Annotated in this window: 57 protein-coding genes (2 of these 57 running past the window's edge); 48 read left to right on the forward strand and 9 right to left on the reverse strand. The window is 60.8% G+C overall.

The window, feature by feature from the left end; genetic code table 11:
• The 14 genes from dctP (ABGT66_RS05585) to ABGT66_RS05650 form a co-directional block, all read left to right on the forward strand.
• A protein-coding gene (gene dctP, locus ABGT66_RS05585; protein ID WP_346689384.1) for a TRAP transporter substrate-binding protein DctP crosses the window boundary here: on the forward strand, window positions 1–1032 show its 3' portion. Its footprint begins 1014 nt before the window's first position; the window shows 1032 of its 2046 coding nt (coding positions 1015–2046); the start codon falls outside the window, past its left edge; the stop codon is at window positions 1030–1032.
• On the forward strand, window positions 1013–2107 hold the full coding sequence (locus ABGT66_RS05590) for a helix-turn-helix domain-containing protein (RefSeq protein WP_346689386.1): 1095 nt from the start codon (window positions 1013–1015) through the stop codon (window positions 2105–2107). The genes dctP (ABGT66_RS05585) and ABGT66_RS05590 overlap by 20 nt, the downstream gene beginning before the upstream one ends.
• 263 nt (window positions 2108–2370) lie before the next feature.
• Window positions 2371–3372, forward strand: coding sequence for a TRAP transporter substrate-binding protein DctP (dctP, locus tag ABGT66_RS05595; RefSeq protein ID WP_346689388.1), 1002 nt, complete (start codon window positions 2371–2373; stop codon window positions 3370–3372).
• Window positions 3373–3476: 104 nt separating this feature from the next.
• Window positions 3477–3971, forward strand: a complete 495-nt coding sequence (locus tag ABGT66_RS05600) for a TRAP transporter small permease (RefSeq protein WP_346689390.1) — start codon at window positions 3477–3479, stop codon at window positions 3969–3971.
• Between the two features lie 3 nt (window positions 3972–3974).
• Window positions 3975–5261: a TRAP transporter large permease gene (locus tag ABGT66_RS05605; protein ID WP_346689392.1), complete on the forward strand. Its 1287-nt coding sequence runs from the start codon at window positions 3975–3977 to the stop codon at window positions 5259–5261.
• 42 nt (window positions 5262–5303) lie between these two features.
• Window positions 5304–6056, forward strand: coding sequence for an alpha/beta fold hydrolase (locus ABGT66_RS05610; protein ID WP_294192906.1), 753 nt, complete (start codon window positions 5304–5306; stop codon window positions 6054–6056).
• A gap of 12 nt (window positions 6057–6068) precedes the next feature.
• The gene (gene larA, locus ABGT66_RS05615; RefSeq protein WP_346689394.1) at window positions 6069–7337 is read left to right on the forward strand and encodes a nickel-dependent lactate racemase; all 1269 of its coding nucleotides are present in this window, start codon (window positions 6069–6071) and stop codon (window positions 7335–7337) included.
• A gap of 91 nt (window positions 7338–7428) precedes the next feature.
• Window positions 7429–8694 (forward strand): glycine/sarcosine/betaine reductase component B subunit, encoded by a 1266-nt coding sequence (locus tag ABGT66_RS05620; protein WP_346689395.1) that lies wholly within the window; start codon window positions 7429–7431, stop codon window positions 8692–8694.
• A gap of 13 nt (window positions 8695–8707) precedes the next feature.
• The gene (locus tag ABGT66_RS05625; RefSeq protein WP_346689396.1) at window positions 8708–10027 is read left to right on the forward strand and encodes a glycine/betaine/sarcosine/D-proline family reductase selenoprotein B; all 1320 of its coding nucleotides are present in this window, start codon (window positions 8708–8710) and stop codon (window positions 10025–10027) included.
• Window positions 10028–10262: 235 nt separating this feature from the next.
• Window positions 10263–10703, forward strand: coding sequence for a C-GCAxxG-C-C family protein (locus ABGT66_RS05630; protein ID WP_346689398.1), 441 nt, complete (start codon window positions 10263–10265; stop codon window positions 10701–10703).
• Window positions 10700–11689: a radical SAM protein gene (locus tag ABGT66_RS05635; RefSeq protein WP_346689399.1), complete on the forward strand. Its 990-nt coding sequence runs from the start codon at window positions 10700–10702 to the stop codon at window positions 11687–11689. The genes ABGT66_RS05630 and ABGT66_RS05635 overlap by 4 nt, the downstream gene beginning before the upstream one ends.
• 169 nt (window positions 11690–11858) lie before the next feature.
• Window positions 11859–12332, forward strand: a complete 474-nt coding sequence (gene larC, locus ABGT66_RS05640; RefSeq protein ID WP_346689401.1) for a nickel insertion protein — start codon at window positions 11859–11861, stop codon at window positions 12330–12332.
• Window positions 12310–12531 carry a DUF1653 domain-containing protein gene (locus ABGT66_RS05645; RefSeq protein WP_294192929.1) on the forward strand — a complete coding sequence of 74 codons (222 nt, stop codon included), beginning with the start codon at window positions 12310–12312 and terminating at the stop codon, window positions 12529–12531. The genes larC and ABGT66_RS05645 overlap by 23 nt, the downstream gene beginning before the upstream one ends.
• On the forward strand, window positions 12524–13255 hold the full coding sequence (locus tag ABGT66_RS05650; RefSeq protein WP_294192931.1) for an NAD-dependent deacylase: 732 nt from the start codon (window positions 12524–12526) through the stop codon (window positions 13253–13255). Before ABGT66_RS05645 ends, ABGT66_RS05650 begins: the two co-directional genes overlap by 8 nt.
• Window positions 13256–13390: 135 nt before the next feature.
• Here the strand turns inward: ABGT66_RS05650 and ABGT66_RS05655 are convergent, their stop codons facing one another.
• Together ABGT66_RS05655 and ABGT66_RS05660 are read right to left on the reverse strand one after the other, a co-directional pair.
• On the reverse strand, window positions 13391–14386 hold the full coding sequence (locus ABGT66_RS05655) for an NAD(P)H-dependent glycerol-3-phosphate dehydrogenase (RefSeq protein ID WP_303147463.1): 996 nt from the start codon (window positions 14384–14386) through the stop codon (window positions 13391–13393).
• A 643-nt stretch (window positions 14387–15029) separates the two neighbouring features.
• Complete coding sequence (locus ABGT66_RS05660) at window positions 15030–15512, reverse strand: YadA-like family protein (RefSeq protein ID WP_346689403.1); 483 nt, start codon at window positions 15510–15512, stop codon at window positions 15030–15032.
• Between the two features lie 145 nt (window positions 15513–15657).
• On the opposite strand from ABGT66_RS05660, the gene ABGT66_RS05665 reads away from it, so the two are divergent.
• The 3 genes from ABGT66_RS05665 (at window position 15658) to ABGT66_RS05675 (ending at window position 17938) form a co-directional block, all read left to right on the forward strand.
• On the forward strand, window positions 15658–16023 hold the full coding sequence (locus tag ABGT66_RS05665; protein WP_346689405.1) for a hypothetical protein: 366 nt from the start codon (window positions 15658–15660) through the stop codon (window positions 16021–16023).
• A gap of 29 nt (window positions 16024–16052) precedes the next feature.
• A complete protein-coding gene (locus ABGT66_RS05670) occupies window positions 16053–16898 on the forward strand; it encodes an IS3 family transposase (protein WP_346690447.1) in 846 nt (281 codons plus the stop codon).
• A 131-nt stretch (window positions 16899–17029) separates the two neighbouring features.
• Entirely contained in the window at window positions 17030–17938 is a 909-nt protein-coding gene (locus ABGT66_RS05675; RefSeq protein ID WP_346690448.1) for an IS3 family transposase, read from the forward strand.
• A gap of 144 nt (window positions 17939–18082) precedes the next feature.
• Here the strand turns inward: ABGT66_RS05675 and ABGT66_RS05680 are convergent, their stop codons facing one another.
• Entirely contained in the window at window positions 18083–18643 is a 561-nt protein-coding gene (locus tag ABGT66_RS05680) for a sigma-70 family RNA polymerase sigma factor (RefSeq protein ID WP_346689406.1), read from the reverse strand.
• Window positions 18644–18931: 288 nt separating this feature from the next.
• On the opposite strand from ABGT66_RS05680, the gene ABGT66_RS05685 reads away from it, so the two are divergent.
• From ABGT66_RS05685 to ABGT66_RS05705, 5 genes are all read left to right on the forward strand, one after another.
• Entirely contained in the window at window positions 18932–19588 is a 657-nt protein-coding gene (locus ABGT66_RS05685; protein ID WP_346689408.1) for a redox-sensing transcriptional repressor Rex, read from the forward strand.
• A 105-nt stretch (window positions 19589–19693) separates the two neighbouring features.
• Window positions 19694–20173: an NAD(P)H-dependent oxidoreductase subunit E gene (locus ABGT66_RS05690; RefSeq protein ID WP_294194019.1), complete on the forward strand. Its 480-nt coding sequence runs from the start codon at window positions 19694–19696 to the stop codon at window positions 20171–20173.
• A gap of 1 nt (window position 20174) precedes the next feature.
• On the forward strand, window positions 20175–22052 hold the full coding sequence (locus ABGT66_RS05695) for an NADH-quinone oxidoreductase subunit NuoF (protein ID WP_346689410.1): 1878 nt from the start codon (window positions 20175–20177) through the stop codon (window positions 22050–22052).
• Between the two features lie 4 nt (window positions 22053–22056).
• Entirely contained in the window at window positions 22057–23757 is a 1701-nt protein-coding gene (locus ABGT66_RS05700; RefSeq protein ID WP_346689412.1) for a [FeFe] hydrogenase, group A, read from the forward strand.
• Window positions 23758–24003, forward strand: coding sequence for a (2Fe-2S) ferredoxin domain-containing protein (locus ABGT66_RS05705; RefSeq protein WP_294194016.1), 246 nt, complete (start codon window positions 23758–23760; stop codon window positions 24001–24003).
• An 82-nt stretch (window positions 24004–24085) separates the two neighbouring features.
• On the opposite strand, the gene ABGT66_RS05710 is transcribed toward ABGT66_RS05705, so the two are convergent.
• Entirely contained in the window at window positions 24086–24811 is a 726-nt protein-coding gene (locus tag ABGT66_RS05710) for a DUF4241 domain-containing protein (RefSeq protein WP_346689414.1), read from the reverse strand.
• 136 nt (window positions 24812–24947) lie between these two features.
• Window positions 24948–25346 (reverse strand): pyridoxamine 5'-phosphate oxidase family protein, encoded by a 399-nt coding sequence (locus ABGT66_RS05715; RefSeq protein WP_294194014.1) that lies wholly within the window; start codon window positions 25344–25346, stop codon window positions 24948–24950.
• A 167-nt stretch (window positions 25347–25513) separates the two neighbouring features.
• On the opposite strand from ABGT66_RS05715, the gene ABGT66_RS05720 reads away from it, so the two are divergent.
• The 22 genes from ABGT66_RS05720 to ABGT66_RS05825 all read left to right on the forward strand — a co-directional run bounded on the left by ABGT66_RS05720 (window position 25514) and on the right by ABGT66_RS05825 (window position 48485).
• Window positions 25514–25900 carry a helix-turn-helix domain-containing protein gene (locus ABGT66_RS05720; RefSeq protein WP_346689416.1) on the forward strand — a complete coding sequence of 129 codons (387 nt, stop codon included), beginning with the start codon at window positions 25514–25516 and terminating at the stop codon, window positions 25898–25900.
• A 231-nt stretch (window positions 25901–26131) separates the two neighbouring features.
• Window positions 26132–27373 (forward strand): cytosine permease, encoded by a 1242-nt coding sequence (gene codB, locus ABGT66_RS05725; RefSeq protein ID WP_346689417.1) that lies wholly within the window; start codon window positions 26132–26134, stop codon window positions 27371–27373.
• 26 nt (window positions 27374–27399) lie between these two features.
• Window positions 27400–28632 (forward strand): cytosine deaminase, encoded by a 1233-nt coding sequence (gene codA, locus ABGT66_RS05730; protein ID WP_346689419.1) that lies wholly within the window; start codon window positions 27400–27402, stop codon window positions 28630–28632.
• Between the two features lie 307 nt (window positions 28633–28939).
• A complete protein-coding gene (groES, locus tag ABGT66_RS05735; RefSeq protein ID WP_294194011.1) occupies window positions 28940–29230 on the forward strand; it encodes a co-chaperone GroES in 291 nt (96 codons plus the stop codon).
• Window positions 29231–29252: 22 nt separating this feature from the next.
• The gene (gene groL, locus ABGT66_RS05740; RefSeq protein WP_294194010.1) at window positions 29253–30890 is read left to right on the forward strand and encodes a chaperonin GroEL; all 1638 of its coding nucleotides are present in this window, start codon (window positions 29253–29255) and stop codon (window positions 30888–30890) included.
• A gap of 141 nt (window positions 30891–31031) precedes the next feature.
• Window positions 31032–32249: a type II secretion system F family protein gene (locus ABGT66_RS05745; RefSeq protein WP_346689420.1), complete on the forward strand. Its 1218-nt coding sequence runs from the start codon at window positions 31032–31034 to the stop codon at window positions 32247–32249.
• 99 nt (window positions 32250–32348) lie between these two features.
• Window positions 32349–32813: a prepilin-type N-terminal cleavage/methylation domain-containing protein gene (locus ABGT66_RS05750; protein WP_346689421.1), complete on the forward strand. Its 465-nt coding sequence runs from the start codon at window positions 32349–32351 to the stop codon at window positions 32811–32813.
• A 119-nt stretch (window positions 32814–32932) separates the two neighbouring features.
• Window positions 32933–34471 (forward strand): glutamine-hydrolyzing GMP synthase, encoded by a 1539-nt coding sequence (gene guaA / locus ABGT66_RS05755; RefSeq protein ID WP_346689423.1) that lies wholly within the window; start codon window positions 32933–32935, stop codon window positions 34469–34471.
• A 121-nt stretch (window positions 34472–34592) separates the two neighbouring features.
• The gene (locus tag ABGT66_RS05760; protein ID WP_346689425.1) at window positions 34593–35216 is read left to right on the forward strand and encodes a DUF6198 family protein; all 624 of its coding nucleotides are present in this window, start codon (window positions 34593–34595) and stop codon (window positions 35214–35216) included.
• A 91-nt stretch (window positions 35217–35307) separates the two neighbouring features.
• Window positions 35308–37014: a ribonuclease J gene (locus ABGT66_RS05765; protein ID WP_346689427.1), complete on the forward strand. Its 1707-nt coding sequence runs from the start codon at window positions 35308–35310 to the stop codon at window positions 37012–37014.
• 124 nt (window positions 37015–37138) lie between these two features.
• Window positions 37139–37948: an undecaprenyl-diphosphate phosphatase gene (locus ABGT66_RS05770; protein ID WP_303148402.1), complete on the forward strand. Its 810-nt coding sequence runs from the start codon at window positions 37139–37141 to the stop codon at window positions 37946–37948.
• Between the two features lies 1 nt (window position 37949).
• Window positions 37950–38198 carry a hypothetical protein gene (locus ABGT66_RS05775; RefSeq protein WP_346689429.1) on the forward strand — a complete coding sequence of 83 codons (249 nt, stop codon included), beginning with the start codon at window positions 37950–37952 and terminating at the stop codon, window positions 38196–38198.
• Entirely contained in the window at window positions 38174–38788 is a 615-nt protein-coding gene (locus ABGT66_RS05780; RefSeq protein WP_346689431.1) for a Maf family protein, read from the forward strand. Before ABGT66_RS05775 ends, ABGT66_RS05780 begins: the two co-directional genes overlap by 25 nt.
• On the forward strand, window positions 38785–40689 hold the full coding sequence (locus ABGT66_RS05785; protein ID WP_346689433.1) for a DUF5693 family protein: 1905 nt from the start codon (window positions 38785–38787) through the stop codon (window positions 40687–40689). Before ABGT66_RS05780 ends, ABGT66_RS05785 begins: the two co-directional genes overlap by 4 nt.
• A gap of 17 nt (window positions 40690–40706) precedes the next feature.
• A complete protein-coding gene (gene csaB / locus ABGT66_RS05790; RefSeq protein ID WP_346689435.1) occupies window positions 40707–41717 on the forward strand; it encodes a polysaccharide pyruvyl transferase CsaB in 1011 nt (336 codons plus the stop codon).
• Entirely contained in the window at window positions 41710–42510 is an 801-nt protein-coding gene (locus ABGT66_RS05795) for a hypothetical protein (protein WP_346689437.1), read from the forward strand. Before csaB ends, ABGT66_RS05795 begins: the two co-directional genes overlap by 8 nt.
• Window positions 42497–43435 carry a transketolase C-terminal domain-containing protein gene (locus ABGT66_RS05800; protein ID WP_294194564.1) on the forward strand — a complete coding sequence of 313 codons (939 nt, stop codon included), beginning with the start codon at window positions 42497–42499 and terminating at the stop codon, window positions 43433–43435. The genes ABGT66_RS05795 and ABGT66_RS05800 overlap by 14 nt, the downstream gene beginning before the upstream one ends.
• Window positions 43436–43439: 4 nt before the next feature.
• Entirely contained in the window at window positions 43440–44135 is a 696-nt protein-coding gene (locus ABGT66_RS05805; protein ID WP_294194566.1) for an ATP-binding cassette domain-containing protein, read from the forward strand.
• Window positions 44136–44142: 7 nt separating this feature from the next.
• The gene (locus ABGT66_RS05810; protein WP_346689439.1) at window positions 44143–45006 is read left to right on the forward strand and encodes a permease-like cell division protein FtsX; all 864 of its coding nucleotides are present in this window, start codon (window positions 44143–44145) and stop codon (window positions 45004–45006) included.
• A 28-nt stretch (window positions 45007–45034) separates the two neighbouring features.
• Window positions 45035–46249 (forward strand): peptidoglycan DD-metalloendopeptidase family protein, encoded by a 1215-nt coding sequence (locus ABGT66_RS05815; RefSeq protein WP_346689441.1) that lies wholly within the window; start codon window positions 45035–45037, stop codon window positions 46247–46249.
• A 21-nt stretch (window positions 46250–46270) separates the two neighbouring features.
• Window positions 46271–47476, forward strand: a complete 1206-nt coding sequence (locus ABGT66_RS05820; protein WP_346689443.1) for a S41 family peptidase — start codon at window positions 46271–46273, stop codon at window positions 47474–47476.
• A gap of 16 nt (window positions 47477–47492) precedes the next feature.
• Complete coding sequence (locus ABGT66_RS05825) at window positions 47493–48485, forward strand: divergent polysaccharide deacetylase family protein (protein WP_346689445.1); 993 nt, start codon at window positions 47493–47495, stop codon at window positions 48483–48485.
• 95 nt (window positions 48486–48580) lie between these two features.
• Here ABGT66_RS05825 and ABGT66_RS05830 read toward each other — a convergent pair whose 3' ends face one another.
• Both ABGT66_RS05830 and ABGT66_RS05835 read right to left on the reverse strand, forming a co-directional pair.
• Window positions 48581–49462, reverse strand: coding sequence for a DUF4261 domain-containing protein (locus tag ABGT66_RS05830; protein ID WP_346689446.1), 882 nt, complete (start codon window positions 49460–49462; stop codon window positions 48581–48583).
• 12 nt (window positions 49463–49474) lie between these two features.
• Window positions 49475–50647, reverse strand: coding sequence for a DUF6348 family protein (locus tag ABGT66_RS05835; protein WP_346689448.1), 1173 nt, complete (start codon window positions 50645–50647; stop codon window positions 49475–49477).
• A gap of 264 nt (window positions 50648–50911) precedes the next feature.
• Between ABGT66_RS05835 and ABGT66_RS05840 the strand changes: the two genes are divergently transcribed.
• Both ABGT66_RS05840 and ABGT66_RS05845 read left to right on the forward strand, forming a co-directional pair.
• Window positions 50912–53209 (forward strand): S8 family serine peptidase, encoded by a 2298-nt coding sequence (locus tag ABGT66_RS05840; protein WP_346689449.1) that lies wholly within the window; start codon window positions 50912–50914, stop codon window positions 53207–53209.
• Between the two features lie 2 nt (window positions 53210–53211).
• Window positions 53212–53598, forward strand: coding sequence for a hypothetical protein (locus ABGT66_RS05845; RefSeq protein ID WP_346689451.1), 387 nt, complete (start codon window positions 53212–53214; stop codon window positions 53596–53598).
• Between the two features lie 88 nt (window positions 53599–53686).
• Here the strand turns inward: ABGT66_RS05845 and ABGT66_RS05850 are convergent, their stop codons facing one another.
• Window positions 53687–54481 (reverse strand): hypothetical protein, encoded by a 795-nt coding sequence (locus ABGT66_RS05850; RefSeq protein WP_346689452.1) that lies wholly within the window; start codon window positions 54479–54481, stop codon window positions 53687–53689.
• Window positions 54482–54672: 191 nt separating this feature from the next.
• Window positions 54673–55218 (reverse strand): HdeD family acid-resistance protein, encoded by a 546-nt coding sequence (locus tag ABGT66_RS05855; protein ID WP_346689453.1) that lies wholly within the window; start codon window positions 55216–55218, stop codon window positions 54673–54675.
• 391 nt (window positions 55219–55609) lie between these two features.
• Between ABGT66_RS05855 and ABGT66_RS05860 the strand changes: the two genes are divergently transcribed.
• Together ABGT66_RS05860 and ABGT66_RS05865 are read left to right on the forward strand one after the other, a co-directional pair.
• A complete protein-coding gene (locus ABGT66_RS05860) occupies window positions 55610–56110 on the forward strand; it encodes a DUF523 domain-containing protein (RefSeq protein ID WP_346689455.1) in 501 nt (166 codons plus the stop codon).
• Window positions 56088–56225: the beginning of a HutD family protein gene (locus ABGT66_RS05865; RefSeq protein ID WP_346689457.1), read on the forward strand. The gene runs 474 nt beyond the window's last position; 138 of the gene's 612 nt are visible here — the first part of the coding sequence; it begins with the start codon at window positions 56088–56090; its stop codon lies beyond the right edge, outside the window. Before ABGT66_RS05860 ends, ABGT66_RS05865 begins: the two co-directional genes overlap by 23 nt.

Consider the following 56225-nt stretch of genomic DNA (forward strand, 5'->3'; position numbering starts at 1 on the left):
TTGCAGCGCATGAGGAAGATGAAGGAAAACACCGCGCTCGACCCGCTGCACAGCGTGCGCGACCGCGTCGCGCTGCGCGCCTGCGTGCTGCACAGGACGAAGAAGACCGTCTGGAACGGCGGCGTCATAGTCCAGCCGGGCAGCGTCGTCAGCGACGGGCTGAAGCACCTCTCCGAGCTGCTTTACAAAAAGAGCGGCGGCAGCTTCCAGATAAACATGCACACCATCTCTACCTCTGGCGACAACTACAAGCTGCTCGGGATGCTCATGTCCGGCGCGCTGAACATAGTCGTCAGCTCCGCGATAGCGCTCTGCCCCTACACCGACAACAAGGTGTTCACGCTGCATCTTCCGTTCCTCTTCGACTCCGTGGAGGAGGCGGACTATCTTGCGCGCGAGGTGATACTTCCCGAGCTGCGCGACGGCCTCGACGAGGCGGGCATAATCTGTCCGAGCCTCTGGTCGCTCGGCTGGCGCTACATCACGTCGAGCGGCTCGCCGATACGTACGCCCGAGGACCTGCGCGGGCGGCGCATACGCATACTCGCCTCGCCGTCCATAAGAAACTGCTTCGCGCGCCTCGGAGCGGTGCCGATACAGATTTACTACAACAACATAAAGGACGCGCTCGCATCAAAGATGATAGACAGCCAGGAAAATCCCTACAAGAACATACTCGACATGGAATTCTACAAATATCAGGAATTCGTCACGGAGCTGCGCATGTGGTACAGCATGGAGGCGCTCTGCTTCTCGCAGCGGTCGTGGCTTGAGCTCGACGCTGAGAAGCAGAAGATGCTGCGCGAGGCGGTCGACGAGAGCGGCGCGTGGGTGCTCCGCCGCCAGGCCGAAAGCAACCTCGCGGCGAAGAACGAGCTGCTGCGCCTCGGCATGAAGGCAGTCGTCCCCACGGCGGAGGAGGAGGCCATGTGGCGCGCCACCGTCCGTCCGCTCTACGAGACGGAGCCGAGGCGCGACTTCCTGACGCGCATCATGAAAGCGAAGAGAAGCTATGCCGCGGGCGGACGCTGAACGGCTTTTCCGTATGGCCTGCGCCGCCTTCCCTCGCGGCGACGTCGTGCTGACGGAGGGCGGCGTCGAGACGGCGAAGACGGAGAAGCTAAGCTGCGCGCGCCCGCCGCTTTCCGCCGGGGCGCGCAAGGAGGCCGCCGTCTTCTCCGACGGAGGGAAGCTTTTCTACCGTGTGCAGCTTCCTCTGCCGCCGTCGCACATGCTCGCGCTCTATCTGCGCGCCGAAGATTATTCGAGCGCCGCGCAGCCGATGCTGATGCTCGACTCGCTCGCGCAGGCCGCCGCGCGCGGCGCGGAGGGCGAAGGCGCGGAGCGCGCGCCGCGCGGCGAGAGCCAGCTTCTGAACAACCTGCTCTACACCGACACGCAGGAGATGAAGGTCTACACCTTCCTGCTCGCCGAAGAGCAGGGGAAGAGCCTCGAGATACCGCGCGCGGTGTGCGTCGTCGCCGGAGCTCCTGCGAAGCTCGGGGAAGCGGCGCTCGCGGCCTCGCGCTTCCGCGGCGCGGGTGAGCAGGACATCTGCGGCGTGACGAGCGAGGGGCGGCTCGTTATATGCCGCTGCCTCGAAGAGGACGGGCGCTCGGTCAAGAGCCAGCTCGACGGATATCTGCGCGCGCTCGCCGAAAGGATAGAGACGCGCTGCGGCTTCCGCCCGACGGTCATGGCGGGCACCTACGCGCGCCAGCCCGAAGAATACCGGCTGAGCCTCGAGGCGGCGCTCATCGCTGGCGAGTGGGCGAAGGCATCCGGCGCGGCGGGCGGCGTTGTTTATGCGTCGGACTATATTCTCGAATACACCTTCCAGAAGACGGAGCCGGCGCGCCTGCGCCACTTCCTCGCGCCCTACGCCGAGAAACTGCGCGCGGAGCCTGAGCTCGCCGCGACGGCAGAGGCGCTCATCGCGAACGACATGAACGTGATCCTGACGGCAGAGAAGATGTATGTGCACAGAAACACAGTCACGCTGCGCGCTGCGCGCCTGCGCGAGCTGCTCGGCCTCGACCCGCTGCACAAGGACGCCGATAAATTCCTCCTGATGCTTGTCTGCGCCTACATTAGGCGATATTGCTGATTACTGCGCTGCGTTTTTCCGCATTGAGGCGCGCGAACGGATATATGTGCTCCGTGCACATTTTATTCGCCTTTTTGTTAGAAAACGGCAATATGGAAAATTTTTCACATGGCTATAGAATATATAGCGTGAGATAAAAATAGGAGCGACGGCGGAATCGCCGGTAAAAAGGCAAAAATCAGGACGGCCGGGCGTACGACGGGCGGACTGATGGTTTTATGGGCTTTCGCCCGAAATAAAAATAACGAAGGGACGTAGTAATTATGAAAAGGTTTGTCATCTCCGCAGTAATGGCCCTCATGATGGCCTCCGCGGCTTTCGCGGGACAGGCCGAGGCCGCGACGACTCTGAGACTCGGACACGTCGTCGCCGACAACAGCAGCCTTGACAAGGGGCTCGACTATTTCGCGAAGCTCGTTTCCGATAAGTCCGGCGGCGAGCTCAAAATCCAGGTCTTCCCGAACTCCTCGCTCGGCGACAACACCGCTATGATGGAGCAGCTCCAGTTCGGCTCGCTCGACATGATGGCCCCGTCGGTCGCCGCGCTCTCCGGCTTCACTCCGAGCACCGCGATCTTCGACCTGCCCTACCTCTTCAAGAACGAGGCCGCTGCTGAAGAAGTCCTCGACGGTCCTCTCGGCGACAACGTAGGCAAGGCGCTCGAACCGCAGGGCTTCTACCTCCTCGGCTGGATGACGCAGAGCTGGCGCCACCTCACCTGCAACAAAGAAGTAACGAAGCCCGCCGACGTAGCCGGCATCAAGATCCGCACGATGGACAGCAAATATCACATGGCTCACTTCAACACGCTCGGCGCTTCCGCGATACCGATGGCCATGTCCGAGCTCTACACCGCGCTTCAGCAGGGAACAATCGACGCGCAGGAGAACCCCTACACGAACATAGTCAACTCGCGCTTCTATGAAGTACAGAAGTACGTCGTCGAGACGGGCCATATCTATGACGCCTGCCCGCTCATCATCTCCACAATCACCTGGAAGAGACTCGACGATAACCAGAAGAAGATAATCAAAGAAGCCGCCGTCGAAGCGGTCAAGTGGGAGCGCGCCGAAGTCCGCAAGGACGACGATATCTTCCGCGAGCAGGTCAAGAAGAGCGGCACGACCGTCATCCAGCTCACGCCCGAGCAGCGCGCCGAGTTCCGCAAAGCGGCGCAGCCCGTCTACGACGAATTCGTGAAGGAGCAGGGACAGACTGGATCCGACGCCGTCAAGGCTGTCGAGGCCGTCAACGCCAAGCACTAATCCTTCACGCTGCGAACGATAAAACCGCATAGGTTTTTGAAGCCGCGGGGAGAGTATGGCTTCCCATGCTCTCCCCTTTGTTGTCTCAAAAAAAGGAGAATCTCATGTTAATCGACAAAAAAGCTCCGTGGTACGACAAGATAGAGATCGCGATGATAATCGTCATCTTCAGCATACTCACGGTGATTCTTTTCGTAAACGTCGTCACGCGCTTCTGCTTCCACTACACGGCGACGTGGTCGGAGCAGGCCGCGCGTTACCTCTTCGTCTGGATGACCTTCGCCGGCGTCAGCCTCGCGGGCAAGACGAGCTCGCACCTCCAGGTGACGGTCGCGAACATGGTCTTCGGCGAGGAGCGCGCGAAGACGGTGTTCCTCATCGGCGACGTCATCGTCGTCCTCTTCGGATGCCTTCTCACGTACAAAATCTTCGGCGTCATGATGCGCGTCATGTCGACGGGCCAGGTCTTCCCGGCGATGACGTGGCTGCCCTCGTGGACGCTCTACCTCTCGGGCGTGCTCGGCATGGCCGGCTTCACGCTCAGGGTCATCCAGCGCCGTTACAGATCGACCGCCGCTGCAAAGCACAAGGAGGCGTAAATTATGATAGCGTTACTCATCGGCACACTTCTGGTGCTTCTCTTCCTCACCGTTCCTATCTTCGCGGGGCTCGCCATCTCGACGCTCGCCGTCTTCATGGCCTACTTCCCCGGGCAGATGATGGACATGATGCTCGCGCAGTCGATGGTCAAGAGCTGCGACTCCTTCGCGCTGATGGCGATACCGTTCTTCATGCTCGTCGGCACGCTGATGTCGACCTCGGGCCTCGCGCAGAAGCTCGTCAAGGTTGCGGAATCTGTAACGGGCGACTCCGCGGGCGGCCTCGGCACCTCGGCCATGATAGCGAGTATGCTCTTCGCGGCCATCTCGGGCTCCGGCCCGGCGACCGCGGCGGCCATCGGCGGCATAATGATCCCCGCTATGATGAAGCAGGGCTACGGCGCTGAGTACTCTGCGACGTTGCTCGCCTCGGGCTCGACGATAGGGCCGGTCATCCCGCCGAGCATTCCTATGATCATGTACGCCGTCACGATAGGCTGCTCGACGACGACGCTCTTCATGGGCGGCGTAATCCCTGGAATAATGATGGGCCTCGGCCTTATCATCTACAACAAGCTCTACTCAAAGAAACATAACTACCGCGGCAAGCCCTCTTCCGGCGGCACGATGAAGGCCGTCCGCGAAGGACTCGGCGCTCTGCTCATGCCGGTCATCGTCCTCGGCGGTATCTACACGGGCATCTTCACGCCGACCGAGTCAGCGGTCGTCGGAGTCGTCTACTCGCTCGCGGTCAGCACCTTCATATACAAGACGCTGACCTGGGACGGCCTCAAGGAAGCCTTCGTCGACGCGGCGATAACCTCCGCGACGATAATGATCCTCTTCGGCGGCGCGAACACCTTCGGACGCATCCTGACGCTCGCCGACATTCCGAACCAGATAAGCGCCGCGATACTTTCTTTCACGGACAGCAAGGTGCTCATCATGCTGATACTGAACTTCATACTGCTCATCGTCGGCATGTTCATCGATACGAACTCTGGCGTAATACTCTTCGCGCCGATCATCGTCCCGATACTCAAGGCTCTCGGCTATCACGAAATATTCATCGGCGTCATGATGGTCGTCAACCTCTGCATCGGTATGCTCACGCCTCCTATGGGGCCGAACCTTTTCATAACGATGAAGATAGCTGGCGTTTCGCTCGAACAGGCGATGAAGCAGGTAATCGTGCAGGTCGTGATACTCTACATAGTCCTCGCGGTTATGATTCTGATTCCGGACACGGTGCTGATTCTTCCGAAAGTCTTCGGAATGATTCCATGGTAAATTTTTTGCGAGATTTCGCGACAGTTAAGGAGATAGGTTAAAATGTACTTGGCGAATGAGTTGGACGTAAACGGGCGTCTTCTGCGCGGCAACGTGCGCATGCCCGACGCGGGCGGGCCTTTCCCGACGATAGTCTTCCTCCACGGCTTCACGGTGTGGAAGACGGGGCCGCAGAGGCTTTACGAGGAGTTCGTCCGCATGGCGGTCAAAGAGGGCTTCTGCGTCGTGCGCTACGACTTCTACGGAACGGGCGAGAGCGAAGGCGAGTTCTATGAAATGACCATCGGCAGCGAGATGAACGAGACCGCCGCTATTTACAAGTGGGCGAGCGAACAGCCCTACGTCGACACGAAGAACATGTTCCTCGGCGGCCACAGCCTCGGCGCGCTTCTCGCGCTCGTCGAAGCTCCGCACATACAGCCGAAGGCGACCTTCGGATGGTCTACGGCGCTCACGATGCTCTTCCAGGCGGGACAGCGCACGCGCACGATGCGCGGGCCGACCGAGCGCGGCTGGGACATCGACGGCCTCGAGCTCTCGCGCGAATTCATGGACGAGTGCGCGGGCATGGACTTCCTCGAGATGGTGAAGGGCTACGACAAGCCGGTGCTGCTCATCCACGGAACCGGCGACGTCGACATCCCTGTCGAGAGCGCCTACGCCTTGAAGAAGGTCTACGGAGACAGCTGCGAGCTGGACATCGTCGAGGGGGCCAACCACCGTTTCCTCTCGCTGCCGTGGAAGAAGCACGCTTACGAGAAGACTCTGGAGTTCTTGAAAAATCAGCTTGACTGAGAGGGTGAGGCAATGGAGATAAAAATCCCTTACGGGAAAACGTTCCAGACGCTGAGCATTGAAGAGGGCTTCGAGCTGCTCGAGTCGAAGATTCAGGAGCTTGAGGCCGGAGCCGACGGCGGCGCGATTGTGCGCGCGGCTATGGATTCCCCGATAGGCTCGCCGAAGCTCCGCGAGCTCGCGGCGGGAAAGAAAAACGCCGTGCTCATCATAAGCGACCACACGCGCCCCGTGCCGAGCAAAGATATTGTGCCGTTCATGCTCGAGGAGCTGCGCGCGGGGACCCCGGACATCGAGATAACGATGCTCGTAGCGACCGGCTGCCACCGCGGCACGACGCCGGAGGAGCTCGTTCACAAGCTCGGCGAGGATATAGTCTCGCGCGAACACATCGTAGTCCACGACTGCGATTCATCGCCGCTCACAGACCTCGGCCCGCTGCCCTCGGGCGCGCGCCTCGTCGTCAACTCGCTCGTCGCGCAGGCCGACCTCGTCGTCTCCGAGGGCTTCATTGAGCCGCATTTCTTCGCGGGCTACTCGGGCGGGCGCAAGAGCATCCTTCCCGGCGTATGCAGCCGCGTTACGGTGCTCGGCAACCACTGCGCCGACTTCATAGACGACCCGAAGGCGCGCATGGGCGTCATCGACGGCAACCCGATCAACCGCGACATGGAGCGCGCCGCGCGCATGGCGAAGCTCGCCTATATCGTCAACGTCGTCGTCAACGAGGCGCACGAGGTAGTCGCGGCTTTCGCGGGCGACCCGATAGAGGCGCACCATGCAGGATGCGCGTACCTCGCGCGGTACTGCGAGGTGGAGCAGAAGCAAAAGGCCGATATCGTCATAACGTCGAACGGCGGCGCTCCGCTCGACCAGAACGCCTACCAGGCCGTCAAGGGGCTTACGACGGCGGCCGACGCCGCGGCGGACGGAGCCGCGCTTATAATCTGCGCCGAGTGCGCCGACGGCATCGGCGGCGACAGCTTCTACAAGGCGCTCAGCGAGTGCGCGAACCCCGAGGAGCTGCTCGAAGAGATACGCCGCGTGCCGATGGACGAAACCGTGCCCGACCAGTGGCAGTATCAGATTCTCGCGCGCATACTCGAAAAGCACCACGTCTATTTCGTCGCGCGCAAAGAGATGGAAGAAGCAGTCAACGCGATGAAGATGGAATACGCGCCCTCCCTCGAGGAGGCCTACGCGCGCGCCCGCGCGCTGAAGGGCGCTTCCGCGCGCGTCGCCGTCATCCCCAACGGAGTCTCACTGATAATCAAACAATAAAACCGCACAACAGAATATGCCGCTCCGAAAGCCCCCGCCTTTGCCGTTGCGCGGGGGTCCGGGGCGGCGTTTCCCCAAAAGGAGTGGAAACATGGCGAAACCCTTTGAAATAGACTATATATACGTCCGTTCCGTGCGTTTCGGAGAAAAATCCTCGCTCGAAAACGGCGTGCTGACGATAAACCGCGACGAGCTGCGCGCGCTCTGCGCGAGCGACCTCTTCTCGCGCCTCGACATAGAGCTCGCCGCTCCCGGCGAGAGCTGCCGCATCCTCGCGATACACGACGTTATGCAGCCGCGCTGCAAGGTCGAGCATCCCGAGGAGAGCTACCCCGGCATACTCGGCAAGCTCGCGCCCGCGGGCGAGGGAAAGACGCTCGCGCTCAAGGGCGTCGTAGTCTCCGACATCTACTACGCGAAGTGCAACATCAAATATTACCTCGACATGGGCGGACAGGCGGCGCGCTACTCGCATTTCTCGAAGCACTTCCACGTCTGCATAGACGCGGAGCCCGCAGAGGGCGTCAGCGACGCCAGCTACGCCGAGGCGCTGAAGCTCGCGTCGCTGAAGGCGAACGTCTACCTCGCGAAACTCGGCCTCGGGCAGAAGGCGGACTACTCTGAACGTTTCGAGTGGAACCCGATCGAATACAAGCCGGGCGAAAAACGTCTGCCGCGCGTCGCATATTTCGCAACGCACCTTGCCTCGCACGACACGTGGAACTTCCTCTTCTACGGGCAGAGCGCGCTCGGCTTTCTGCCGATGGTCGTGCAGCCGACCGAGATACTCGACGGCGCGATGGTATGGCGCTACTGGGAGCCGAACTACTATCTTCAGAACGAGATGTACATCAAAGAGCTGCTCAACCGCCACGGCAAAGACCTCGAGTTCGTAGGATGCGTATTCGCAAACAACGTCATGCGCCTCGACGGCAAGGAGACTATGGGCATGATAGGAGCGCGCCTCTGCCGCGACACGCTGCGCGCCGACTGCGTAGTCGTCAACAAATCCGGCATGGGCCACGCGCAGCTCGACTCCGCGCTCGCCTTCAACTGGATGGAGAAGTTCGGAATGCCCGCGATAAGCAACCAGGCCGCAGTCTCCAACTACGAGCCCGGCGACATGCTCGTAATCGCAGATCCGCGCGTAGACGCTGTGATAAGCAGCGGGCGCAACTGGGACGTCGAGCACCCGAAGGTCGACCGCCTCATCGGCGAACACGCGAACGTGCCCTGCCTGCTCGGCTACAACCCGTGGGGGCCCTTCACGCACACGACGAACTACGCGCTCTGCGGCTGCTGGTCTCAGATAGGCGACTACTTCCGGACGGCGGACGCCGACCTGGAATGGAAGTAAGGAGGGACGTTTCATGGCGGAGACATTAAGAATACTCCACTACATAAACCAGTTCTACGGAGGCATCGGCGGCGAGGACAAGGCGAGCGTCGGCCTCTCGGCCAAAGACGGCCCCGTCGGCCCCGGAATGCTGATGAAGGCGGTGCTCGCGGGACGCGGCGAAATCGTCAAGACCGTGATATGCGGCGACAACTACATCTCCGAGCATCAGGCGGAAGTCATCCCGCAGATACTCGACATAATCCGCGAGGTCAAGCCCGACCTCGTACTCGCGGGCCCCGGCTTCAACGCGGGCCGCTACGGCATAGCCTGCGCCGCGCTCACCGCGGCGGTGCAGGAACAGCTAAAAATCCCCTGCGCGACGGCGCTCTTCTCCGAGAACCCCGGCACCGACCTCTACAAGAACCGCTGCTACATCGTGCAGACCGACAATAACGCGAAGAACATGAAGGACGCGATGAGCCGCCTCGTCGAGTTCGGCCTCCGGCTCGCCTCGGGCGAGACGATACGCGACGGGCGGCAGGAGGGCTACCACGGCAGCGGCCCGGCGATAGAGATAGACTACTCGACGCCCGCATGCAAGCGCGGCGTGGACATGCTGCTCAACAAATATTACGGCAGGCCGTTCCGCACAGAGGTCGTCATGCCGAACCACGAAGAGATCCCCGTGCCTGTTCTTTCAAAGCCGCTCTCCGAGTGCCTCGTCGCGGTCGTCACCGACGGCGGCCTCGTGCCGCGCGGCAACCCCGACAGGATGCCGCCGACCAACTCGAAGAACTGGCGCTGCTATTCCTTCGCGGGACAGGAGAGCCTCAAGGCCGAGGACTACGAGGTCAGCCACCAGGGCTACAACAACGCCTTCGTGCTCCAGGACCCGAACCGCCTCGTCCCCGTCGACTGCCTGCGCGAAGAGGTCAAAAAAGGGCGCATCGGCGCGCTGCTCGACCACTACTACATGACCGCGGGCGTTATGACGCCGCTCGACATGAGCAAGAAGCTCGGCGAAGGCATAGCGCACGCGCTGCTCGAAGACCACGTCGACGCCGTGATCCTCACCTCCACCTGAGGAACGAGCTCACGCTGCGGCGCAGTGATGACCAAAGAAATACAGCGCGCGGGAATCCCCGTCGTCCACGTCACGAACCTTACGAAAATCTCCGAAGGCATAGGCGCGAACAGAATTCTTCGCGGCAACAGCGTCCTTCACGTCTTCGGCAACCCGTCGCTTCCGCACGACAAGGAAGTCGACTACCGCCGCGAGATGGTCGAAAAGGCCCTCTCGCTGCTCGAACGGAGCCCGCACGACGGCGCGCGCGCTGTCGTATCCGAATAGCGCATAATTCACGACGGAACCGTAAACCTACGAAAGCTCCGCGGACCTTCGCGTCCCGCGGAGCTTTTTAGTATGCGGCGCAAACGACGCGGAGCGGCGAATTTTTTGCTTTTTGCACAGCCGTGCAAAAGCGCGTAGTTGAATTTTTGCAGCGCGCATATTAGAGTAAGTCTATTGGATTTAGTCTGATTTCTTGCGCGGCGCGCAAAGGCCGCGAGTTACGGAGGATTGCGTTATGCTGAAAGAGGAAGAGGTCTTACAGGGATTTTTCGCGGGCGTTTGCTGCTCGATGCAGGTTTTCGGCGAGGCGGCGCGCGAACAGGGATTTGACGAAGCGACGGCGCGCAGGATAGCGTCGTGCTTCGGCTCTGGCATGGAGCATGCGGGGCTCTGCGGCTGCGTTACGGGCGCGTATATGGCGCTTGGGCTGAAGTACGGCAACGGAGCGCCCGGCGAGGCCGATAAGATAGTGCTGCTGAAAGAGAAGAAAGCTGAGTTCGAGCGGCGCTTCGCGGAGCGCTGGGGGAGCCTCGAGTGCACGAAGATGCTCGGCGGCCTCGACCCCGCGCGCCCCGAGGAGCTCAAAGCCGCGGTCGAGCGCGGCCTCTTTCAGTCCGTCTGCGCGCCCGCGGTCTGCGACGCCTGCGCGATACTGAAAGAGCTTGACGAAGAATGAGGGGCTTCATCGACGAGTGCAAGGCTAAGTGCCTCGCGGGCGAAGCGCTTTCGCGCGCGGAGATAGTCTCTCTGCTCGGCGTCGAAATCGGAAGCGCGGACGACGAATATCTGCGCGCGGCTGCTCGCGAGGCCGCGGATAAAATCGCGGGCGGCAGGGGCTACATCTGGTGCGCCGTCGGCATGGACTACGCGCCCTGCACGATGAACTGCAAGTTCTGCTCTTTCGGCGAGAAGTGGGGAATCGTGCGCGAGCCGCGCCACGTCGGGCAGGAGGAAATTTTCAGTCATGTGCGCCAGTACGCGGAGAACGGCGCGGCGTACGTCATCCTGCGCACGACGGAGTTCTACGACCTCGACCGGCTGCTCGGCTTCATCCCCGAGATACGCGCGGAGATTCCCGGCGGCTACGCTATAGTGCTGAACACGGGCGAGCTCGACGCGGCCGCGGCAGCAAAGGCGAAGGCGGCGGGCGTTTACGGCGTCTACCACGCGCTGCGGCTGCGCGAGGGGACGGACACGCCCTTCAACCCCGCGGAGCGAATCGCGACGATGAAGAACGTCTCCGCCTCCGGCATGACGCTCGTCAGCCTTGTGGAGCCGCTCGGCTGCGAGCACACGGACGAGGAAATAGCGGACAGCTTCCTGAACGCCGCCGCCTGCGGCGCGAAGATATGCGGCGCTATGGCGCGCTTCCCCGTCGAGGGCACGCCCTTCGGCTCGTCTCCGATGATAAGCGGCCCGCGCCTAGCGCACGTCGTCGCGGCGCTGCGCCTCTCGGGCGGCTCGGCGGTGCGCGACATATGCGTCCACAAGGCGACGCCCGAGGCGCTCGAAAGCGGCGCGAACGTCATGGTCGTGGAGTCCGGCGCGATACCGCGCGACTCCGACTTTTCGGAAAAGGACTGGGCCGGCGTGGACATGGCGCGCGCGAGGGAAATGCTCGCCGCCGCTGGCTACGAGATATCGCTGCCGCCCGCGCAGTAACGCGGAGGCGGCGAATAAATAAGAAACGAAAAACCGCCGGAGCGTGCATCTCTCGCGTCCCGGCGGTTTTCATATTTCTTTTGCGCCGCGCATACGCCCGCATGAAACGCGCGCGCGGCGGGCAAATTCCGCTGCTTTGAGATAAAATAAGGGCGAAGGCGGTGGTGCTGTGGCGGAGGAAAAATCCGGCGGCCTCGTTGCGGGGCGCGCCGTTGAAATATGCGCGAACATAGACGACATGACGGGCGAGGACCTCGGCGCGGCGATGGAGCTTCTGCTTTCGGCCGGGGCGCTCGACGTGTGGTTCGAGCAGATACAGATGAAGAAGAACCGTCCCGCGGTGAAGCTCTGCGCGCTCGCGCTGCCCGAGGATAAAGAGCGAATCGCGGAGCTCGTGCTGCGCCACACGACGACGCTCGGCGTGCGCATGAACGAGGTGGAGCGGCTCATGCTCGCGCGCGAGGTGCGCACGATTGAGACGCGCTTCGGAAACGTGCGCGTGAAGCGCGGGACGCTCGGCGGCGCTGTAATCAAGGAGATGCCCGAGTACGACGACGTGAGAAGGATAGCGCGCGAGACGGGGCTTTCGATGAGCGCCGTGCGCGCGGCGGTGGCGGAAGATGCGGAAATTCAGACACTTTAAGGGCGGCGAGTACGAGTTCATAGGCATAGCGCGCCACTCGGAGACCGAGGAGGAGTTCGTCGTCTACCGCCCGCTCTACAACGACAGCGGCCTTTGGATTAGGCCGAAGAAGATGTTTTTTGAAAACGTCGAGGTGAACGGCGCGCTTGTGCCGCGCTTTCAGGAGATAGAAGACGACTGGAGGGCTGACAATGAGTGAAGAAATGGCGAAACAGGTCGCCGCGCTCATACGCGGCAGGGGCGTCGCGATATTCAGCGGCGCGGGGCTCAGCACGGAGTCCGGCCTCATGGACTTCCGCTCGAAGGACGGAATATGGGCGCACGCGGACCCGACGCGGCTCGCCTCCGTCGGCGTGCTCGAGAGCAACTACGACGAATTTCTCGAATTTTACAAGGCGCGCCTCTTCGTGCCAGACGAGGTGCAGCCGAACGTCGGCCACAAGCTTATAGCCGAATGGGAAAAGCGCGGCTACGTCGACGGCGTCATAACGCAGAACGTCGACCGCCTGCACCAGAAGGCCGGCTCCGTCAACGTCTGGGAACTGCACGGAAGCCTCGAACCGGTCTACTGCCACAGCTGCGGCAGGCCCGGGGACAGAGACGACTTCCTCGCCGGAAAGCCCTGCCCGCACTGCGGAGGACACCTGCGCCCGAGCGTCGTGCTCTTCGGCGAAATGCTGCCGCAGCGCGCGCTTGAAGCCGCCGACGAGCTCAGCCGCCGTTGCCGCACCTTTATAGTGCTCGGCTCGTCGCTCGTCGTCTCTCCCGCGAATTACTTCCCGCGCGAGGCGAAGATGAACGGAGCGGAGCTCGTGATAATCAACCGCGACCCGACGCCGCTCGACGGCATGGCCGACATCGTGGTACACGAAGGCATCGGCGCGTTCCTCACCGAAGTGGAGAAGTACGTCGAGCTGCCGTAAAAGAAATGAAAAGCGCGCGCCGCCCTCGAAGCGCCGCGCATAAAGAAAAACGCATCGCGCCGCGGCGAAATGCCAGCGGCGCGCTGCGTTTATACGTTTTCCGGCGCGCCCTTCAGGAGCGCGGCTCTGGAATTTTTACAGCCTCATCTCCGGCTTCAGCGGACGCGCGAAAAGCTCCTTTATAAGCTCCTGCGGACGCTCGCCCTTGTAAAGCACGCGGTAGACCGCTTCGGCTATCGGCATCTCGACGCCGAACTTCTTGCTGTTCTCGACGACGGCGCGCACCGTGTAGGCTCCCTCCGCGACCTGCCCGAGAGACTCGACAGCCTCCTCGAAGCTCATGCCGTTGCCTATCGCGAGGCCGAGGCGGAAATTGCGCGAGAACATGCTGTAGCAGGTGACGATTAAGTCGCCGACGCCCGCGAGCCCGGAGAGCGTAAGCGGCGAAGCGCCGAGCTTCGCGCCGAAGCGCATAATCTCCGCAAGGCCGCGCGACGCGAGCGCCGCCATCGCGTTGTCTCCGAGGTCGAGCGCCTTAGCGATGCCCGCCGCGACAGCGTAGATGTTCTTCGTCGCGCCGCCGACCTCGAGGCCGATGACGTCCGTCCCCGTGTAGACGCGGAAGTTGTTGCCGCTGACGATCTCCTGCCAGCCCCTGGCCTCGTCCTCGTCAACCGAGGCGAGCGCCACCGTCGTCGGACGGCCCACTAGGACCTCCTCCGCGTGGCTCGGCCCCGAGAGCGCCGAATATTTGAGGAACGGGCAGCACTCCGCGTAAACCCTGTGAAGCAGGTCGCCCGTCGAAATCTCTATGCCTTTTGCTAAGTTGAGGATATGCCCCTCGCGTTCGCCGCGGGATGCGACCTTCTCGCAGACCTCGCGCACAAACTGCGTAGGAATCGCCATAATGTACCTGTCGGAAAAATTCAGCGCGGCGTCGAGGTCCGTCGTGCAGTTCACGCTGCGCGGCAGCTCCGTCTCGCGGAAGCAGAAATTGTTGCGCCGCGTCTCCGTAATAGCCTTCGCCTGGCTCTCGTCTATCGTCCACATGAGCGCTTCGTTGCCGAGCGACGCGAGATGCACGGCCATCGCCGTTCCGAAGCTCCCCGCGCCGAGGATAGTTATATTCATATCGCTTCCTCCGTTCACCTTCACTCGCCGCGCGCCCGCGCGGCCTCTGGACTTTTTCATTATAGCACAGCGGGGGACGAGAGCCGCCGCCGCGTCCGCGCGCGCATTGGATGCAAAAAGCCGGAGCGGCGTAATACCGCTCCGGCTCCAATGCTCCGCTCTCCCGCCCGGTTCGAGGAGCGGCTCGCTGTCTGCACATTAAACGCAACATAAGCGTTTCAACTCACGCGCCAGCAGTGGCGCGACGGATTCATATAGTACCTTAACTAAAAAACGAAACAATTATGTCGCCCCGGCAATTTTTAGTGCCCGGTGAAGCGGGGCAGGCCCGCCGGGGCCTCCGTCCCGAACGTTAGAGACAGCAGAGCGGTGATACGCTTCTCACTATGTCGCCCCTGAATGTTTTTGCGCCCGATGAAGCGGGGCGGACCCTCAGGGGCCTCCGGCATTGAACGCGAGATGGAGTTCTCTGAACAGCATATACGCTTCGTTTCTGTCTCTAACGATGAATGGATGAGATGCCAGCCTAAAAATTGCTGGCATGACATAGTTTGTGTTGTGTTGTTAAGTGACTAGAAAACGGCGGGGGAGCGCCGGGCTTCCCCGCCGTGCGCTGTTGGGAGCGCGGCTTTAGGCGAAGCGTTTACCTCTTCGCTTCTAGCTTCTTCGTAAGCTCGCGGATAAGCTCCGCGTTCTGCTTCATAATCTCTTCATTTCTGCGAAGCAGTTCCTTGTCCTTTTTCTTCTCGGCCTCAAGCTCGTCGAGCTTCGCCTGCATAGCGATGACCTGATTGCGCAGGCCGTTCATCGTCCCCGCGACCTTCGGCTTGTCGGAGGATTTGCCGACGGTGAAGCTCACGCCCGCGCGGCCCATGATGTCGCCGTCGGAGCAGAGCGACGCGCCGAGGTTGAACATCACGTTCTCGCGCGTGTAGTGGAAAACTCCGACCGCCACCGCGTACTCGTCGCGGTAGGTGCCTATCGCGGCGGAAAGCGTCGTCGGCTCGTATGGGTTATAGTCGATCGGGTGAAGCCCGGAGAGAGCCGCCGCGTGCGCTCCGACGATATTCACATCCTCGCGCAGGTCGTCCATGCGGCGGTAGATGTCGCCGCCCATCGCGTCCATACGCTGATAGGCGTCCCAGAGTGCACTGCTAAACTAATCCTGTACACGAAGGGGGTAAAAGTGAGACAAGATATAATTGTTTTCAGTACATGACAATCATATCTTGAGTCATAAGCATAGTGCTTATATGTACAGGAGGCCTGCCATGCGGTACACGAAGGAAGAACGTCTTGAGATAGGGCGAAAGGTTTATGAAGGTACAATGAGCCGTTATGAGGCTGCGGAAGCCTACGGCATCAGCGACGACACTGCAAGGGACTACATGCGCATGTATCGTGATTCCAACAGTCTGCCGCCTAAATCCTCTGGGAATAACACAGGCTGCTATGTTTACAAGCCTTCCGAAAGCCAGCCTGACATCTCAGATTATGAGTCTATGACTAAAAAAGAACTCATTATCGAGCTGATAAAAGCAAAAGTGGCTGAAGCAAGATTAAAAAAAGGCTACGAGGTGAAAGGAGATGGTCGAACAAAGGAATATATTCTTTTAGACAGCTCGAATACCAAGTAATCCTCGAACTCTCCGAATATTTTCCGGTAATCCTCCTATGCCGCGTAACCGGAATCCCCAGAAGCAGTTTCTATAACTGGAAGCGCAGCATTTTTGAACCGTCCAAGAGGGCGGTGGATTTTGCCGGAAACATAATGCTCTTTATGGAATATCATAAGAAGTACCCATCGCACGGATACAGATGGCTCAACGCGAAAATAAGGCTTGATACAGGGATAGTCCATTCCGATCCGTACGCCTATAAATGCTGCAGGGCTGCCGGTATAAAAAGCCGGACGAAACACTACCGCTATAAAAAACCAGGCAATCCGTACAGGCTGTTTCCGAACCTGCTTCTCGCCGGCCTTCCCGCATACGCGCCGATGCAGTACATAGCGAGCGACATGACGGCGTTCTGCTTCAAAGGGACGTATTACGAACTCACGCTGTACATGGACCTGTGGAACAACGAAATAGTGAGCCATGCGTTGTCTTCAAGACGCGGAGACAGGATGACATACATAAACGGTTTAGAAGGACTGATAAAAACCAGAGATAAAGAAACGGAATGGCAGACGATACTCCACACAGACCAAGGCGCGGTGTATGCCTCAAAGAAATACAACGACATATTGAAACTGAATCATATGGCGCACTCCATGTCCAGAGCGGGAACTCCTACGGACAACGCTGCGATGGAAGCGATAAACGGCTGGCTGAAAGCGGAATTGTTTACAGACTTTCACGTAACTGGCAAAGAAAGCATAGAACAGGAGATAGAAGAATACATAAAATTCTTCAACGAAGAGCGTCCCGCCTATGCGCTGGGATATATGACGCCGAAACAGTATAGGGAGGCGTATAGCGGAAACGGTAATTCTAAGAGGAAGAAGTGAAGTAAAGAGATATACCCCTATTGTACAGGATTAGAAAAATCTAATGTCCAATTTTTGTTGACTAGTGCAAAAGTGGCTGAAGCAAGATTAAAAAAAGGCTACGAGGTGAAAGGAGATGGTCGAACAAAGGAATATATTCTTTTAGACAGCTCGAATACCAAGTAATCCTCGAACTCTCCGAATATTTTCCGGTAATCCTCCTATGCCGCGTAACCGGAATCCCCAGAAGCAGCTTCTATAACTGGGAGCGCAGCCTCTTTGAACCATCCAAGAGGGCGAGAGACTTTGCCGGAAACATAATGCTCTTTATGGAATACCATAAGAAGTACCCATCGCATGGATACAGATGGCTCAACGCGAAAATAAGGCTTGATACAGGGATAGTCCATTCCGATCCGTACGCCTATAAATGCTGCAGGGCTGCCGGTATAAAAAGCCGGACGAAACACTACCGCTATAAAAAACCAGGCAATCCGTACAGGCTGTTTCCGAACCTGCTTCTCGCCGGCCTTCCCGCATACGCGCCGATGCAGTACATAGCGAGCGACATGACGGCGTTCTGCTTCAAAGGGACGTATTACGAACTCACGCTGTACATGGACCTGTGGAACAACGAGATAGTGAGCCATGCGCTGTCTTCAAGACGCGGGGACAGGATGACATACATAAACGGGCTGGAAGGACTGATAAGGAACAAAGATAAAGAAACGGAATGGCAGACGATACTCCACACAGACCAAGGCGCGGTGTATGCCTCAAAGAAATACAACGACATATTGAAACTGAATCATATGGCGCACTCCATGTCCAGAGCGGGAACTCCTACGGACAACGCTGCGATGGAAGCGATAAACGGCTGGCTGAAAGCGGAATTGTTTACAGACTTTCACGTAACTGGCAAAGAAAGCATAGAACGGGAAATAGAAGAATACATAAAATTCTTCAACGAAGAGCGTCCCGCCTATGCGCTGGGATATATGACGCCGAAACAGTATAGGGAGGCGTATAGCGGAAACGGTAATTCTAAGAGGAAGAAGTGAAGTAAAGAGATATACCCCTATTGTACAGGATTAGAAAAGTCTAATGTCCAATTTTTGTTGACTAGTGCAGCATATTTAGAGATATTTTACACAAGTTACATATTTTTGCAAGAGTTTGATTTTTCCGTTTGTCCCGTCTGCGCGTCACCTTCGTCGCGTTTCGCCGTTTTCGTCGTAGAACGCGCCGCGCAGCTTCGCGCGGATTTTCTTGACGCGCGCGGCTACGGCCTGCTGCGTTATGCCGAGGCCGCGCGCTATCTCCGCCTGCGTGAAGCCCTCGACCAGCGCCTGCGTTATGTCGAGCTCCTCGCGCGTGAGCAGGCGCTCCAGCGTTTCGCGCAGCTCCGTCTCCTCGTAGCGTTCTTCGTCTCTGCCGAGCGTCGCTTCAAGCTCCTCCGTCATCGTCTCGCCTCCGTTCGTTATCGGTTTTCTCATTCTCGCCGCCGCGTCGCGCACGTAGCCCGGAAGGTTGGTTTTGAGGTAACGCGCAAGCCAGCGTCTGTCCGGGCACCTCGGTATCAGCACGAGCAGCGCGAGGCATCCTTCCTGCACCAAATCCTCAAACTCCGCGCCGCGCCCCGCGTAACGCCAAGCGACCGAACGCACGAGCGGCGCGTATGCTTCAAGCTCCGCCTCCACGCCGCACGCCCCGCAGCACACGTCCTCGGAGCAGAGCGCGCTCCGCGGATTTTCCGTAAAGGACATGACTGTCCCCTCCTTTGGATGAAATTGCCTCCAATGGTGGGGAAGTAGCGGCGGTTTTACAAAAACGAAAAATTACGGAAGCGCGGAGAGCATGGCGTCGGCGGCAAACGCACGAAGCGGCAGGCGCGTGAGCGCGGATGAAAAATCGTCGCCGCTTCCGTCCTGCGTCTTGTGCTTTTTTCGTTTCCGTCGCGGCACGATTTTTCTTCTCCGCTCTTGAAGATTTTTGATATCGATATATAATTATCGATAGAACGGCGGTCATAATAGGACGGGGAGTGAAGGGGTATGACGTCGCGGGAAGCTAAACCTCTCAGCATTTCAAGGCAGTCTCTTCAGCGTATGCCTGTTTATCTCGAATTACTGAAAAAAATCAAGGCCGATGGCGGCGCTTATGTTTCCGCGGCTTTTCTCGCGGGGGAGCTCGGGCTTCATCCGGTGCAGGTGCGCAAGGATCTCGCCTCGGTCTCGAAGGTCGACGGCAATCCGCGCATCGGCTTCGCGCTCGACGGGCTCATCGACGATATGGAGGATTTCCTCGGCTGCAAGAACGCGCACGAGGCGGTCGTCGCGGGCGTCGGCAATCTCGGGCGCGCGCTGCTTTCTTACGGCGGCTTCGGCAGCTACGGCCTTTCGATAATCGCGGGCTTCGACACGTCGCCCGATGTCGTAGGCACGACGGTCGCGGGCAAGGAGATTTTCCACGCCTCGCGCATTTCGGAGCTCTGCTCGCGTCTCGGCGTGCATATCGGTATAATAACGGCGCCCGCGGCGGCGGCGCAAAGCGCCTGCGACGCGCTGACGGCGGGCGGCGTGCGCGCGATATGGAATTTCGCGCCCGTCCGTCTGACGCTCCCGCCGGGCGTCATTGTTACCAACGAAAATCTTGCGGCCTCGTTCGCGGCTTTGTCGGGCAGACTGAGCCAGCTGAGCCGCGGGGAGTAGGCCGCTCCGGCGCAGGCCGCCGGCGCGCAATATCCTATGCCGCGCGATTGGGGTTACGGGGGTCGCGGGGCTTCCACAAATTAAAGCGTATAGAGAGGGATGTGTATGGTGACGGAGAATTTTGACTACGCGCTCGTCGATAAGATTGTCGAAGGGCACGGCGCGCAGGCGACGGCGGTCATCGCGATACTCCAGGAGATTCAGGAGCATTACCGCTATCTGCCGCGCGAGATCTTTCCCTACCTTTCGAAGAAGCTCGGGATGCCCGAGGCGCGCATTTACAGCGTCGCGACTTTCTATGAGAATTTTTCCCTTAATCCGAAGGGAAAGTTCGTCATCAAGGTCTGCGACGGGACGGCGTGCCACGTGCGCGGCTCAATCCCGATTCTCGAGCGGGTCCGCGCGGAGCTCGGCCTGACGGACAAGAAGGTGACGACCGACGACCTCGGCTTCACGGTTGAGACGGTCTCATGCCTCGGAGCCTGCGGCCTCGCGCCGGTGCTCACGGTCAACGACGAGGTGCATCCCGCGATGACGCCGGACAAGGCGGCGGAGCTGGTCGCGGCTCTCAGGAAGGAGCTTTAATATGATTATCAAAACGCGCGAAGAGCTTCGGAAGCTGAGAGAGGAGTACGCGGCGAGCCTCGCCGGGGAAAAGAAGAAAATCCTCATCTGCGCCGGCACGGGCTGCATTTCGAGCGGCTCTCTCGTCATCTACGACGAACTCAAGAAAATTATGGAGGCGCGCGGCCTCAAGGTCGAGGTCGAGCTTGCGGAGGAGCCGCACGACGATTCCGTCGGCCTCAAAAAATCCGGATGCCACGGCTTCTGCGAGATGGGGCCGCTCGTCCGCATCGAGCCGCAGGGCTGGCTCTACGTCAAGGTGAAGCCCGCCGACTGCGAAGAGATAGTGGAGAAGACCATCATCGGCGGCGAGCATATAGAGCGCCTCGCCTATGCGAAGCACGGCGAGGTCTTCAAAAAGCAGGAAGAAATCCCGTTCTACAAGAAGCAGACGCGCCACGTGCTCGAGCACTGCGGGCACATCGACGCGACTTCAATTAAAGAATATCTCGGCATCGGCGGCTACCGCGCATTCGAGACGGCGCTGTTCGACATGGACGGCGAAGAGATCGTGCAGATGATTTCTGACTCGAACCTGCGCGGGCGCGGAGGCGGCGGCTTCCCGACCGGACGCAAGTGGAGCCAGGTGCGCCGCCAGAAGGCCGCAAACAAGTATATAGTCTGCAACGGCGACGAGGGAGACCCCGGAGCGTTCATGGACCGCTCGATAATGGAGGGCGACCCGCACCGTATGCTCGAAGGCATGATGATTGCGGGGCTCGCCTGCGGCGCGGCTAACGGATATATCTACGTGCGCGCCGAGTACCCGATGGCGGTCTCGCGCCTGCGCACGGCTATCGCGCAGGCGGAGGAGTTCGGACTGCTCGGGGATAATATTCTGGGCAGCGGCTTCTCGTTCCGCATCCACATCAACCGCGGCGCGGGCGCATTCGTCTGCGGCGAGGGCAGCGCGCTGACCGCGTCCATTGAAGGCAAGCGCGGAATGCCGCGCGTCAAGCCGCCGCGCACGGTCGAGCACGGGCTCTTCGACAGCCCGACGGTGCTGAACAACGTCGAGACCTTCGCCAACGTCCCGCTCATCATCAACAACGGCGTCGAGTGGTACAAGTCGCTCGGCCCCGAAAAAAGCCCCGGCACGAAGGCCTTCGCTCTGACCGGCAACATAGAGAACACGGGCCTCATCGAGGTGCCGATGGGCACGACGCTGCGCGAGATAGTCTTCGAGGTCGGCGGCGGCATGAGAGGCGGCGCGGACTTCAAGGCCGTCCAGATAGGCGGGCCGTCCGGCGGCTGCCTCACGGAGAAAGACCTTGACCTCCCGCTCGACTTCGACTCGCTCTCTGCGGCGGGCGCTATGATAGGCTCCGGCGGACTCGTCGTCATGGACAGCAAGACCTGCATGGTCGAGGTCGCGCGCTTCTTCATGAACTTCACGCAGAACGAATCCTGCGGAAAGTGCGTCCCCTGCCGCGGCGGCACGAAACAGATGCTCGCGATACTCGAACGCATAGTCGCGGGCGAAGGCCGCGACGGCGACATCGAGCTGCTGCTCGAGCTCGCGGACATGATTTCGCACACGGCGCTCTGCGGCCTCGGCAAGACCGCGGCCCTGCCCGTCGTCAGCACGATAAAGAACTTCCGCGATGAGTACGAGGCGCACATCTACAAAAAATACTGCCCCGTCGGAGCCTGCGCGAAGCTCAAGAGCTTCAGCATAGACCCCGAGCTCTGCAAGGGCTGCTCGAAGTGCGCGCGCGGATGCCTCGTCGGCGCGATCAGCGGAGAGATAAAGAAGCCCTTCGTCATAGACAGGGACAAATGTATCAAATGCGGAGCCTGCGTGACGGCCTGCCCGTTCCACGCGGTGAAGGAGGGATAGCCCGATGGAACAGAAAAAATATATGACGATAGACGGAATCCCCGTCGAGATAGCGGGAGAGAAAAACGTCCTCGAAGTCATACGCAAGGCGGGCATCCAGCTCCCGACCTTCTGCTACTACTCGGAATTGTCGATTTACGGCGCATGCCGCATGTGCATGGTCGAGAACAAATGGGGCGGCCTCGACGCCGCCTGCTCCACGCCGCCGAAGGAGGGCATGGAGATATGGACGAACACGGAGCGGCTGCGCAAATACCGCAAGATGATACTCGAGCTGCTGCTCGCCGACCACTGCCGCGACTGCACCACCTGCCACAACAACGGCAAATGCAAGCTTCAGGACCTCGCGATGCGCTTCAACATCGAGGGCGTGCGCTTCCCGAACGGCGCGGCCGAGCCGCGTCGCGACGACTCGTCGCTCTGCATATCGCGCGACCACAACAAGTGCATCCTCTGCGGCGACTGCGTCAGAATGTGCAATGAAATACAGAGCGTCGGCGCGATAGACTTCGCGCGCCGCGGCTCGAAGATGACGATAAGCACCGTCTTCGACATACCGATCGCCGAAAGCAACTGCGTCGGTTGCGGCCAGTGCGCCGCAGTCTGCCCGACCGGAGCGATAGTCGTCAAGAACGACACAGCGAAGGTCTGGAAAGCGCTCGACGACAAGAAGGCGCGTGTCTCCGTCCAGATAGCGCCGGCCGTGCGCGTCGCGATAGGCGAAGAGTTCGGCATAGGCGGCGGCGAGAACGCGATGGGCCGCATAGTCGCGGCGCTGCGCCGCATGGGCTTCAACGAGGTCTTCGACACCTCTACGGGAGCCGACCTCACGGTGCTCGAAGAGTCCGCCGAGTTCCTCGAGAAACTTGCGAACGGCGGAACGGACGAAATGCCGCTCTTCACCTCCTGCTGCCCCGCGTGGGTGAACTTCTGCGAGAAGAACATGCCCGAGGTCGTGCCCTACCTTTCGACCTGCCGCTCGCCGATGCAGATGTTCGCCTCCGTCATAAAGGAGAACCACAAGCATTCGCCGCGCAAGCACTACCACGTCGCCGTCATGCCCTGCACCGCGAAGAAGGCCGAGGCTGCGCGCGAGGAATTCCGCAGCGAGGCCGGCCCCGACACGGACTTCGTCATAACGACGCAGGAGCTCATACAGATGATAAAGGAATCGGGCATCGTATTCGACGAGCTCGAGCCCGAGGCCGTCGACATGCCATTCGGCACGATGAGCGGCGCGGGCGTCATCTTCGGCGTCACGGGCGGCGTCACGGAAGCGGTGCTGCGCCGTATAACCTCCGATAAATCGCCCGCGGCCCTGCGCGCGATAGCCTTCAAGGGCGTCCGCGGCGACGAGGGCGTCAAGGAGGCCGAGGTGGCCTACGGCGATCGCACGCTGAAAATAGCCGTCGTCAGCGGCCTCGGCAACGCGCGCAAAATAATCGAGAGAATCAAGGTCGGCGAGCACTACGACTTCGTCGAGGTCATGGCCTGCCCCGGCGGCTGCGTCTGCGGCGCGGGCCAGCCCTTCGCGCTGCGCGATGAAAAGGAGCTGCGCGGCAAGGGCCTCTACTCGGCCGACAGAATGTCGAGCATCAAGCGCTCCGAGGAGAACCCGCTGATGATTTCGCTCTACAACGGCCTGCTCAAGGGCAAGGTACACGAGCTGCTCCACGTCCATTACGGCGCGAAGGAGGCGGAGTAAATGGTCTCCATAAAAATCTGCAACGGAACGTCGTGCTACCTGAAAGGGGCCTACAACGTGCTCCAGTACTTCCAGCACGAGATAGAGGCGCGCGGACTGCACGATAGGATAAACCTCACGGGCTCTTTCTGCCTCGGCAACTGCGAGCACGGAGTCTCGGTCGAAATCGACGGCAAAATCTACAGCGTAGCGCCCGAGACCGCGCACAAATTCTTCGAAGAGACGGTAATGCCGCTCGTTAAGTAAGAATTTAGGCGAAAATATACAAATCAGCGCCGCCGCGTAAATTGCGGCGGCGCTTTCGTATGCGCGGAATCTCTGCGAAGTCCTAGAAAAATTCTGGATTCATGAAAGGTATGACGAGCTCGGCGGCGTTTCCGTCCGCGCCGAGCCCCCAGTAACCGCTGTATATGCCGTCGCCGAGGCCGCTCGTGAACATCGTCAGCCTGCTTCCTCCCGGCACGCGCCACGCGATGAAATCTCCGTACTCGCTCTGAACGCAGGGACGCGCCGCGGCGCTCTCCGCGAAGAGGCGCGCGAAGTAACCCTCGTAAATATTGCCCTCCGGGTTCTCTTCCTGCCATTGCTCCGCGAATGCGCGGTATTCCTCCGCCGTGCGCGCGTCTGCAAAACAGGCGAGCCCGGCGTCCACGCCGAAGAACGTCCATACGCCGGGCTGCCCGAGCTCCTCGCGCCTGCGTCCCTCCGGCATCGCTATCTCGCGGCTCACGACGGGCGCGGAGCTTATTACGAGCCGCGCCGCCGCGACGCGGATTCCCGCGACGGGCGAGCGCAGAACAGCAAGCTCCACGTCATAGCTGCCCGCCGGTATGGTGCGGTCGAGCCGCGTCTCGTACTTCGTGCCGAGATAATAGAGCGGGTCTGCGAGAACGACGCGCCCCGTCGGAAAATCCACCGCGCCCGCCGCGACGGTCGTAAGTTTTCCGCCGAAGAGGCCGCGGAAGAAATCCTCGGGATAGCTCTCCTGATTCAAAAATTTAAGATTCTTCTCAAACGCCGCCTGAAGCGGAGATTTTTCTGTTTTGTCCGCCATCGTCAGCCCTCCGTCTCCCGCGTCCGCGCGCGGATAAATTTCACGCCTAATATAGCACGCGCCGCAGGATGCGAAAACGGCCCAAAGGATTCGCCGTCCTTCGGGCCGTTCTGTGTTTTGCGAGAGCGCGCGGAGCTTAGTACTCCGTCACCTTGTTGTTGTCGGGGCCGGGCGTCGTGACGATCGCCTTGCGCGGCGTGACGCGCACTGCGCCCTTTGGCGCGAGCTTGCCGTGGAAGAGCTCTTCGCCGAGCGCCTTTATCTCTTCAAAGATTGGGCCGTCCGTGAAATATTCCGCCGTGCCCTTGACCTGATAGCCTTCGCCCGACGCGGCGTCGCAGGCGGAGATAGAGACGTTCGCGTTCGCGAGCAGGTTCTTCAGCGTAACCTTGAAAAATACGTCGCCTATGAGCAGCGTCCCGTCGTCCGCGACCTTCTTGAAGCCCACAGGCACGGCGTTCGGCTCGCCGCCGTCGCAGGTCGCGAGATACCAGAGCTGGTTTTTGAGCAGATTCACTATTTTTTCATCCATCATGTCAATTCCTCCTTAACGGCTGTGTTTCTTGGCTTGATTCAAGTATAGCGCGCGGCTTACGAAATTAAAGATATAAAGAAATTTAATAGCCGCTTATTATTTTCATAGCAGCTCGCATAAAGCGCGCGACGCGGCGTATAATCAGGGCGAAAGGGGCGATGCGCGCGATGTACAGGAGAAAGACGGAGAAGGAGGTACGCTGTCCGCTCGAGTACGGGCTGGAGCTTTTCGGCGGAAAATGGAAGTCACGCATAATATGCGTGCTCGCGCAGAAAAAGACGCTGCGCTACGGCGAGCTGCGCGCGGAGCTCGCGAACATCACGGATGCCGTGCTCTCCGCGGCGCTCAAGGAGCTACTCGACGGCGGCATGGCGCTGCGCCGCTCATACGACGAGATACCGCCGCGCGTCGAATATTCGCTGACGGACAAGGGGCGCTCCGCAGTTCCGATTCTCCAGAGCATCTGCCGCTGGTCGGCGGAGTATCACGACGGAGGCGGCGGCGGGGTGTGCCGCGGCTGTCCGGAAAATTTCGGACGGAGCGAAAATCGGTAAAATCAATGTTTTACGCGGCGCGGCTCAGTCGGGAGCTTACGCGGCAGGACGTTTTGCCGCGCGCCGCGGTTTGCCCGTAATTTCCGCGAAAGAAACAAAAGAGAAAAATATACCTAATCCCCCTTTGTAAAAAGCACGTTTCGTTGTATAATGCCCTTCGGCTTGCACAATCGGTTGCATAGCTTAGAAATCAAAGAAACGGAGCGTCTTTTTATGGCAAGAGAGCAAGTAATGAAAAAAACGGTTGAAGACAGCGAGTGGTCGCTCTCCGCAGTCCCAGCCTCTATGAAGGTGCAGGGGCTCTGGGCCGCGATGGTCGTCCTCGTCGGCTTCACATTCTTCTCGCCCAGCATGACCGCGGGCGGAAACCTCGGCATCGGGCTTAATCTTGAGAAATTCTTCTTCGCGATGGTGCTCGGCAACGCTTTCCTCGGCGTCTACTGCGGCCTGCTCGGCTACATCGGCCAGCGCACCGGGCTGACTCTCGACCTTCTCGCGCACCGCTCGTTCGGCGACAAGGGCTCGTTCCTCCCCTCCGCGCTCATCAGCTTCACGCAGATAGGCTGGTTCGGCGTCGGCGTCGCGATGTTCGCGATTCCGGTCGCGGGGCTCATCAACAACGCCGTCCCGATGTGGGCGCTCATCGTCATAACGGGCGTCGTCATGACGGTCACGGCCTACCTCGGCATCAAGGCGCTCGCCGTGCTCGGCAGCATCGCCGTGCCGCTCATCGCGGTGCTCGGCGTCTACTCCGTCAACTGGGGCATCAACGAGGTCGGCGGCTTCATGAACGTCTTCGCGCAGAATCCCGACAAGCCGCTCACGCTCGCGGCGGGCATCGCGATAGTCGTCGGCTCCTTCATCTCGGGCGGCACCGCGACGCCGAACTTCACGCGCTTCGCAAGAACGCCCTATATCGCTGTAATCGCGACGGTCGTCGCCTTCTTCGTCGGCAACTCGATAATGATGATCTTCGGCGCGGTCGGCGGCGCGGTCACGGGCGTGCCCGACATCTTCGACGTGCTTATCCTCCAGGGGCTCGCGATTCCCGCGGTGCTCACGCTCGGCCTCAACATCTGGACGACGAACAACAACGCGCTCTACACCGCGGGCCTCGGCGTCTCGAACATCACGAAGATACCGAACAAGCCGCTCGTCCTCGTCAGCGGCGCGATAGGCACGGGCCTCGCGGTATGGCTCTACTACAACTTCGTCGGCATGCTGAACCTGCTCTCCGGCATGATCCCGCCCGTCGGCGCGGTGCTCATCCTGCACTACTTCATGCACCGCGACGAGTATGAGGAGAATGCGAAGGCCGAAATCCGCGCGGTCAACATGCCCGCGATACTCGCGGTCGTCGCCGGTTCGCTCGTAGGCGTCTTCGTCACCGCCGGCATCAAACCCGTCAACTCGCTCTTCGTCGCCGCGGTCGTCTTCGTAATCGCCGACCGCCTCTGCGGGAAGCGCGGCTAAAAATTTCAGGAAAGGACTGTTCCGCAATGCTCGTAAAAAATATCTTCATCGAAAACTCAACGGAAGCGAAGGACATCCGCGTAACGGACGGCAAGTTTGAGGAAATCGCGCAGAACCTGACGCCGCGCGAAGGCGAAGAGGTCGTCGACGGCGCGGGCAAGCTCGCGATACCGCCCTTCATCGAGAGCCACGTCCACCTCGACACCTGCCTCACGGCCGGCGACCCCGTATGGAACCTTTCCGGCACGCTCTTCGAGGGCATCGAGTGCTGGAGCAAGCGCAAGGAAAAGCTCTCGAAGGAGGACGTCAAGGAGCGCGTCCGCCGCGCCGTGCGCATGCAGGCCGCGAACGGCGTCCAGCACGTCCGCACGCACGTCGACGTCACAGACCCGACGCTCGTCGCGATGGAGGCGATGATAGAGCTGCGCGAGGAGCTCAAGGACTTCGTCAACATCCAGATAGTCGCCTTCCCGCAGGAGGGCATCATGAGCTACCCGAACGGCGAGCAGCTCCTCGAAGATTCCGTCAAGATGGGCGCTGACTGCGTCGGCGCGATTCCGCACTTCGAGTTCACGCGCGAGTACGCCGTCGAGTCCGTCAACTACTGCATGAAGATAGCGGAGAAGTACGGCAAGCTCGTCGACGTCCACTGCGACGAGATAGACGACGAACAGTCGAAGGGGCTCGAGGTCCTCGCCGCGCGCGCCCTTGAGAGCGGCATGAAGGACATGGTGACGGCGAGCCACACGACGGCGATGCACAGCTACAACAACGCCTACTGCGGCAAGCTCTTCCGCCTGCTCCGCATGAGCGACATCAACTTCGTCTGCAACCCGCTCGTCAACACGCACCTCCAGGGACGCTTCGACACCTACCCGCGCCGCCGCGGCGTGACGCGCGTCAAGGAACTGCTCGCGAACGGCAACAACGTCTCGTTCGGCCACGACGACATCTTCGACCCGTGGTATCCGCTCGGAACGGGCAACATGCGCGACGTCATCTTCATGGGGCTCCACGTCTGCCAGATGATGGGCTACCAGGAGATAATGGACTCCTACCGCCTCTGCACCTACAACGCCGCGAAGACGCTGCACCTCACGGGCTACGGCATCGCCGAGGGCAACGACGCGAGCTTCATAATCCTCGACGGCGACAACTTCTACAACGCGCTCAACCGCAAGGGCGAGGTGCTGCGCTCCTACAACAAGGGCCGCCTCATCGCCTCCGCCGAGCCCGCCAAGAGAGAGATACACTTCTAACAGAAAAACGAAGCTTTGCGGCCGCGCCGGAAATTTCACGGCGCGGCCGTTTTTTGTGCATTCCGCACTCCGAACGGCGCGAGCGCCCTTCACGACTGAAAGATTTAATAAAGTCAAACCGTTTATGTAAAAGCGCGGATAAGCGCGAAAACTTCGCAAAACACCATAAAACAGAAAATATTTGGAAATAACCTGATTTGAGAAAAGCGGCACCGCTCATTACAATTTCAGCTGTAAAGAAAATTAGCACTCAATGAGTGCGAGTGCTAATACAAATCAAGCAAATTTTGCAGGAGGGGATTTTCCTATGAAACTTAAACCGCTTGGAGACAGACTCGTAGTTAAGGCGGCTCCGAATGAGGAAAAGACGAAGGGCGGACTCGTCCTTCCCGATACAGTGAAAGAGAAGCCCGTCGAGGGCGAAGTCGTCGCGGTAGGCCAGGGCAAGGTGCTCGAGAACGGCACGCGCCAGCCGATGGAAGTCAAGGTCGGCGACAAGGTCATCTACAGCAAGTACTCCGGCACCGAAGTCAAGGTCGACGACGAGACCTACCTCGTCATCGGAGAGAGAGACGTTCTCGCTATCATAGAGAAGTAAGGAATTGGAGGAATAGATTATTATGGCAAAGGTTCTGCTTTTCAAAGAAGAAGCTCGCCGCGCTATGGAGCGCGGAATCAATAAAGTCGCGGACACCGTCGGCATCACCCTCGGACCGAAGGGCCGCAACGTCGTACTCGAGAAGAAATTCGGATCGCCGACCATCACCAACGACGGCGTGACCATCGCGAAGGAAATCGAGCTCGAAGATCCGTTCGAGAACATGGGCGCGCAGCTCATCAAGGAAGTTGCTTCCAAGACCAACGACGTCGCGGGAGACGGAACCACGACCGCTACCGTCCTCGCCCGTGCGATGATCCGCGAGGGAACGAAGAACGTAGCCGCCGGCGCGAACGGCATGCAGCTCCGCAAGGGGATGGAGCTCGCGACCGAAATCGTAGTCGACGAACTCAAGAAGCAGGCCGTGCCCGTCAAAGAGCACAAGAAGATCGCCCAGGTAGCTTCCATCTCCGCCAACGACAAGAAGGTCGGCGAGCTCCTCGCCGAGGCTATGGAGAAGGTCGGCGAGGAAGGCGTCATCACCGTTGAGGACAGCAAGAGCCTCGGCACGACGCTCGAGACCGTCGAAGGCCTCCAGTTCGACAAAGGCTACCTCAGCCCCTACATGATCACCAACCCCGACCGCATGGAAGCGGTCCTCGACGACGCGAACATCCTTATCGTAGACGGCAAAATCTCCAACGTTAAGGACATGCTCCCGATACTCGAGAAGAGCGTGCAGCTCGCGAAGCCGCTCCTCATCATCGCCGAAGACGTCGAAGGCGAAGCCCTCGCGACGCTCGTCGTCAACAAGCTCCGCGGCATACTCCAGGTCGTAGCCGTCAAGGCCCCGGGCTTCGGCGACCGCAGAAAGGCTATGCTCCAGGATATAGCCATCGTCACCGGCGCGACCGTCATCAGCGAAGAAGTCGGCCGCAAGCTCGACAGCGCCGACGTAGCGGACCTCGGCCACGCGAAGAAGATCAAGGTCAGCAAGGAAGCCACGACGATAGTCGAAGGCGGCGGCGACCCGCAGGCCATCAAGGACCGCGCTGCTCAGATTAAGAAAGAGCACGCCGACTCCACCTCCGAGTACGACAAGGAGAAGCTCCAGGAGCGCCTTGCGAAGCTCGTCGGCGGCGTAGCGGTCATCCAGGTCGGCGCGGCCACCGAGACCGAGCAGAAGGAACTCAAGCTCCGCATAGAAGACGCCCTCAACTCGACCCGCGCGGCAGTTGAAGAAGGCATCGTCCCCGGCGGCGGCGTAGCGCTCGTCGGCTGCGTGAAGGCCCTCGACGCCGAGATAGCGAAACTCGAAGGCGACGTGAAGACCGGAGCCCAGATCATCCGCAAGTCGATGACCGAGCCGCTCTACCTCATCGCTCAGAACAGCGGCATGCAGGGCGACGTCATCATCGAGAAGGTCAAGACCCTCAAAGAAGGCCAGGGCCTCGACGCGACGACCGGCGAGTACGTCGATATGATCGAAGCCGGAATCATCGACCCTGTCAAGGTAACGCGCTCCGCTCTCCAGAACGCTTCCTCGATCGCGGCCATGATCCTCACCACCGACGCGGTGGTCGCGGACAAGCCCGAGAAGAAGGAGACCATGGGCGACATGGCCGGCGGCATGGGCGGAATGGGCGGCATGGACTACTAAGTCCGGGCTGCGAATCTATAACAAGCGCCAAAATAAAACGGCGCGGAGGCTGAACGGCTTCCGCGCCGTTTTTTCGTGTCGGCGCGCCGTTGACTTTTTCGCCGTTCCGCGTCATCCTCATGGCGGAGAGGGGGCTGGACGATGAAATTCCGCTACGAGGCGAAGACGCGCGGCGGCGAGAGCGCGCGCGGGGAAATAGAGGCCGCGGACGAACGCACCGCCGCGTCGCAGCTGCGCGAAAAAGGGCTGACGCCAATCGAAATTACTCCCGCGGGCGAAAAACGCGGCGCGGCGAAAATTTCATTTTCCGCGCTCTTTGCGCGCCGCGTGAAGCTTGCGGAAAAGGCGCTATTCTTCCGCGAGCTCGCGACGATGACCGAAGCGGGCGTCCCCGCCGCCGCGTCGCTGAAAATCCTATCTGAACAGAAAAGAAGCCGCCGCTTCGAAGCCGTCATATCTGACATATACGTGCGCGTAGTCGCGGGCTCTCCGCTCGCCTCGGCCTTCGCTGAGCACCCAGAATGCTTTGGCGCAGTCGTCGCCGCGCTCGTCCGCGCCGGTGAAGAATCCGGCACGCTCGACGCGAGCCTCGCGAAGATAGCCTCGTTCCTCGAAGCGCGCGAAGAGCTGCGCAGAAAAATAATCTCCGCGCTGACCTATCCCGCGCTCGTCGCCTCCGTCGCGCTCTTCTCGCTCTGCGTCATGACCGCCGTCGTAATCCCGCAGTTCGAGCGCGCCTTCCGCGGCCTCGGCGTCGAGCTGCCGCCGCTGACGCGCGCCGTATTCCGCGCCGGCGCGTGGATGGAATCGCGCTGGCCTGCGCTTCTCTTCCTTATCTTTGCGCTCGCGCTCGCCGTGAAGCTCGCGCTGCGCAGCGCGCGGCTACGCCCGCACATCGACGGCGCCATGCTGAAAATTCCTGTATTCGGCGACATGCTGCTCAAAGCCTCGCTCTCGCGCTCTTTCGGCACGATGGCTGCGTTGCTGCGCGCAGGGCTGCCCGTGCTCGCCTCGCTGCGCCTCGCCGCCTCCGCGGCAGGCAACGAAAAAATACGCGCCGCCTTCGAATCGGCGCGCGACGGCGCGGCGGCGGGGAAGGGGCTCAGCGCCGCGCTCGGCGGCTGCCCCGTATTCCCGCGTATGATCGTGCAGATGGCGGCCGTCGGCGAGGAGACTGGGCGCTCCGCGGAGATGTTTGAAAAAATAGCCGGCTGGTACGAGTCCGAGCTCTCGGAGAAGGTCAGACGGCTCAGCTCGATACTCGAGCCCGTCATGGTCGTGATAGTCGGCGCTGCGGTCGGCGTCATGGCCGTCGCGGTATTCATGCCCGTCGTCTCCGCGATAAACTCGTTCATATAAATTCCGCGCGCGCGTGAATTCTTCCTCAAAAACTGCTATCATCATAGAAGCTGCAAAACCATGCTTTCATCAAATCATAAGGATACGGAGGAATCGTCCATGAAACATACTGACGCCGCCCGCGGCCGGTCGCGGGGCTTCACCCTCGTGGAAATGCTCATCGTCATAATAATCATAGGAATACTCGCCGGAATGATGATGCTCTCGACGGGAGCCGCGACGGACAAGGCCGAGGCGACGCGGATAGTCTCCGACATGCGCAGCATGAAGACGGCCTGCGTCATGTACTACGCCGACAGCGGCGAATGGCCCGAGGCGATAAGCGCGAGCTTCGACAAATACCTCGACGTACCGGTCAGCGACAACGACGACTACTCGCTCACAACGTCGGAAAACGTCCTGTGGCTCAGCTACAAGGGCGGAAAGCTCGCCGAGGGCAACGGCGTATCGGAGCGTCTCGCCGCGATGGCGAAGGAGACAGGGCTCTACGCTTCGGCATCCGCCGAGCCCGACGACCCGGACTACAGCGGCGGCGCGGAGGTATTCATGATAGTCAAAAAATAGCGCCGCGCGCGTTTCGCCGCGCATCGCAAAATATAAAGCTGGATTTTCAAATAAATTTATGGCATACTCTAATCTGAACTTTCAACAACTGCCGGAGGTGAGGGGAATCCCCCCGCATAATGAAAAAAGAAAATAAAATCCTCATCATCGACTGCGGCTCGCAGTACACACAGCTCATCGCGCGCCGCGTGCGCGAACTCGGAGTTTACAGCGAAATACTCTTCTGGGACTCGCCCGCAGAAAAACTCGAAGCGGCTAACCCGTCAGGAATCATCCTCTCCGGCGGCCCGCGCAGCGTGCTTGACGACGACGCGCCCGCAGTGCCGGTCGAGCTCATAAAGTCCGGCGTCCCCGTGCTCGGAATATGCTACGGTATGCAGATGCTGGCCCACACCTTCGGCGGCGTCGTGGAGCGCGGCGAATCGGCGGAGTACGGACGCGCGGTCGTAGACGTCGAGGGCGGACGGCTCTTCTCGCGCTGCGGCGGAGACAAAAAGCTCGACGTATGGATGAGCCACTGGGACGAGGTCAAAGGGCTGCCCGCGGGCTTCCGCGTCACGGCGCGCAGCGAAAGCGGCGCGATGGCGGGCTTCGAGTCCGAAGACGGCATGGTGACGGCGCTCCAGTTCCACCCCGAAGTCGCACACACTCCGAAAGGACAGGAGATACTCTCAGCCTTCCTCTTCGACATCTGCGGCTGCAAGGCCGAATGGACGCTCGGCACCGAATGGATAGATCATGAAATAGAAAAAATACGCGAGAAGGTCGGCGACGGGACGGTCATCTGCGGCCTCTCCGGCGGCGTGGACTCCACCGTCTCCGCGGTAATCACGCAGCGCGCCGTCGGCGACAAGCTACACTGCATATTCGTAGACCACGGAATGCTGCGCAAGGACGAGGGCAAACAGGTCATGGAGACCTACCGCTCGCTCAACCTCAACGTGCATTACGTAGACGCGGGCGAACGCTTCCTCACCGCCCTCGCGGGAGTGACCGAGCCGGAACGCAAGCGCAAGATAATAGGCGAGCTCTTCATCCGCGTATTTGAGGAAGAGGCGCGCCGTCTCGGCGGCTCCGACTGGCTGCTCCAGGGGACGATATATCCCGACGTAGTCGAAAGCGGACACGGCGGCGGCGGAGTCATCAAAAGCCACCACAACGTCGGCGGTCTGCCAGACGACATGAAGATGGGGCTGCTCGAGCCGCTGCGCGACCTCTTCAAAGACGAAGTGCGCCGCGTCGGAAAAGTCCTGGGCATCGCGCCGCACTTCCTTGAGCGCCACCCGTTCCCCGGCCCCGGCCTAGCCGTCCGCTGCCTCGGAGAGCTCAAAAAAGAACGCCTCGACATCCTGCGCGAAGCCGACGCGATATTCATCGAAGAAATCCGCAGAGCGGGCCTCTACAACGACATCTGGCAGGCCTTCTGCGCGCTGCTGCCCGTCCGCAGCGTCGGCGTAGTCGGCGACGTGCGCACCTACGGCGAAACAATCGCCCTCCGCGCCGTTTCCTCGCTCGACGCCATGACCGCCGAATGGGTCCGCCTCCCCTACGACCTCCTCGACACAGTAGCCCGCCGCATCTGCAACGAAGTCCCGCAGGTGAACCGCGTAGTCCTCGACGTAACCTCCAAGCCGCCGGCAACGATTGAGTGGGAGTAACGCCGCGCGCGAGCGATTAAGGATATCGATAAAAGTCTTACACGAAGATAAAAATTAAATTTTTGCGGCGCGGCCTCCTTTTTTCGGAAGGCCGCGCTTTTTGCGAAACGAAGGTAAGTCAATGAAGCGCTTCATAATTTATATAGCGGGGCTGAATCTTATCGCCGCCGCAGTCGTTCTGAACATACGCTACGATTTGGGCGTAGCGGCGTTCAGCTCCGTGATGTACGCCGTTGCGGAAATTTATCACATTTCGATCGGGGCCGCTACGATTATATGTTATCTGATTTTCGTCTCTATGCAGTGCGTATTGTCGAAGAGGATAACGCTGACGTACGCGCTTGAGATTCCGCTGTCGTTCGCTTTCGGGCTGCTGACGGATTTTTACGACTTCCTCATACCGGACTTCAGTCTCGCTCTCGTCCCCGGCGCGCTATGCTTTTTCCTGACGATGTTCGTCACCGCGCTCGGCGTTTTTCTGTGCGTCAAAAGCAGGCTGATTCTTACGCCTGTCGAGGGAATCGTGCAGACCATTTCCGACGTCTTCAAATTTCCGTTTTCGATGGTGAAGAACGTCTGCGACGTTTCGCTGGTCGCGATAAGCGCCCTTCTGTGCATCGCCTACGGCGCGCCGTTTTACGGCATCGGCGCCGGCACCGTGCTCTCCGCGTTTGCGATAGGGCGCATCATAAAAATTTACGAAAGGGCGGACGCTTCGCTGCGGCTTGGGGCAGGGACGCATTGACGCCGCGGAGCGGTCAAGAATATCGGCTGTACGGATAGCCCAATATCGCGCGACGTGATAGGATATATTATGGAAGGGGTTGTGTTTGTTTATGGCCGAATCCGAGAATAAGAAGGCCTCCGTGCGGAGGCGGCTGAAGAGAAAGCCGGAGCTGACTGTCTGCCCGCTCGGTGGGATGGGGGAGATCGGGAAGAATCTCACCGTTTTCCGCTGCGGCGACGATTTTATAATCGTAGACTGCGGGCTGAAGTTTCCCGAGGAAGATATGCTCGGGATTGATTTCGTCATCCCGGACATTGAATATCTGATAGAGAATAAATCGAAGATAAAGGCTATTTTTATAACGCACGGTCACGAGGACCACATCGGCGCGCTGCCTTTCGTGCTGCCCCGGCTCGACGTGCCGGTCTACTGCTCGCGGCTCGCGGGCGGGCTTATCGAGAACAAGATGGTGGACGCGCGGACGGGCTACGCGCCCGATTACCGTTACGTCTGCCCGGGCGACAGGGTGACGGCGGGATGCTTCGAGGTTGAGTTCATTCAGCTCTGCCATTCGATTCCCGACGCCTTCGCGCTCGCCATTCACACGCCGCTCGGCGTCATAGTCCACACAGGAGATTTCAAATTCGACCCGACGCCCGCTGACGGCAACAGGCCAGACTACAGCACTCTCGCGCGCCTCGGGGACGAGGGCGTGCTGCTGCTGATGTCCGACTCGACGAACGTCGAGCGTCCCGGCTCCACGCCGTCGGAGAAAGTCATCGGGCAGACCTTTGAGCGTTTCTTCCGCCTCTATAAGGACAGGCGCATCGTCATTGCTACCTTTGCGAGCAATCTCAACAGGACGCAGATGATTCTCGCGACTGCGGCGCGCTTCAACCGCAAGGCTGTACTCGTCGGCCGCAGCATGACGGCGAACGTCGAGCTCGCGGCGCAGCTCGGCTACCTCGACGTGCCCGACGGCCTTATCGTTTCGGCGCAGGAGGCGGAGCATATGCCGGACAACCACGTCGTCGTGCTGACGACTGGGAGTCAGGGCGAGCCGTTCTCCGGCCTTGTGCTTATGAGCCGCGGCGCGCACCGCCAGGTGAAGCTCGGGCCGAAGGATTTGGTAATAATCTCCGCGACGCCGATTCCCGGCAACGAGAAGCTCGTGAGCCAGACGGTGAACAGGCTCTTCGCCTGCGGCGCGGAGGTCATCTACGAGCGCGAGGAGAAAATTCACGTCTCGGGCCACGCCTCGCGCAACGAGCTTATGCTGATGTTCAGCCTGACGAGGCCGAAGTTCTTCGTGCCGTGCCACGGCGAGTACCGCCATCTTGTGCGCCACGCGCAGCTTGCGCGCGAGATGGGCGTAGCTGCGAAGAACGTCTTTATTTTGCAGAACGGCGACCAGCTTCGCTTCAGCGGGCAGCGCGCGGAGATGATAGGGCGCGTGCAGGCCGGGCCTGTGCTCATCGACGGCGTAGTGCTCGGCGAGTTCGAGGGCAGCATTCTGCGCGAGCGGCGCGAAATGGCGGAGAACGGCCTCGTCGTCGTCTCCGTCGTGCTCGACGCTTCGATGAAGCCCGCGGCGCCGGTGCAGATACAGACGCGCGGAAGCGTATATTCTGCGGACGACGGAAGCACCTTCGGCGAGCTTGAAAGCGCCGTGCTGACCGCTGTCGCGCAGTTCGCGCGCACGCCCGGCGCGAAGCGCGAGACACTGCCGACGGAGATACGCAAGCGGATACGCGAGGTTTTCTCGAAGAGTTCGCGCAATTATCCGACCATCATACCGCTTATAACGTATATTTAAGGCGCGGAAGGATATATAATTTTTACCGGCTTCGCCGCGCCGTATCTTCCGCGCGCTGGCGGCGGTGCGCGCCGCTCTTTTGCGGCGGGGCGCAAAATTTAGGAACATGAGGTAAAAACTGCAAATGAATACGGATACGATCATTCTCGGCCTCGTACAGGGCTTTACGGAATTTCTGCCGGTCAGCAGCTCGGGCCATCTCGCGCTCGCAAAGATATTCCTCGGCATGGAGATGCCGCCGCTCAACTACGACCTTGTGCTGCACGTCTCGACGACGCTTGCGACGATAATTTTCTTCTTCCCGGATATATGCTCGCTCTTCGTCGAATGGTGCAAAGGCTTCGGCGGCGGCGCGGCGCGCAGCAAGCCCGGCTGGAGCATAGGCTGGGCCGTCGCTCTCGGCACCTGCGTCACTGGGGCCATCGGCATGTCGATCAAGGATTTTTCCGAGGCCGCGTCGCTCAATTCGCTGATCGTCGGAATATGCCTGCTGATAACGGGCGTCATGCTGCTGCTCTCGCGTTATATACGCGGCGGCGGCGACAAGGTCACGCTGAAAAACGGCCTCATCGTCGGCGTAATTCAGGGCATCGCGGTGATGCCAGGCATTTCGCGCTCCGGCTCGACCATCATCGCGGGGCTCGCCTCGGGGCTTTCCAAAGAAGAAGCTTTCCGCTTTTCGTTCCTTCTTTCCATACCTGCGATAATTGGCGCTACCTGCGTCCAGGCCCTTGAGTTCGGCGGCTGGGACAGCTTCGTCTCCACGCTGCCGGAGGGATGGCTCGTCGGCGCGGTCTGCTCGTTCGCGAGCGGCCTTCTGTCGCTCTTCCTTTTGAAACGGCTCGTCATCGCCTCAAAGTGGTGGTACTTCGGCGTCTACTGCCTCGCGGTCGGCGGCCTGTCCGTAATTTTGACCTGCATGGGAGGATGGTAATATGGCTCTCGTAAAAAGCGCTTCGCTCCGCTGGGGCGTGATTTTCCTCTGCATGATACTCGGCACGTGGCTCGGCCTCTTTCTCCAGAGGTTTTCCGCCACGTCGCTGCTTTTTTCCAACATCGTTGACTTCACGGTGGACGTGCGCGAGATAGACCTGCTGATGCTGCGGCTCGGCTTTCTCTTTGCGCTGAAGCTGAACCTCGGCACGCTCATCGGCGCGATATGCGGGATAGTGATAACAAGATGATAAAGAACATAGTCCTCGCCTCGGGCAGTCCGAGGCGGCACGAGCTTCTCGCCGGGCTCGGCTGGGAGTTCCGCGTCGAGCCGTCGCTTATAACGGAGACGAAGCCGGAGGGCGAAACGCCCGCGCATCTCGTCAAACGCCTCGCCTTTGAGAAGGCCTCGGAGGTTGCTGGACGCTTTCCAGGAAACTGGGTCGTCGGGGCAGACACCGTGGTCGCGATAGACGGAATGATTCTCGGCAAGCCGAAGGACGAGGCGGAGGCGAAGTCCATGCTGCGCCGCCTCGCTGGCGCGACTCACTCTGTGTTCACGGGCGTCGCGCTCATAGCGCCGGACGGCAGAAGCTTGTCGGAGACGGACGAAACGAAGGTGACCTTCCGTCCGCTGAGCGACGAGGAAATTTCCGCCTACGTCGCATGTGGCGAGAGCATGGACAAGGCCGGAGCCTACGCGATACAGGGGCGCGGCACTTTGCTCGCCTCTCGGATCGAGGGCTGCTATTTCAACGTCGTCGGCCTTCCGCTGTTCCTGCTGAGCCGCATGTTCGCCTCTATGGGCGCGCCGCTTTCCGCGCAGTGGGGGAATGAATGATGAAGAGCATCAACCGGCGCAGCCTTTTGTACTTCGCGCTCGCCGTCGCCGCGGCGCTCGCGCTTTACGGCCTTTCCGCGCGCTTGGCCGCAGAGGGCGGCGGCAAGACGGCGGCCTTCGTCACCGACAGCCGCGAGATTTTCTCGCTCGCCTACCAGAGCGGCAAAACGCCCGCCGACGTATGGCGCGAGGTAAACGCGCTCGGCGTCGCCGGAGCCGCGGTCTCCGAGTTCACCGGCGACGAGCTCGCTATGTATTCCAGCCTCGGCGTGCGCTTCGGTCCGGCGGCTGTGTTTACGGCGAAGCTGAACGCGGACGCGGCGCGCGCCGTGCTCTGCTGGAGCAAGAACTCGCCATACGGCGCGCAGCTACGCTCGTACCTCGAGCGCAAGCTTCCGAACGTCGGCTTCGTCGAGGCGAGCGGCAACGTTTACGCGCTTCTGCCGGGAACGGTGGAGGAGTTCAAATCCTCTGCGCTCGTCCCGGATTTCTCGGCGCTTGAATTCTGCCGCGCCAACGGCGCAGATGCGCTCTTCCGTCCTGGCCCCTGCACGCCGTCCTCCGGCGCGGACGTCGCCGAGGCCCTCGACTGGCTCACCAACGAATATCCTCAGATTAAAAATATAATCCCCGCCGGCGCGATACTCGCCGGTTATCCCGACGTGCGTCCGCTGGCCGCGGTCATGAAGGCGAAGGGGATAACACTGTCGCAGGTCGAATTCGTGCGGCAGATAGGCGTCCCCGCGCTCGCGCGGAATCTCGGAAGCCTCGTCGTGCCGATGCACAGCCTCACGAAAGAGGAGATAATCTCGCGCAGCATCAGCCGCCCGACGATTGTCGACCGCTACGTGCGCGCGGTGCACGAGCGCTCGATACGCCTCGTCATGGTGCATCCGTACGATTTGCAGATGGGCGGACGGCTCGACATATTCCTGAAGGACCTCGGCGAATATAAGGCGGCGCTCGAAGCGCGCGGCTACGCGCTTGGATGGCCGAAGCCGCTGCCCGTGTGGCCCGCGCCGCTCGCGGGGGCCTTTGCCTGCGGGATATGCTTTGTCTTTACGCTCTGGTTCTACGGTTCGCGGATGAACGGCAGCGAAAAGCTTTCCGTGCCGCTCTCCTCGGCGCTGGCGCTCTTCGCGGCCTCGGCGGCGCTCGGCGGCGCGCTCTGGTATTCGTCCGCCGCGGCGCGGCTCGCGGGCGGCCTCTGCGGGGCGCTCGTCGCGACCGAAGCGGCGCTCTGCGCGCTTGAAAGCGCCCACAGCCGCGTGCGCGGAGCCGTTCTCGCGCTGCTGACCGTCGTCGCGGGCGGGCTGTCGATAGCGTCTTTCTACGGAACGTCGGCCGCGGCGCTGCGCCTCACGCCCTTCTCGGGCGTCAAGCTGACGCTGCTGCTGCCGCTGATTCTTATTTTCGCGCACGATATGAAACGCCGCGTCCACCCGGAGGGCTTCCTCGAGGTCATGCGCCGCTCGCCGCTATGGACGGAGCTCGCGCTGCTCGGCGTCGTGATGCTCGGCGCGCTCGTGATGGCGCTGCGCAGCGGCAACGTCTCGAACGTCCCGGGCTGGGAGGTCGCCTTCCGCGATTTCGTAGAGAATATGCTCATAGTGCGGCCGCGCACGAAGGAGTTCATGATAGGCTATCCGGCGCTCGTCATATACTGGTTCACGGTGCGCAAGGGGCTGATTCCTTATTACCGCGAGGTGCTGCGGCTCGCCGCGGCGCTCGCCTTCTGCTCGGCGGTCAACACCTTCTGCCATTTCCACACGCCGCTCTATCTGAGCGTGATACGCACGCTCAACGGCTGGTGGCTCGGCCTGCTGATAGGCGTCGTCTGCGCGGCGGCGCTTGGGCTGGCGCTGCCGAGGCTTAAACGCGCGGCTGGCGTCCGGCTGTAGGGGAAACGTTCACGGCGTTGAAAAAAGAGTTCGACGTACTTCTTCTAGGATATTACGGCTTCGGCAACCTCGGCGACGAGCTTCTCTGCGAAGCGTCGCTGAGGCTGCTTGCTTCGTGCGGCGTGCCGAAGGAGCGCGTCGCGCTGCTTTCCGCCGCTCCGCGCGAGAGCGAAGAAAGATACGGCGTCCGCGCCTTTAACCGCTGGAGCCTGCGCGAGATAGGGCGCGCATGCGCCGCTAGCCGCAGCCTGCTGCTCGGCGGCGGCGGGCTTTTCCAGGATTCGACGAGCGCGCGCTCCTGCGTCTACTACTACGCCGCTGTGCGTATAGCGCGGCTGCTCGGCCTCAGAGTCTGGGCGGAGGGGCAGTCGGTGGGGCCGCTGCGCCGCGGGCTGTCTCGCGCGCTGACGCGCTGGGCCTTCGGCTCATGCGTCCACACCGGCGTGCGCGACGAAAGCTCGCGCGATATTCTCGGCTCTATGGGAATCGGCGCAGCGCTCGCTCCCGACCTTGTGACGTCGCTGCCCGTGCCGCGCGCGGAGGGCGGCGGGAATTTCCTGCTCTTCAACGCGCGTCCCGGATACCGCGCGCTCGCGGAGAAAGCTGCGGCGGGCTGCATGAAGCTTGCGAAAAGCTCCGGGCTCGAGGTCGCGGGCATAGCCCTGTCGCGCGAGGACGAGGCCGAACTTGCGAGCCTCGCGTCGGCGGGGCTCATAAAGCTTTCGGACATTACGCTTGTTTCGTCGAAGGAAGATTTTTCGCGCGCCGCGCGCCGCGCTTGCGGCGCTGTCGGCATGCGGCTCCATTTTCTTATACTTTCCGCGCTTTCGGGCCTTCCGCTCGCCGGCTGCGCCTATGATCCTAAGGTCGCGGGGCTTTGTATGCGTTATAATATTGCTTTGACAGACGGCGGCGAGACGACGCTTTCCGCTCCGCCATCCGCGGAGCTTGCGGCGGCGGAGGCCGCGTCGGTCGCTAGAGTTTTTGCGGAAGGACTGCGGGCGGCCCGCTGTGAAATCAATGGATGATAAAAGAATCGAAGAACTGAAAAATATATCCGCCGAGGTGCGCAAGGACGTGCTGCGCATGGTCGGCATGGCGCGCTCCGGGCCTTACGAGACGCCGCTCGCGATCGCGAGCCTGCTCGTCTACCTCTACTGGGAGGAGCTCGCGCTCATCCCGTCGGAGCCGCGGCGTGAGGACAGGGACCGCTTCGTCCTCGGAATGCCGCGCGCCGTCCCCGCGCTCTACGCGGCGCTCGCGCGGCGCGGATTTTTTGAGCGCGAGCATCTTTGGCACTACAGGCGTCTCGGCGCGATGCTGCAGGCGCTGCCGGACTTCCGGCGCATACCGGGGCTCGACGCCCCGTGCCTGACGGTGCAGCCGTCGCTCGCGACCGCCGCGGCGCTCGCGGAGGGGCTTGCGCGCCGCAGCTTCAGGCCGCGCGTCGTCTTTCTCGTCTCGGAGAGGGCTTTCCGTTCCGAGGAATTTGCGGAGGAGGCCGCGCGTGTCGCGGGCGAGCCGCTTCCGAACCTTTTCATGATAGTCGCGTCAAAGGAGGGCTTCGAGCTCCCGCGCCGCGCCTGCTCCGGCTGGGACTGCCGCGAGGCAGCGGCCGACGACTTCGCGTCGCTTGAAAGCGCCTGCGCCTCGTTCGACTTCTCGTCCGGCGGGCCGAAGGCGCTCTTCGCGGCGGCACGCGGCGGCTCCGGCCTCTCGCTCTTCGGAGAGGAGCCTGTGGACGGCGGACATTCCCTCAGCCTCGGTGAGCTCGACCAGGCGCTTGAAGAATTGGAGGTAAGATCCAATGAACATAAATAAACCGGTCTCGACCTTCGAGGCCTTCTGCGGCATAATAGCGGACCGCGCGCGCACGAACGGCGACTTCGCTCTGCTTCTGACGGAGAGCGTGCCGGAGTGCGCGGAGCTCGCCGCGATACCCGAAGATAAGATTGTTATGAGAGACGCTCCGGCCCACTCGGCGCTGCTGCGCGCCGCGGGGCTCGCGCTATCCGGCGCGAAGCCCTGGGTGCTCGGACGCAGCCTCGAACTCATGGGCGGCAGCTACGCTCACATACGCGAGGCGGTCGCCATGCCGGCCCTGCCCGTCCGCATCGCCGCGATGGACGGCGGCCTTTCGAGCGCAAGCGACGGCTCGGCGAAGCAGCTATTCTCCGACCTCGCGCTTGCAAGGACGATACCGGGGATGCACCTTTTCGTCCCCTCCGACGCCGTCTCGCTGAAAGGAATAATAGAAGAAGGCGGCGCGCCGCTTTATATGCGCCTCGGGCGCACGCCGCTGCCCGAGCTGGAGAACCCCGCCGGAGAGATATTCAAGCTCGGCGGCGCGCGCATACTGCGCTCCGGCACGGACGTGACGATATGCGCCTGCGGCATTATGGTGAGCCGCGCGCTCGAGGCCGCGGAGCGGCTCGAACGGCAGAATATCAGCGCCGAGGTGATCGACTGCTACTGCCTCAAGCCCTTCCCCGAGCAGGCGCTGCTCTCGTCAGTCCGCAGGACGGGCTGCTGCGTCGTTGCGGAGGTCCACAGCGGCATCGGCGGCCTTTTCGGCGCGGCGGCGGAATGCCTCGGACGCACCTATCCCGTGCCGCTCCGCTCCGTCTCCGTCCCCGACGAGTTCATCAACAGCGGTACGCCGGACGAGCTGCGCGAGTACTACGGCCTGACGCATAAGGAAATCGTCGACGCGGCGGCGCAGGCGTGGGCGCTGCGCAGGAGGTAGCGGCATGGACATAAGATTTTCCGGCGTCTCCAAAATTTTCGAGCCCGACATAGTGGCGCTTGAGGACGTATACCTCGACATAGAGAGCGGGGAGTTCGTCTACCTCATCGGAGAGACGGGCTCCGGCAAGACGACGCTGATGCGCTGCATCTTCCGCGAGGTCGTCCCGACGCGCGGGCATATCAGCGTCGGCGGCCACGCGCTGCGAAAGATGGGGCGTTTCGAGCTCGCGATGTACCGGCGCGACATAGGCGTGGTCTTCCAGGACTTCTGCCTGCTGCCGACGATGACGGCCTTCGAGAACGTCGCCTTCGTACTCGAGGTCATGGGTGTGCCGTCGCGCGAGATAAGCGAGCGCGTCGAGGACGCTCTGAAGACCGTCGGGATATGGCGGCGCAGAATGCTCTACCCGCCGCAGATGTCGGGCGGCGAGCAGCAGCGCCTCGCGATAGCCCGCGCGATAGTCAACGAGCCGTCGCTCATCCTTGCGGACGAGCCGACCGGCAACCTCGACAACCACACTGCGGACGAGATAATGCAGCTTCTTCTTGAAATCAACGCCGCGGGCACGACTGTGCTCATGGCGACGCACAACCAATTCCTCGTGGACACATACAGGCACCGCGTAGTCGAGATACGGCGCGGGCGCATCATACGCGACGAGAAGGACGGAGGCTACGAAGGCGATGGCGCGTATTAAATATATAATGCGGGACGGATGGCGCCTGATATGGCGTCACTTCGGAATGAGCCTTCTCACGATATTCACGGCGATGGCGGTATTCTTCGTCGTCGGCGCGACGATGCTCTTCATCCTCAACATGCGCAGCGTCATAGCGAATATGGAAAACCAGCTCTCGATACAGGCCTACCTCAAGGCCGACGCCGAACTCGAAAAGACCGCGGCCGCGGTGCGCGGCATACGCGGCGTCGAAAGCGTGACGATGATTACGAAGGAGACGGCGCTCGAACGGCTGCGCGCGCGCCTCGGCAACCAGGCCGACGCGGTGATGCTGCTCGGGGAGAACCCGCTGCCCGCGAGCCTCGAGATACACGTCGCTAAGGCCTCGCAGGTCGCGGACGTTGCGAGCCGCCTCACGTCCGTCAAGGAAATCGAGGACATCGTCTACGCGGGACACGTCGCGGAGAAGCTGACGCGCCTCTCGTCGTTCGTCGAAAAGTTCTCGATAATCATGCTCGCCGTCGCGCTCACTGCGAGCGGCGTCGTGCTCTTCAACACGATACGCATATCCGTCTACTCGCGCGCGCAGGAGATCGACGTGATGATGAAGGTCGGCGCGACTTCGACCTACGTCGCCTTCCCGTTCGTGATACAGGGCTTCATCCTCGGCTTCTTCGGCGCGCTCGCGGCCTCGACCGCGCTCGGCTACTCCTACCTCAGCGCGCTCGAACGGCTGCGCGACATGCTGCCGTTCATCGCGTTCATCGAGTCGAAGCGGCTGCTCGCGAACCTCTTCATCATGCTTATCTGCTGCGGCGCGGTCGTCAGCCTCATAGCGAGCCTGATAGCGGTCGAAAAATTCATCAGAAAGGCCTCGAAGCCGCTCTAGCGCGGCGACCGGGACGGTGGTGAAAGCCATGGCGGCAGTCAGAAGGACAATAGCGGCGCTCGCGATATGCGCGCTTCTCTGCGCCTGCGGCGGAGCCTTCGCCGCGGCGAAGCAATCCGACATCGACGCGCAGATAAAACAGCAGGAGCGCGAATTCGAGAAGATACAGAAACAGATATCACAGAACCAGAAAAAGCTGACCGAGACGGCGAAGCGCGAAAAGAGCGTAGCGAACCAGCTCAACAAGCTGAGCCAGCGGATAACGGTCACGCAGCAGCGCGTCAACATCGTGAGCCTGAAGATGCAGAAGGTCAAGAAAAACATCTTCACGCTCGACGCCGACATAAAAAAGATGAACAAGGACATCGCCGCGGCGCAGGAGATACTCAAGAAGCGCATGGTGAATATCTACAAGTACGGCGGCGTCGCGGAGTTCAACCTGCTCATGTCGTCGCGCGGCGCGGAGGACGCGCTAGCGAACTCGTACCTGCTCGGCAAGATAGCGGAGCAGGACAAAAAGCTCATCGACTACCTGACGAACGAGAAACGCAAGCTTACGATGACGCAGGAGGAGCTGCGCAAGGAGCACTCGACGCTCAAGGATCAGAACGCCGACCTCGCGAAGCAGAACAAAGAGCTCAAGTCCGCCGCCGACGAGCGCAACGCCGTGCTCGCGAAGGTGCGAAAGGACAAGAAGCTCTTCCTCGCGGAGCAGGAGGAGCTCCAGCACGCCTCCGAGGAGATGCAGGCCGCGATAAAGAAGCTTCTCCAGCAGAAGCAGAAGCTCAAGGCGCAGGCCGACGCAGCGAAGCGCAAGCAGGGCAAGCCCGTAGCGCCGACGCCGGTCTACTACAAGGGCGGCCGCCTCGCGTGGCCGATACAGGGCAAGATAACGAGCCAGTTCGGCACGCGCGTGCATCCAGTATTCAAGACGAAGATAACGCACACGGGGCTCGACATCTCCGCGCCTAAGGGAACGCCGATAAAGGCCGCGGACCCCGGCGAAGTCCTCTACACCGGCTGGATGCGCGGCTACGGCCAGGTCGTCATCATCGACCACGGCGCGAACCTCACGACCGTCTACGCGCACATGTCGAAGATAGAGACCAGCGAAAACGCGAAGGTCACGCGCCAGACCGTAATCGGCCGCGTCGGGGCGACGGGCGTCGCGACCGGCAACCATCTGCATTTTGAAGTAAGGGTCAACGGCGACGCCGTGAATCCCATGAAATATCTGAAGTAACGGGGCTTTTCGGAAAGGTAAGTGAAGAATTTGAAATCTAAAATACTGCATCTGCTCACGGGCATCTTCATCGGCGCGCTGCTCTGCGTCTCGCTTTACAGCATACCGCAGGCAGTCGGCGCGGACTGGGAGCGGAGCCTGCCCTTCACGCCGCAGCAGCTTGCGATAATAAAACAGGTGAAGCTCGCGCTCTCGACCTACCAGGTCGACGGCGACAAAGAGGGCAAAATAGACGACACGCAGATGTACTACGGCGCGCTGCGCGGCCTCGTCGCCTCCATCGACGACCCGTACACGCGCTTCGTCGACCCCGAGGCGCTCGCCGAGGAGAATATGGAGATAGAGGGCGAGTACGGCGGCCTCGGCATCTACATGGCGAACCGTGACGGACGGACGACCGTCATCGCTCCGATAGAGGATACGCCGGCCGACCGCGCTGGGATCAAGCCGCTCGACGAAATAATCAAGGTCGACGACAAAACGGTCGTCGGCATGGAGAGCAACGAAATAGTCAAGATGCTGCGCGGCGAGCCGGGAACGCCGGTCACGCTGCACATACGCCGCAAGGACGAAAGCAAGCTCATCCCAGTCAAGATTGTGCGCGAAGTCATAAAGATAAAGACGGTGCGCCTCGAGATGCTCGGCGGCGGAATCGCCTACATCAAACTGAACCACTTCAACCTCAAGACCGACGAGGAGCTGCGCGCCGCGCTTGAGACGGCGGCGTCGAAGAACGCGAAGGGCGTCATCATGGACCTCCGCAACAACCCGGGCGGCCTGCTCGACGTATGTGTCGACGTCACATCGCGTTTCATCGGAGACGGCGTCGTAGTCGGCATGAAGGGACGCTTCGAGCGGGCTAACGACACTCTCTACGCGAAGCCGGGCCTCGCCAACGACCTGCCGCTCGTCGTGCTCGTCAACGAGGGAAGCGCCAGCGCCTCCGAGATATTCGCGGGCGCGATAAAGGACCACAAGCGCGGGACGATAGTCGGAATGAAAACCTTCGGCAAGGGCTCCGTGCAGACGCTCTTCAACCTTCCCGACGGCTCCGGCATATACGTGACGATAGCGCGCTACCATACGCCCTCGGGCTTCGTGATCGACCACAAGGGGCTCGAGCCCGACATAAAGGTGGAGGGCGAGCCGATGAAGAACAAGAAAGACGACAAACAGTTCCAGAAGGCGCTCGCCGTCCTGAAGGACAAGATGAAGAAGACGAAATAACGGGAGATGGCCTCACTTGGCTAAACATTACAAAAGAGCGAAGGACAGGCGGAGGCGCGGAATAGTGTTCGCGCTTCTGCTCCTCGCGGTGGCGGCGGCGGTCTACGCCGTCGCGCTGAAAAATCAGGGACGCTACGCGAAGCTCGCGGAGCCGGAGGCGACGCCCGCCGAGGTCGCGGCCTCGGCGCCCGCGCCCGAGCCAAAGACGCGTGAGTGGGTCGTCGTCTCGGCCGACGAAGGGTTGCCCGCGGCGCAGCAAGCGGCGGAAGCGCCGAAAGCGCAGCCGCCGGTATGCGGTTATCCGCGCGCGGACGGAACGCCGCTGCTCGCGATAGTCATAGACGACGGCGGCAGTCAGATGAAGCTGACACGCCGCGTCGCCGCGCTCGACATTCCGACGACGTGGGCGATAATGCCATACCGCCAGTACTCGAAGGAGACGGCGCAGCTCGCGGCGTCGAAGTCCGTGCCTTACATCCTCCATCTGCCGATGCAGGCGCAGGTTGATAAAGATTCAGAGACTGGAAAATTTATAATCGGCCGCGGAATGACCGCGGACGAAGTACGCGCGAAGACGGAAAAAGCGCTCGACTCGCTGCCGGGCGTCGTCGGCGTCAACAACCACCGCGGCTCGCGCGCAACGGAGAGCCGCGAGCTGATGGCCCCCTTCATGCAGGTGCTCAAGAGACGCGGCCTCGTATTCGTAGACAGCCGCACGACGGGCAAGAGCGTCGCCTACGACGAGGCGCGCAAAGCCGGGGTGCCCGCGCTGCAAAACCGCGGCTTCCTCGACAACTCGACCGACAAGGCGGAAATCGCGAAGCGCTTCGACGAGCTCGTGCGCAACGCGCAGAAACGCGGCGCGCTGCTCATAATCTGCCACTTCCGCCCGGCGACCGTCGCCTTCCTCGAAGAGCTCAACGCGCGCTATAAAAACCTCCCTGTCCGCTTCGTCACCGTCCCCGAGATGCTCGCGCTGATGGATAACGGCGCGCCGAAAAAGAAGTAACGCGAAGCGCGCGGCGCAGAATTTACGAAAAAGGCAAAAATATTCCCCGCGCCATAAACGACGCGGGGATTTTTTATTTTTTGTACGTCCGCGCGCTAGCTCTTGCGCGGTCCCGACGCGAACTCTCCTGCCTCGATGTCGAGCACCTCGCGCGCGGGCTGTATGAGCGCCTGCTCATAGCGGCAGCGCCACGGCACGCTGCGGCTGATGCGCCCCGTCTCCGCCTCCACGCCGTCTATGATTTCGCCTGACTTTATCGGACAATCGTTTTCAAGTATGTAGAGCGCGGTGCTGCATGCGTGATGAACCAGCCAGTTCGGGTCGAGGCTGTGGAAATGGTACTGCAAATCCGGCATGAACAGCGTGCCCATGCCGAGCGTATCGACGACCATGTCGTCCGTGCCTTCGACGTTGAAGAACCTCGCGTGCAGGCCAAAGCGTATGTATCTGTCCGCGCCGCTCAGCCCGTGCGCGCGCACGTCGCGGGCACGCACGAGCTTGCCCGTGTTCTGAAAGAGAAACGCCTCGCAGTCGGGGAAGAGCTCCGCGAGCGCGTCCGTGAAATCCATGTCGAGGTTCGCGCGTTCGAGCGCGGGCAGCAATGCAAGCATGTCCGACGCGTGCATCTGCCAGCGGCAGGCTCCGAGAATTTCGTCGCGCTCGTCCATGCAGTCCCACATCTGGCTCTTCGTAAAATCGTCTACACCGTCCGCAGAGAACTCCGACGCGCCGAGAATCCAAAGCTGCGGCGGCACCTCGCCGTCCTTGAACTTCGCCATGCAGCCGGAGGCGGCAAAGCCCGCCATATTTCCGTCGCAGCTGAACATCTCTACTGGGCCGCAGTGCTTTTCCATAATTTCCGTCCTTTTCCCGGCCTCCGGGAGCTCGGGCTTTTCCCTGAAAAGCATGCGCACGATGAACGGCGCGCCTGGGAAGTCGTTTTTGCCTTTCAAATCCTGCTTGAACGATTTTTCCATCTTTGCGCCCTCCTATCTCAATTTGAAGCCCTCGGAGAAATTGAAATGCGTAGACACGCAGCCTTCGAGCGGCGCCTCCTCGCCGTTCTTTTCCATCATTTGACAGACCACGCCGTAGACCGAGCTGAAGGTGATATAGTCCCAGTAGATTTCGGAAGCCGCGTCGCCGAACACGCCCTCGGCGAAAAGCTCGAAAAGCAGATTGTGCATCGTCCAGTAGTCCGCGAGCTGCGACTTATAGAGGCCAGGCGCTATCTGCTCGTCGAAGTCCAGAGTGTCGAACTCGTTCTCCGCGCATATCTCTGGCAGGAAAAGATAGCATTCCTCCGCGAGCGTCGCGTCGCCGAGCTGAAGCTTGAGCGTTTCGGGAAGCTTGTCGTACTCTTCCTGTGTTTTGCAGTCGTTGAAGAGATTGACGGCGCGCCTGATTTTTGTCTTGAGCGCCGCTCGGCCTGCGCTTCCCCAGTACGGGTATGGCGCGACGGTAGCCTCGTCCTGGCGTATGAGGACGAACATCTTCTGCGAGGCGAAGCCCTCCGTCTCCCACTGTGCGCCAATCTCTGCGACGATGTCGCTCAGCTCTTTGCTCTTTATGTCGTTGACGCGGCACTCGCCCGTGACATCGCCGTCCACCTTCGCGCAGTAGATTTTCACATAGCAGAGCTTCTGATTGCCGAGGCGCTTCAAGACGCCCTCTTTGAGCTTGTTCCAGTAAAAGTTCGGCGTGTTCTCATGCGGCGTGCATCCGACGCCTACGACGTCGCTCAGCGTCGCGCGCCAGCGGTGCGCGCGCCCCGCGAAGCTCGTCTCGAACGTCTCGTCGTACTCGCCGCGCTCCATGCGCGCAATCGCCGGCATCAGCGAGAGCATGAACGAACAGAGCGCCATGCCGAGCGCGTGCTTCGCCGTCTCGCCCGGCGACGCGCAGCATTCGAAAATCTCCGTCCCCCACTGCGGCGCTTCAATGTAAAAATCGACGACCGCGCCCTGCTCCATGAGGCTTTCTATCTCAGGCCGCAAGGTTAACTGGCTGTCGGGGCAGTAAAGGCAGCCGTCCTCGATAAAGTCCTTCATGCCGAGAGAGCCGTGAATAAGGTCGCGTATAAAATCGAGCGCACTTTCTTTGTCGAGCGGCTCTCCTGCATCGTTCCATTTCGCTGTATACTCGTAAGGTTCCTGCTTCATGATTTTTCGTCCTCCCTAATGAAGCTGCTACGGCGTGCGCGCTCGGCGTCTCGGCGCTATTATATAATGTGATATATGCTTTTCCTGCCGTCGTACCGTTGAACGGCCGATTTTCTACTTTTATAATAAATGTGTAAAATTTATTGCGTGTGGTGGTTTTGCATGAATTTCAGAAGATGTATATTTGCAGCCTTTGCTGTTCTTGTCGCCGCTTCCACGACTTTCGCGGCAGTTCCTCAGTACGTTGAGGGCGAGGCTATCGTTATGATGAGGACGGACGAGGCGCGGGCCGAGGTTGGATATTCAGCGGCGCGGAGCGCTTCTAACGCGGCGTCGGGGTCAGCGGCTTCTGAGCTCGGCGCGGTGGTTGTGCGAAATTTCCTTCCGGTGAAGGCTGCTACGGTGGGCTCGGATGGTTTGAAAGTCGACGGGCGCGTTGGCGCTGCGCGGACGCTTTCGGCGAACGGCGCTGAGCGCGGCGGCGAGACTTACGCAGTCGCGCAGCTGCGCAGCGCGAGCGGGGAGAGCACGGAGGAATTTATCGAAAGACTGCGCGGCGACCCGCGCGTCGTGTCGGCGATGCCGAATTATATAATGCGTCTTTCGTCGCCGGCGCGCATCGTCTCCGCCGAAGATGAGGAGATAGAGATCGCCAAGCCGAACGACCAGCTTTACGGCGAACAGTGGGGGCTTGAGCGTATAAATATGCCGGCGGTCTGGGCGCAGACGGCGGAGGCCGAGTCCGAGGAGGTCGTCGTCGCGGTCATCGACACGGGGATTATATACGACCACGAGGACCTCGCGGACAACATGTACGAATTTGACGCCGATACGCTCTCGCGCATGGACGTCGCAGGAATTGACGCCGCTGAGTTTGCGGGCAGCCACGGGGCATGGTTCCACAGCAGCGCGGAATTCGGAGAGGACGAGGATGAAGCGCCGGTGACGTCGGCCTTCGATCCCATTCCTGTCGGCCCAGGCGCGGGAACTACAAAGCTGGCGTCGATAGACGACGTGCTTTCAGTCACGCATAATTCCAGATACGTCGGCGACGTAGAGGGACACGGCACGCATGTGGCGGGCATCATCGGCGCTGTGACGGATAATGGAATCGGCGTCGCTGGCGTCGCGCAGAACGTGAAGCTTATGGCCGTGCCGGTTTTCTCCGCGTTCATCGACGAGGACGACGACGGCAGCGTCGAATACGCCACTGGCTCGCTGACGAGCGACCAGATGCGCGCGATAGACTTCGTATTAGCGGCGAAGGCTGCGAGGGTGAACGTCCGCGTCGCGAATATGTCTCTCGGCAGCTGGACCGACGCGGACAACGCGGCGGAGAACGAGCCGTACAGCGCGAAGATAAAGGCGCTCAGCGACGCGGGGGTAATCGTCTGCATTGCGGCGGGCAACGAGGATCAGGACCTTGACGCGCCGGAGGGCGAGTACGCCGGGCAGATATGCACTCCCGCCATGTTCCGCTACGAGAATACCATTACCGTCGGCGCGAGCGGCGAGGACGACGAGCGCAGCTACGCGGCGGGCTCAAATTTCAGCTCCTCTGGCGAATGGGTGGACGTTTTCGCGCCCGGCGGCTACATCATGAGCACATGCCGGTACGAGCCGATTACCGGGGACGGAAATACGTGGAGCGAGGACGGCTACACCGCCATAAGCGGCACGTCGATGGCCTCTCCGCACGTCGCTGGCCTCGCGGCTCTGCTTTGCTCGCTGTTCCCGGAAAGGGGCGCGACGGAGATAAAGCAGATGATACTCGACGGCGCAGACGGAGCGGTGCTGCGCGAGGGGTATTCGCAGTACGGGCTGATCGACGCCTATGAAGCGTGGAAGATAGGCATGGGCGCTGCGACCGAGGCCGAACCTGTCGAACCGGAACAAATCCCAGTATCAGAGGGCGCGGCCACCGTCAAGGCAGAGTTTGCGTCGGACAAGGAGGCTCTGCCCGACAGTCTGAAAAACTGCGTAACCGCGGTGGATGATGAAGGGCTTTATCTCGACCATGCTATTGTCGGCGGCGCTGTGGAATCGCTTGAAAGCTCGAGAGAGGTCGAGCGCGTATCGCTCTTCCCGGTATTCAGCGCGCAGAGCAGCGAAGAGGGCGAGCTTGACGCCGCCGCGGTCTCGGCCGTCGCTTTCACAGTCCCGGGCGAAATATTCGGCGACGGCTGCGGACTTGGAGACGTGGCGGTCTGCAAGGTGAAGCCGGACGGGACGTGCCTCAGGTATGCTCTCGATGAGGACGGCGCGGCGGCCGACGGCGAGTTTAAAATTTACAACAAAGACTGGAGCTCTTTCGGCGGAACGTTCGACGGAGAGGCTTACTACAACGTCGTTCTCTATATAGCCGACAACGGCCCGTACGACCTTGACGGCGCTGAGGGGACTATAACCGACCCGACCGCGATTGTGCGTTACGGCGCGCAGAAGCAGTCTGTCTCCGGCGGAAGCGGCGGCGGATGCTCCGCGGGAGGCGGCGCTATTGCGCTGCTTGGGCTTCCGTTCGTCTATGGTTTGATGCGTAAATTCAGGAAGAAGGGCGATTAGCTGTGAAGGCGGCGTTTTTCATAATTTTTGCCGTCATTGCGGCGGCATTCTGTCTCGGGGCGGCGGATGCCGCGCATGCTGGCGGGGGAGAGCGCGCATTCGTTCGCGGCGAGGCCGTTGTTCTGCTGCGCGTACCAGAGGAGATCCGCGCGTCGAAGGAGCGGCGTGAACTGTTCGCCGCATACTGCCGCGGCGTAGCGGCGGACGCATGCTCCGAAGTCGTCTATGTTTCGCCGGTTTACGAAACCTCAGAATGTGTGACTGCGACTTTCCGTTCGAAGCTTGAGACCGCCGAACTTATCGCGCGTTTGAGAAAAGACGCGCGCGTCGCGGGAGCTTCGCCGAATTATATAATGAAGCTGTCGCGTCCGGTCGCTGTGAAAAACTGACGCATTTTATAGAAAATCACGGCACGAAAAAAACGGCGCCTCTTCGCGCCGTTTTCGCCGTTTCTTGGATTTTCTTTCTTCGCCGTCTTTAATAATCCATCAGCACCGGCACTCGATTTTCCAGAGAGAACTTCGCGGCCTGATAAAAAATCGAAAAGGCGAACTTCGCGAGTGATTCAAGCTCCTCCGCGTCATAGTCCTCGCCTTCGCGTTCATTCTTCGGGACTGGCGCGAATTCGCCCTTCTCCGTAAACAGCGCCTCCGCTTTGTAGCCTTCCGTGCCGTTCCATTTGAGAATTTCTTCTTCGCCGGCCTGCCAGACTTTGTCGTTGATGTATTTAAGCTCGGCTGCGAGCATGCCTGCTGTTCCGAAGGCGGCTTCGTTCCCGGCCGGCGTGTCCGCGCTGAAGGTGAACTGCTCCTTGAGCGGCAGCCACCATTCCGCGCCGCCGCAGAGCGACAATCCCTCGGCCTTTTCTTTCTCTTCTTCGCTCATCGATATGAAGTCCTCGCACGCTCCGCGGCGCGGAAATTTTTCAGGCAGAGGCTTGTCGAGCAGCACGTGGAACGCGAAGAGACGCAGCGCGTTGTATGCGTCCCAGTCAGGCTTGTCGGTAAAATAAGGCTTCTCCTCGTCTTCGGGCCACGGTTCGTACGGCTCTTCGCTGTACTGCGAAAGAGCGCCGAGCAGATCGTCTCGCCACGTTTCTACGACTTCGCGTATTTCGTCCGCGGAGAGCTTTTCTTCTTCCTCCGCTTCGGCGGCAGCCGGCCTCATGATCGTGCAGTCATATCCGTTCGCCTCAGCCCATTGTTGTACGGCGGTTTTCCAGTTGTGCGCGTAATAGCGCGTAAGCGTCCCCGCGTAGATGTCCAGTCCCATAGCTGTGCCTCCTTCGCCGCGCGCGGCGCGGCGTCATTATGTGCGATTATTATACAGAGGATGGAGAAAGCGCCGCCGTCTGCCGGTTGTTTCGCCGGAGTGGATTTGCGGCGGACTTGCTGCGTCAAGCAAAAAAAAAGCGGCGCTCTTTCGCGCCGCTTTTGCTTTATCTTCGCGTTGTCCCCGCGCCGTTATTTTGACAGCTTCGAGCAGCCGCGTCCGAGCAGGATGAAGCTCATGCCGCTGAATACGAGGTCTATGCCGAGCACGATGCCTATCATCGAAGCGCCGGTCAGTACGTTGTTCCACATCATGAAGGCGAGGATTACGCCGAGCGCGCCCGAGAGCAGTATCCAGAGCGAGCCGCCGATTTCGCGGATGCGGAAATATTCGACGACCTTCGTCACGCCGTCGACGAGGAAGTATGCCGAGAGCAGCATGCTCAGCGTCATGACGCCGGCGAGCGGATGCGTGAGGAATACGACGCCCGCCGCGACGGATATGACCGCCATGAAGGCCTGCTGCCACGGGCTGTCGCCCGAGCGCATCGCGCTGAAGGCCCCGAAGGCGCTGCCGAGGCCGACCGCGAGCAGCAGGCAGCCGATCATCGTCTCGACAGCGAATGACGCGAGCAGCGGCATCGAAAGCGATACGAAGCCGAGCGCGAGCATAATCGCGCCGACTACGTAGAATCTTCTCTTACTTTTCACGAAATCTTCTTTTGAACATTTTCCCATAAACAGCATTGTTGTTGTCTCCTTCTATTGCGCCGCGCATCAGATTTTCGCGCGCCGCCGGAATTTCCTTCCGTTCACGTGAGTATAGCACAAAGCATAGTTTATTGATATAGCACAAAACTTACGGCGTTTTATTGACGCGCGGTAACTTTCAAAAATTTAATGTTTATATAAATAAATTGCTTGTTCGGCATTGCGTTCGGCGCGCCGCAGAAGCATAGGAGCGCGCCTGAACGCGCGGAAGCTGCGTCGAGCTTTCGGCTGTATATGGCAGGCCGCGCCAGTCTGACGCCGCCGTGCGCCGCGCGTCCGCGTATGGCGGGAGCGCCGTGCTTTCGGGTCTGCGTGCGCGTTGGCCTAAACGGCGCGGGCGTGCTATGCTTTGTGCGTGATGCCATACTTTCGAGCGATGGAGGGAATCGTCATGAAAATACTGGTCAGTGCCTGCCTTCTCGGCTCGAGGTGCCGTTACGACGGCGGCGCGAAGCCCGACGCGCGCGTTATCGCGCTCGGCGCGGAGCATGAGCTTGTGCCGGTCTGCCCGGAGCGGCTCGGCGGCCTCGAAGCGCCGCGCGAGCCGAGCGAGATATCGGGCGGCCGCGTCTTCGGGCGCGACGGCCGCGATGTGACGGCGGAGTTCGAGCTCGGCGCGAGGCGCGCGCTTGAGGCGGCGCGGCGTTTCGGCTGCCGCTGCGCGATTTTGAAGGAGCGCAGCCCGTCCTGCGGCTCGTCCGCGGTTTACGACGGCAGCTTCTCGGGCCGCGTCGTGCCGGGCGCGGGCGTCGCGGCGGCGCTGCTTATGGAGAACGGCGTGCGCGTATTCAGCGAGGAAAATTTTGAAAAACTTTTCGAAACGGAGGAATTTCGCGATGAAGGTGGAAGTGAAGCGTAAAGACGAGCTTTCGCACAACAGATGGAGCGGCGGCGTGACGACGCAGCTCGCGATATGGCCAGAGGGGGCGGACTACGGCGCGCGGCGCTTTGACTGGCGCATCAGCACGGCGATA

The organism is uncultured Cloacibacillus sp., from assembly GCF_963926575.1.
Lineage (GTDB): Bacteria > Synergistota > Synergistia > Synergistales > Synergistaceae > Caccocola > Caccocola faecigallinarum.

Excerpts from the sequence above, each read along its gene's own strand:
- ABGT66_RS05590 (WP_346689386.1), top strand. The coding sequence starts at position 1,013 with ATGCCGCGGGCGGACGCTGAACGGCTTTTCCGTATGGCCTGCGCCGCC.
- dctP (WP_346689388.1), top strand. The coding sequence starts at position 2,371 with ATGAAAAGGTTTGTCATCTCCGCAGTAATGGCCCTCATGATGGCCTCC.
- ABGT66_RS05600 (WP_346689390.1), top strand. The coding sequence starts at position 3,477 with ATGTTAATCGACAAAAAAGCTCCGTGGTACGACAAGATAGAGATCGCG.
- ABGT66_RS05605 (WP_346689392.1), top strand. The coding sequence starts at position 3,975 with ATGATAGCGTTACTCATCGGCACACTTCTGGTGCTTCTCTTCCTCACC.
- ABGT66_RS05610 (WP_294192906.1), top strand. The coding sequence starts at position 5,304 with ATGTACTTGGCGAATGAGTTGGACGTAAACGGGCGTCTTCTGCGCGGC.
- larA (WP_346689394.1), top strand. The coding sequence starts at position 6,069 with ATGGAGATAAAAATCCCTTACGGGAAAACGTTCCAGACGCTGAGCATT.
- ABGT66_RS05620 (WP_346689395.1), top strand. The coding sequence starts at position 7,429 with ATGGCGAAACCCTTTGAAATAGACTATATATACGTCCGTTCCGTGCGT.
- ABGT66_RS05630 (WP_346689398.1), top strand. The coding sequence starts at position 10,263 with ATGCTGAAAGAGGAAGAGGTCTTACAGGGATTTTTCGCGGGCGTTTGC.
- ABGT66_RS05635 (WP_346689399.1), top strand. The coding sequence starts at position 10,700 with ATGAGGGGCTTCATCGACGAGTGCAAGGCTAAGTGCCTCGCGGGCGAA.
- ABGT66_RS05645 (WP_294192929.1), top strand. The coding sequence starts at position 12,310 with ATGCGGAAATTCAGACACTTTAAGGGCGGCGAGTACGAGTTCATAGGC.
- ABGT66_RS05650 (WP_294192931.1), top strand. The coding sequence starts at position 12,524 with ATGAGTGAAGAAATGGCGAAACAGGTCGCCGCGCTCATACGCGGCAGG.
- ABGT66_RS05655 (WP_303147463.1), bottom strand. The coding sequence starts at position 14,386 with ATGAATATAACTATCCTCGGCGCGGGGAGCTTCGGAACGGCGATGGCC.
- ABGT66_RS05660 (WP_346689403.1), bottom strand. The coding sequence starts at position 15,512 with ATGGACGCGATGGGCGGCGACATCTACCGCCGCATGGACGACCTGCGC.
- ABGT66_RS05665 (WP_346689405.1), top strand. The coding sequence starts at position 15,658 with ATGCGGTACACGAAGGAAGAACGTCTTGAGATAGGGCGAAAGGTTTAT.
- ABGT66_RS05680 (WP_346689406.1), bottom strand. The coding sequence starts at position 18,643 with ATGTCCTTTACGGAAAATCCGCGGAGCGCGCTCTGCTCCGAGGACGTG.
- ABGT66_RS05685 (WP_346689408.1), top strand. The coding sequence starts at position 18,932 with ATGACGTCGCGGGAAGCTAAACCTCTCAGCATTTCAAGGCAGTCTCTT.
- ABGT66_RS05690 (WP_294194019.1), top strand. The coding sequence starts at position 19,694 with ATGGTGACGGAGAATTTTGACTACGCGCTCGTCGATAAGATTGTCGAA.
- ABGT66_RS05695 (WP_346689410.1), top strand. The coding sequence starts at position 20,175 with ATGATTATCAAAACGCGCGAAGAGCTTCGGAAGCTGAGAGAGGAGTAC.
- ABGT66_RS05700 (WP_346689412.1), top strand. The coding sequence starts at position 22,057 with ATGGAACAGAAAAAATATATGACGATAGACGGAATCCCCGTCGAGATA.
- ABGT66_RS05705 (WP_294194016.1), top strand. The coding sequence starts at position 23,758 with ATGGTCTCCATAAAAATCTGCAACGGAACGTCGTGCTACCTGAAAGGG.
- ABGT66_RS05710 (WP_346689414.1), bottom strand. The coding sequence starts at position 24,811 with ATGGCGGACAAAACAGAAAAATCTCCGCTTCAGGCGGCGTTTGAGAAG.
- ABGT66_RS05715 (WP_294194014.1), bottom strand. The coding sequence starts at position 25,346 with ATGATGGATGAAAAAATAGTGAATCTGCTCAAAAACCAGCTCTGGTAT.
- ABGT66_RS05720 (WP_346689416.1), top strand. The coding sequence starts at position 25,514 with ATGTACAGGAGAAAGACGGAGAAGGAGGTACGCTGTCCGCTCGAGTAC.
- codB (WP_346689417.1), top strand. The coding sequence starts at position 26,132 with ATGAAAAAAACGGTTGAAGACAGCGAGTGGTCGCTCTCCGCAGTCCCA.
- codA (WP_346689419.1), top strand. The coding sequence starts at position 27,400 with ATGCTCGTAAAAAATATCTTCATCGAAAACTCAACGGAAGCGAAGGAC.
- groES (WP_294194011.1), top strand. The coding sequence starts at position 28,940 with ATGAAACTTAAACCGCTTGGAGACAGACTCGTAGTTAAGGCGGCTCCG.
- groL (WP_294194010.1), top strand. The coding sequence starts at position 29,253 with ATGGCAAAGGTTCTGCTTTTCAAAGAAGAAGCTCGCCGCGCTATGGAG.
- ABGT66_RS05745 (WP_346689420.1), top strand. The coding sequence starts at position 31,032 with ATGAAATTCCGCTACGAGGCGAAGACGCGCGGCGGCGAGAGCGCGCGC.
- ABGT66_RS05750 (WP_346689421.1), top strand. The coding sequence starts at position 32,349 with ATGAAACATACTGACGCCGCCCGCGGCCGGTCGCGGGGCTTCACCCTC.
- guaA (WP_346689423.1), top strand. The coding sequence starts at position 32,933 with ATGAAAAAAGAAAATAAAATCCTCATCATCGACTGCGGCTCGCAGTAC.
- ABGT66_RS05760 (WP_346689425.1), top strand. The coding sequence starts at position 34,593 with ATGAAGCGCTTCATAATTTATATAGCGGGGCTGAATCTTATCGCCGCC.
- ABGT66_RS05765 (WP_346689427.1), top strand. The coding sequence starts at position 35,308 with ATGGCCGAATCCGAGAATAAGAAGGCCTCCGTGCGGAGGCGGCTGAAG.
- ABGT66_RS05770 (WP_303148402.1), top strand. The coding sequence starts at position 37,139 with ATGAATACGGATACGATCATTCTCGGCCTCGTACAGGGCTTTACGGAA.
- ABGT66_RS05775 (WP_346689429.1), top strand. The coding sequence starts at position 37,950 with ATGGCTCTCGTAAAAAGCGCTTCGCTCCGCTGGGGCGTGATTTTCCTC.
- ABGT66_RS05780 (WP_346689431.1), top strand. The coding sequence starts at position 38,174 with ATGCGGGATAGTGATAACAAGATGATAAAGAACATAGTCCTCGCCTCG.
- ABGT66_RS05785 (WP_346689433.1), top strand. The coding sequence starts at position 38,785 with ATGATGAAGAGCATCAACCGGCGCAGCCTTTTGTACTTCGCGCTCGCC.
- ABGT66_RS05795 (WP_346689437.1), top strand. The coding sequence starts at position 41,710 with ATGGATGATAAAAGAATCGAAGAACTGAAAAATATATCCGCCGAGGTG.
- ABGT66_RS05800 (WP_294194564.1), top strand. The coding sequence starts at position 42,497 with ATGAACATAAATAAACCGGTCTCGACCTTCGAGGCCTTCTGCGGCATA.
- ABGT66_RS05805 (WP_294194566.1), top strand. The coding sequence starts at position 43,440 with ATGGACATAAGATTTTCCGGCGTCTCCAAAATTTTCGAGCCCGACATA.
- ABGT66_RS05810 (WP_346689439.1), top strand. The coding sequence starts at position 44,143 with ATGCGGGACGGATGGCGCCTGATATGGCGTCACTTCGGAATGAGCCTT.
- ABGT66_RS05815 (WP_346689441.1), top strand. The coding sequence starts at position 45,035 with ATGGCGGCAGTCAGAAGGACAATAGCGGCGCTCGCGATATGCGCGCTT.
- ABGT66_RS05830 (WP_346689446.1), bottom strand. The coding sequence starts at position 49,462 with ATGGAAAAATCGTTCAAGCAGGATTTGAAAGGCAAAAACGACTTCCCA.
- ABGT66_RS05835 (WP_346689448.1), bottom strand. The coding sequence starts at position 50,647 with ATGAAGCAGGAACCTTACGAGTATACAGCGAAATGGAACGATGCAGGA.
- ABGT66_RS05840 (WP_346689449.1), top strand. The coding sequence starts at position 50,912 with ATGATGAGGACGGACGAGGCGCGGGCCGAGGTTGGATATTCAGCGGCG.
- ABGT66_RS05850 (WP_346689452.1), bottom strand. The coding sequence starts at position 54,481 with ATGGGACTGGACATCTACGCGGGGACGCTTACGCGCTATTACGCGCAC.
- ABGT66_RS05855 (WP_346689453.1), bottom strand. The coding sequence starts at position 55,218 with ATGGGAAAATGTTCAAAAGAAGATTTCGTGAAAAGTAAGAGAAGATTC.
- ABGT66_RS05860 (WP_346689455.1), top strand. The coding sequence starts at position 55,610 with ATGCCATACTTTCGAGCGATGGAGGGAATCGTCATGAAAATACTGGTC.